Origin of the sequence: Actinoplanes sp. NPDC049265 (assembly GCF_043197135.1) — a bacterium.
In the GTDB taxonomy this organism is placed as follows: Bacteria; Actinomycetota; Actinomycetes; order Mycobacteriales; family Micromonosporaceae; genus Actinoplanes.
In genome coordinates this window covers 207,856-265,526 of record NZ_JBICSP010000009.1, presented here as the reverse complement: position 1 = coordinate 265,526, position 57,671 = coordinate 207,856, and the positions used below count along the sequence as shown (strand labels likewise).

47 protein-coding genes and 1 pseudogene (2 of these 48 only partly in view) are annotated in these 57,671 nt (G+C 71.6%); 21 read left to right on the top strand and 27 right to left on the bottom strand.

Going from position 1 to position 57,671, the window contains the following annotated elements; translation table 11 throughout:
* The 4 genes in view from ACGFIO_RS22900 to ACGFIO_RS22885 are tightly spaced (each overlapping or abutting the next) and all read right to left on the bottom strand, a layout consistent with a single transcriptional unit that may run on beyond the window.
* Positions 1-1,561, bottom strand: partial view of an FtsK/SpoIIIE domain-containing protein gene (locus tag ACGFIO_RS22900; protein WP_392828371.1) — the 5' end (the start) only. It extends 1,640 nt beyond the left edge of the window; 1,561 of the gene's 3,201 nt are visible here — the first part of the coding sequence; it begins with the start codon at positions 1,559-1,561; the stop codon falls past the left edge of the window.
* On the bottom strand, positions 1,558-2,712 hold the full coding sequence (locus ACGFIO_RS22895; protein WP_392828369.1) for a VWA domain-containing protein: 1,155 nt from the start codon (positions 2,710-2,712) through the stop codon (positions 1,558-1,560). The genes ACGFIO_RS22900 and ACGFIO_RS22895 overlap by 4 nt, the downstream gene beginning before the upstream one ends.
* On the bottom strand, positions 2,709-3,647 hold the full coding sequence (locus tag ACGFIO_RS22890) for an AAA family ATPase (protein WP_392828368.1): 939 nt from the start codon (positions 3,645-3,647) through the stop codon (positions 2,709-2,711). Before ACGFIO_RS22890 ends, ACGFIO_RS22895 begins: the two co-directional genes overlap by 4 nt.
* Entirely contained in the window at positions 3,648-4,589 is a 942-nt protein-coding gene (locus tag ACGFIO_RS22885) for an effector-associated domain EAD1-containing protein (RefSeq protein WP_392828517.1), read from the bottom strand.
* A gap of 40 nt (positions 4,590-4,629) precedes the next feature.
* On the opposite strand from ACGFIO_RS22885, the gene ACGFIO_RS22880 reads away from it, so the two are divergent.
* A complete protein-coding gene (locus ACGFIO_RS22880) occupies positions 4,630-5,571 on the top strand; it encodes a trypsin-like peptidase domain-containing protein (RefSeq protein ID WP_392828366.1) in 942 nt (313 codons plus the stop codon).
* On the opposite strand, the gene ACGFIO_RS22875 is transcribed toward ACGFIO_RS22880, so the two are convergent.
* Positions 5,549-6,439: a hypothetical protein gene (locus ACGFIO_RS22875; protein ID WP_392828364.1), complete on the bottom strand. Its 891-nt coding sequence runs from the start codon at positions 6,437-6,439 to the stop codon at positions 5,549-5,551. The two genes, ACGFIO_RS22880 and ACGFIO_RS22875, sit on opposite strands and share 23 nt — an antisense overlap.
* 198 nt (positions 6,440-6,637) lie before the next feature.
* Here ACGFIO_RS22875 and ACGFIO_RS22870 point away from each other — a divergent pair, with 198 nt between their 5' ends.
* Positions 6,638-7,471: a helix-turn-helix domain-containing protein gene (locus tag ACGFIO_RS22870; protein WP_392828516.1), complete on the top strand. Its 834-nt coding sequence runs from the start codon at positions 6,638-6,640 to the stop codon at positions 7,469-7,471.
* Here the strand turns inward: ACGFIO_RS22870 and ACGFIO_RS22865 are convergent.
* Entirely contained in the window at positions 7,468-8,496 is a 1,029-nt protein-coding gene (locus ACGFIO_RS22865; protein ID WP_392828363.1) for a hypothetical protein, read from the bottom strand. The two genes, ACGFIO_RS22870 and ACGFIO_RS22865, sit on opposite strands and share 4 nt — an antisense overlap.
* Before the next feature lie 169 nt (positions 8,497-8,665).
* Between ACGFIO_RS22865 and ACGFIO_RS22860 the strand changes: the two genes are divergently transcribed.
* The 5 genes from ACGFIO_RS22860 (at position 8,666) to ACGFIO_RS22840 (ending at position 16,820) form a co-directional block, all read left to right on the top strand.
* Positions 8,666-9,943 carry an alpha-amylase family glycosyl hydrolase gene (locus ACGFIO_RS22860; protein WP_392828361.1) on the top strand — a complete coding sequence of 426 codons (1,278 nt, stop codon included), beginning with the start codon at positions 8,666-8,668 and terminating at the stop codon, positions 9,941-9,943.
* Between the two features lie 9 nt (positions 9,944-9,952).
* Complete coding sequence (locus tag ACGFIO_RS22855; protein ID WP_392828359.1) at positions 9,953-10,885, top strand: hypothetical protein; 933 nt, start codon at positions 9,953-9,955, stop codon at positions 10,883-10,885.
* Positions 10,885-12,561: a M16 family metallopeptidase gene (locus ACGFIO_RS22850; protein ID WP_392828357.1), complete on the top strand. Its 1,677-nt coding sequence runs from the start codon at positions 10,885-10,887 to the stop codon at positions 12,559-12,561. Before ACGFIO_RS22855 ends, ACGFIO_RS22850 begins: the two co-directional genes overlap by 1 nt.
* 67 nt (positions 12,562-12,628) lie before the next feature.
* Complete coding sequence (locus ACGFIO_RS22845) at positions 12,629-13,015, top strand: hypothetical protein (protein ID WP_392828355.1); 387 nt, start codon at positions 12,629-12,631, stop codon at positions 13,013-13,015.
* Positions 13,005-16,820 carry an NACHT domain-containing protein gene (locus tag ACGFIO_RS22840; RefSeq protein ID WP_392828353.1) on the top strand — a complete coding sequence of 1,272 codons (3,816 nt, stop codon included), beginning with the start codon at positions 13,005-13,007 and terminating at the stop codon, positions 16,818-16,820. Before ACGFIO_RS22845 ends, ACGFIO_RS22840 begins: the two co-directional genes overlap by 11 nt.
* Positions 16,821-16,929: 109 nt before the next feature.
* Here ACGFIO_RS22840 and ACGFIO_RS22835 read toward each other — a convergent pair whose 3' ends face one another.
* From ACGFIO_RS22835 to ACGFIO_RS22800, 8 genes are all read right to left on the bottom strand, one after another.
* Positions 16,930-17,397 (bottom strand): VOC family protein, encoded by a 468-nt coding sequence (locus ACGFIO_RS22835; protein WP_392828352.1) that lies wholly within the window; start codon positions 17,395-17,397, stop codon positions 16,930-16,932.
* A gap of 4 nt (positions 17,398-17,401) precedes the next feature.
* Complete coding sequence (locus ACGFIO_RS22830) at positions 17,402-17,842, bottom strand: helix-turn-helix transcriptional regulator (RefSeq protein ID WP_392828351.1); 441 nt, start codon at positions 17,840-17,842, stop codon at positions 17,402-17,404.
* A gap of 29 nt (positions 17,843-17,871) precedes the next feature.
* Entirely contained in the window at positions 17,872-19,530 is a 1,659-nt protein-coding gene (locus ACGFIO_RS22825; RefSeq protein WP_392828349.1) for a sulfatase, read from the bottom strand.
* A gap of 34 nt (positions 19,531-19,564) precedes the next feature.
* Positions 19,565-20,848 carry a threonine--tRNA ligase gene (thrS, locus tag ACGFIO_RS22820; protein WP_392828348.1) on the bottom strand — a complete coding sequence of 428 codons (1,284 nt, stop codon included), beginning with the start codon at positions 20,846-20,848 and terminating at the stop codon, positions 19,565-19,567.
* Between the two features lie 87 nt (positions 20,849-20,935).
* Positions 20,936-22,306, bottom strand: coding sequence for an ABC transporter substrate-binding protein (locus tag ACGFIO_RS22815; RefSeq protein WP_392828346.1), 1,371 nt, complete (start codon positions 22,304-22,306; stop codon positions 20,936-20,938).
* Positions 22,307-22,319: 13 nt separating this feature from the next.
* Positions 22,320-23,195: a carbohydrate ABC transporter permease gene (locus ACGFIO_RS22810; RefSeq protein ID WP_392828344.1), complete on the bottom strand. Its 876-nt coding sequence runs from the start codon at positions 23,193-23,195 to the stop codon at positions 22,320-22,322.
* 13 nt (positions 23,196-23,208) lie between these two features.
* Positions 23,209-24,132 (bottom strand): carbohydrate ABC transporter permease, encoded by a 924-nt coding sequence (locus ACGFIO_RS22805; RefSeq protein ID WP_392828342.1) that lies wholly within the window; start codon positions 24,130-24,132, stop codon positions 23,209-23,211.
* Between the two features lie 68 nt (positions 24,133-24,200).
* Complete coding sequence (locus tag ACGFIO_RS22800) at positions 24,201-26,390, bottom strand: alpha-galactosidase (RefSeq protein WP_392828341.1); 2,190 nt, start codon at positions 26,388-26,390, stop codon at positions 24,201-24,203.
* A 73-nt stretch (positions 26,391-26,463) separates the two neighbouring features.
* Between ACGFIO_RS22800 and ACGFIO_RS22795 the strand changes: the two genes are divergently transcribed.
* Positions 26,464-27,534 (top strand): LacI family DNA-binding transcriptional regulator, encoded by a 1,071-nt coding sequence (locus ACGFIO_RS22795; RefSeq protein WP_392828339.1) that lies wholly within the window; start codon positions 26,464-26,466, stop codon positions 27,532-27,534.
* A gap of 81 nt (positions 27,535-27,615) precedes the next feature.
* Here the strand turns inward: ACGFIO_RS22795 and ACGFIO_RS22790 are convergent, their stop codons facing one another.
* The 6 genes from ACGFIO_RS22790 to ACGFIO_RS22765 all read right to left on the bottom strand — a co-directional run bounded on the left by ACGFIO_RS22790 (position 27,616) and on the right by ACGFIO_RS22765 (position 35,526).
* On the bottom strand, positions 27,616-30,573 hold the full coding sequence (locus tag ACGFIO_RS22790; RefSeq protein WP_392828337.1) for an alpha-mannosidase: 2,958 nt from the start codon (positions 30,571-30,573) through the stop codon (positions 27,616-27,618).
* 13 nt (positions 30,574-30,586) lie between these two features.
* Positions 30,587-31,618, bottom strand: coding sequence for an ABC transporter ATP-binding protein (locus ACGFIO_RS22785; protein ID WP_392828335.1), 1,032 nt, complete (start codon positions 31,616-31,618; stop codon positions 30,587-30,589).
* The gene (locus tag ACGFIO_RS22780; RefSeq protein ID WP_392828333.1) at positions 31,615-32,400 is read right to left on the bottom strand and encodes an ABC transporter permease; all 786 of its coding nucleotides are present in this window, start codon (positions 32,398-32,400) and stop codon (positions 31,615-31,617) included. Before ACGFIO_RS22780 ends, ACGFIO_RS22785 begins: the two co-directional genes overlap by 4 nt.
* On the bottom strand, positions 32,388-33,239 hold the full coding sequence (locus tag ACGFIO_RS22775; protein ID WP_392828331.1) for an ABC transporter permease: 852 nt from the start codon (positions 33,237-33,239) through the stop codon (positions 32,388-32,390). Before ACGFIO_RS22775 ends, ACGFIO_RS22780 begins: the two co-directional genes overlap by 13 nt.
* A complete protein-coding gene (locus tag ACGFIO_RS22770) occupies positions 33,240-34,367 on the bottom strand; it encodes an ABC transporter substrate-binding protein (RefSeq protein ID WP_392828329.1) in 1,128 nt (375 codons plus the stop codon).
* 76 nt (positions 34,368-34,443) lie between these two features.
* The gene (locus ACGFIO_RS22765; RefSeq protein WP_392828327.1) at positions 34,444-35,526 is read right to left on the bottom strand and encodes an LCP family protein; all 1,083 of its coding nucleotides are present in this window, start codon (positions 35,524-35,526) and stop codon (positions 34,444-34,446) included.
* A 201-nt stretch (positions 35,527-35,727) separates the two neighbouring features.
* Between ACGFIO_RS22765 and ACGFIO_RS22760 the strand changes: the two genes are divergently transcribed.
* Entirely contained in the window at positions 35,728-36,717 is a 990-nt protein-coding gene (locus tag ACGFIO_RS22760; RefSeq protein ID WP_392828326.1) for a glycosyltransferase family 2 protein, read from the top strand.
* Positions 36,710-37,804, top strand: coding sequence for a glycosyltransferase (locus ACGFIO_RS22755; protein ID WP_392828324.1), 1,095 nt, complete (start codon positions 36,710-36,712; stop codon positions 37,802-37,804). Before ACGFIO_RS22760 ends, ACGFIO_RS22755 begins: the two co-directional genes overlap by 8 nt.
* Here the strand turns inward: ACGFIO_RS22755 and ACGFIO_RS22750 are convergent, their stop codons facing one another.
* Positions 37,805-38,386 carry a TetR family transcriptional regulator gene (locus ACGFIO_RS22750; RefSeq protein ID WP_392828322.1) on the bottom strand — a complete coding sequence of 194 codons (582 nt, stop codon included), beginning with the start codon at positions 38,384-38,386 and terminating at the stop codon, positions 37,805-37,807. It abuts the gene before it with no gap.
* A 92-nt stretch (positions 38,387-38,478) separates the two neighbouring features.
* Between ACGFIO_RS22750 and ACGFIO_RS22745 the strand changes: the two genes are divergently transcribed.
* Both ACGFIO_RS22745 and ACGFIO_RS22740 read left to right on the top strand, forming a co-directional pair.
* Positions 38,479-39,330, top strand: a complete 852-nt coding sequence (locus tag ACGFIO_RS22745) for an SDR family oxidoreductase (RefSeq protein ID WP_392828320.1) — start codon at positions 38,479-38,481, stop codon at positions 39,328-39,330.
* A gap of 12 nt (positions 39,331-39,342) precedes the next feature.
* On the top strand, positions 39,343-40,083 hold the full coding sequence (locus ACGFIO_RS22740; RefSeq protein ID WP_392828318.1) for an SDR family NAD(P)-dependent oxidoreductase: 741 nt from the start codon (positions 39,343-39,345) through the stop codon (positions 40,081-40,083).
* Between the two features lie 9 nt (positions 40,084-40,092).
* Here ACGFIO_RS22740 and ACGFIO_RS22735 read toward each other — a convergent pair whose 3' ends face one another.
* Entirely contained in the window at positions 40,093-41,553 is a 1,461-nt protein-coding gene (locus tag ACGFIO_RS22735; RefSeq protein WP_392828316.1) for an MFS transporter, read from the bottom strand.
* 97 nt (positions 41,554-41,650) lie between these two features.
* Between ACGFIO_RS22735 and ACGFIO_RS22730 the strand changes: the two genes are divergently transcribed.
* Entirely contained in the window at positions 41,651-42,268 is a 618-nt protein-coding gene (locus tag ACGFIO_RS22730; protein WP_392828314.1) for a TetR/AcrR family transcriptional regulator, read from the top strand.
* Here the strand turns inward: ACGFIO_RS22730 and ACGFIO_RS22725 are convergent.
* On the bottom strand, positions 42,244-42,828 hold the full coding sequence (locus tag ACGFIO_RS22725; protein WP_392828312.1) for a hypothetical protein: 585 nt from the start codon (positions 42,826-42,828) through the stop codon (positions 42,244-42,246). The two genes, ACGFIO_RS22730 and ACGFIO_RS22725, sit on opposite strands and share 25 nt — an antisense overlap.
* Positions 42,825-45,725, bottom strand: coding sequence for a tetratricopeptide repeat protein (locus ACGFIO_RS22720; protein ID WP_392828310.1), 2,901 nt, complete (start codon positions 45,723-45,725; stop codon positions 42,825-42,827). The genes ACGFIO_RS22725 and ACGFIO_RS22720 overlap by 4 nt, the downstream gene beginning before the upstream one ends.
* Before the next feature lie 76 nt (positions 45,726-45,801).
* On the opposite strand from ACGFIO_RS22720, the gene ACGFIO_RS22715 reads away from it, so the two are divergent.
* Positions 45,802-47,304, top strand: a complete 1,503-nt coding sequence (locus tag ACGFIO_RS22715) for a hypothetical protein (RefSeq protein WP_392828309.1) — start codon at positions 45,802-45,804, stop codon at positions 47,302-47,304.
* Between the two features lie 4 nt (positions 47,305-47,308).
* On the opposite strand, the gene ACGFIO_RS22710 is transcribed toward ACGFIO_RS22715, so the two are convergent.
* On the bottom strand, positions 47,309-48,835 hold the full coding sequence (locus ACGFIO_RS22710; protein ID WP_392828514.1) for a glycosyltransferase family 2 protein: 1,527 nt from the start codon (positions 48,833-48,835) through the stop codon (positions 47,309-47,311).
* 111 nt (positions 48,836-48,946) lie between these two features.
* Positions 48,947-50,068, bottom strand: a pseudogene (locus ACGFIO_RS22705) (glycosyltransferase); the annotation flags it as partial.
* Positions 50,069-50,202: 134 nt separating this feature from the next.
* Here ACGFIO_RS22705 and ACGFIO_RS22700 point away from each other — a divergent pair.
* The 6 genes from ACGFIO_RS22700 (at position 50,203) to ACGFIO_RS22675 (ending at position 57,118) form a co-directional block, all read left to right on the top strand.
* Entirely contained in the window at positions 50,203-51,120 is a 918-nt protein-coding gene (locus ACGFIO_RS22700) for a sulfite exporter TauE/SafE family protein (protein ID WP_392828307.1), read from the top strand.
* Between the two features lie 105 nt (positions 51,121-51,225).
* Complete coding sequence (locus ACGFIO_RS22695) at positions 51,226-52,122, top strand: siderophore-interacting protein (RefSeq protein ID WP_392828306.1); 897 nt, start codon at positions 51,226-51,228, stop codon at positions 52,120-52,122.
* Between the two features lie 19 nt (positions 52,123-52,141).
* Positions 52,142-53,311: an MFS transporter gene (locus tag ACGFIO_RS22690; RefSeq protein WP_392828305.1), complete on the top strand. Its 1,170-nt coding sequence runs from the start codon at positions 52,142-52,144 to the stop codon at positions 53,309-53,311.
* Positions 53,312-53,439: 128 nt separating this feature from the next.
* Entirely contained in the window at positions 53,440-55,098 is a 1,659-nt protein-coding gene (locus tag ACGFIO_RS22685; protein ID WP_392828303.1) for a sulfatase, read from the top strand.
* The gene (locus ACGFIO_RS22680) at positions 55,095-55,967 is read left to right on the top strand and encodes a 1-aminocyclopropane-1-carboxylate deaminase/D-cysteine desulfhydrase (protein ID WP_392828302.1); all 873 of its coding nucleotides are present in this window, start codon (positions 55,095-55,097) and stop codon (positions 55,965-55,967) included. Before ACGFIO_RS22685 ends, ACGFIO_RS22680 begins: the two co-directional genes overlap by 4 nt.
* Positions 55,968-56,023: 56 nt before the next feature.
* Entirely contained in the window at positions 56,024-57,118 is a 1,095-nt protein-coding gene (locus ACGFIO_RS22675) for an acyl-CoA dehydrogenase family protein (RefSeq protein ID WP_392828300.1), read from the top strand.
* A gap of 2 nt (positions 57,119-57,120) precedes the next feature.
* Here ACGFIO_RS22675 and ACGFIO_RS22670 read toward each other — a convergent pair whose 3' ends face one another.
* Positions 57,121-57,399 (bottom strand): ArsR/SmtB family transcription factor, encoded by a 279-nt coding sequence (locus ACGFIO_RS22670; RefSeq protein WP_392828299.1) that lies wholly within the window; start codon positions 57,397-57,399, stop codon positions 57,121-57,123.
* A 58-nt stretch (positions 57,400-57,457) separates the two neighbouring features.
* On the opposite strand from ACGFIO_RS22670, the gene ACGFIO_RS22665 reads away from it, so the two are divergent.
* Positions 57,458-57,671 carry the 5' end (the start) of an RNA polymerase sigma factor gene (locus ACGFIO_RS22665; RefSeq protein WP_392828297.1) on the top strand. The gene runs 707 nt beyond the window's last position, so only the first 214 of its 921 coding nucleotides appear in the window; it begins with the start codon at positions 57,458-57,460; its stop codon lies off the right edge, out of view.

Below are 57,671 nucleotides of genomic sequence, written 5' to 3'. Positions count from 1 at the left end.
CCGACACGTAGGCCACCCGGAAGGGAATCGGCCGTGTCCCGCCCGACCGGAAGAAGGCCTGCCCCGGCACCCTGGGCAGATGCGCCGCGCCCGCCGTTCCGAGAATGGCGATCGAGTCGGCCTCGCTCTCGGTCCGCAGGGCGATCCGGACGGTGGAATGGTCGCCCAGCCCCAGCAGCCGTCCGTCACCGGCGCGCTGGTTGGTCAGCACCAGATGCATCCCGGCGTACGCACCGGCCTCGGCGATCGCCAGCAGCACCTCGCGGGCGTGCGGGTCGGCGGCGATGATCTCGGTGAAGTCGTCGGCCACGACGATCAGCGACGGCAACGCGCTGCTGCCCCGGGCCGCCTGGAAGGACCGGTGCGTCGGATGGCCGGCGACCCGCAGCACCGCCAGCCGGCGGTCCAGCTCCCCGGCCAGCGGACTCAGCAGGTATCGCCCGCGCCGGGCCGGGTGCGCGTCCGCCAGCAGGTTCGTCATCATCGCGGCGGTGTGCGGCAGATCCTCGAACTCGGCGAAGGGGGCCGGGCCGAGGAGCGTCACGAACGCGAACTGGACCTCGTCCGGCCGGTGCGTGATGGCGAGCGCGAGCACCACCGTACGCAACAGTTCGCTCTTCCCGCTTCCGGTCGCGCCGATGATCAGGGCGTGTGGCCCGGCCCCGCCGTCGGAACGCGGTTTGAGGTCGAGCTCGAGCGCCCCGCCGTCGTCGGCCCGGCCGATCGGGACCCGCAGGTGGCGCCACGGGCGGGTGCGCGGGTCCCGCTGTCGCAGCCCCTCGACGTCGTCGCTGCCCAGTGGCGCCGGACTCAGCAACGGGACGAGCGGGATGTACCGGTCCTGGGCCGAGGTGGCCAGCGACGGCACCCGGGGCGGGGGGATCACGGCCGTGACGTGCTGGATCATGCGGCCGGCGGCGGCCGCCTCCGGGCCCGGCACCATGGCGATCGTCTGCAGGCGGCGCACCAGGGAGAGCACGTCGGCGCCGGGGAGCAGGGCCAGCTCGCCCAGCCGCCGCACGTCGGTGGTGCCCAGGGCGGCGCGGACGTCGGCGGCCAGGGTGGGTGGGCGGTGGTCCAGGAGCGTACGCATGGCCACGTACCACTCGCGGGCCAAAGGGCCGGCGGCGCTGGTGGCGGCGGCCCGGTCGAGCCACGTGGCCGCCCGGTCGGGGTGCACGATGCTCAAGGCGGTGAGGCGCTGGGCGTAGTCGAGTTCGCGTAACGGCCAGGGGTCGGCTCGGTTGGTGTACTGCTCCAGGAGGACCGCGACCTTGGTCAGACGCCCGGGACCGTAGGCCGCGACCAGGGCCGACAACAGGCGGTCGCGCAGGGCCGGTTCGACCTCGTAGAGGCCGTCGCCCAGCTCCTGGAACAGCGGGGAGGTCAGCAGCGCGGCCTCGGCGTCGTGGGGGAGGACCTCGGGCGGGTCCTGGAAGAAGTTGATCCGGAGCAGGTGCAGGAAACCGGGGTCGAGGGCCACCGGCACGGCGGCGTGGCAGGCCAGCTCGACCGCGCCGGGCGGCAACGACAGGCGGGCCTCGTGCAGGGCCGTGGTCATGCGGGGCGCTCCGTGGGACGCGGGCGGCCCCGCAGGACGTCCACCGCCCGATACATGCCCTCGGTGGTCAAGGGGAACATCGGCACGTGGCGCCGGATCTGGGCCGCCGTGGTGCCGGGCCAGCGCGACGGTGGGGCGGGATTGAGCCAGGCGACCGCGTGGCCGGCCCCGTGCAGGGCCTTGACCAGGGCGATCGAGGTCAAAAGGCGGCCGGTGTGGAAGGTGCCCCGGGCGGCGCCGGCGTCGCTGATGATGGCCGTCGCCGTGCCGGGGACGAGGGCCGATTCGAGGGGGGCCGGTTCGGTCAGGGCCGGGTCGGCGTAGAGCCGGCCGCCGGTCAGGGGGCGGATCTGGGCCAGCACCGGGTCGAGCTCGGGGGTGAACGGGTCCGGCAGTTCGGCCAGCAGGGAGTCGGGGGCGCGGCCGGGGAGGTTGCGGAAGTACGCCACCCGGATCGCGTCCAGCCGCCCGGCGTTGCGGATCTCGTCGAGCAGGTGGTCGATGAAGGCGTGGTAGGGGGTCATCGAGCCCTGCCGGTCCACCATCAACAGCAAGCGGGCGGTGTTGCGGCGGGGTGGGAGCAGCACGGGGCCGGTGGCGACGCCGGTGCGGGCGTAGCGGTCGACGGTGGCGTCGATGTCCAGTTCGGACGGTGGACCGGTGCGGACCGGGCGCCGTAACCGGCGCCAGGTCTGGGCGATCTCCCGGGCGGTCAAGGGGTGCTGGGCGTTCACCACCAGCGTCGGATCCCACTCGCCGGTGGGCGGCGGCGGCCCGGTCACGCCGGGGAACGGCCGCACGGCCGGGGCGGGGGACGGCGGGGGCTCGGCCGCCGGGGGAACGACGGGTTCCGTGGGGCCGGCGGGTTCCACGTCTGGCATCGGGGACGGGGCCGCGGGAGGCTCGGCGGGCGCGGAGGCGTACCAGAACGGGGTTTCCGAAGCCGCGAAGGCCGCGACGATCATCTCGCGCTCGGCCACCGACGAGGCCCAGAGCGCGACACACAGGTCGCGTAACTCGTCCGACGAGCCCAGCCCGAACCCGGCCGCGAGGGCCGACCGCAAGGTCGCGTAGTCGTCCACGCCGATCGGCAGACCGCGGCGGCGCAGGCGCACCACCAGGTCGTGGATGAAGGCGGGCGACGCGGTCACGACCGGCCGAGTCGATCCAGCGCGCGCTGCTGGTCGCCGCGTTGCTTGAGCAGCGCCTCGGGATAGGGCAGCGCCGCCACCTCGTCCGGTGGCGTGCCGACCGCCTGCAGGAAGCCGGCCCAGTCGAGCAGCTCGCTGAGGCCGGGCTTCTTGGCCAGGTCGAGCGCACGCAACCGGTCGATCATCTCGATCACCGCGGTCCGCAGCTCCGGCCGGTCCACCCCGTGCATGGTCAGGATGTCGTCCAGGTCGGCGTGCGCGGCCGGGAACTCGACGTAGTGGAAGATGCAGCGCCGCAGGAAGGCGCCGGGCAGCGCCTTCTCCTCGTTGTTGGTGACCACGATGATCGGCCGCAGGTCGGGACGGTCGGCGGGCACCGCGTGACCGGCGCCGGGCACCTCGTCGAAGGCGAACGCGAGAGCGTCCAGCTCGTGCAGCAGATCGTTGGGGAAGTCCAGGTCGGCCTTGTCGACCTCGTCGATCAGGAGCACCGAGCGCCGGCCGTGCTGCGCGCGGGCGATCACCCGGCCGAGCGGCCCCAGCCGGATGTAGTCGCGGGCGTCGCCGACCCGGCCCCGGAGCTGGACGTCGTGCAGACGGCGGACCGCGTCGTAGGTGTAGAGCAGGTCCCGGCCGCGGCTGGTCGACTTGATCGGCGCGATCTCCAAGGGCAGATTCAGCGCGTACGCGACGGCGTGCGCCAGCCGCGTCTTGCCGACGCCCGGGTCGCCTTGCAGCAGCAACGGCCGGCCCAGCCCGACGGCGAGGTTGACCGCCGCCTGCAGGCGCTCGCTCGCGCGGTAGGGCTCCCGGGCCACCGTATGGGCCGACGGCTGCGCGACGTCGCTCGCGGCGTCCTCGATCTCGCGGGCCGGCGGCTGCTCGGCGGACGCGTCGTACCAGGTCGACGTGTCGACACGGTGGCGGGTCGGCATCTAGGTCAACTCCTCCAGCCGGCGCCGGAACGCCGCTTGTCGGTGCCGGACGTCGCGAATGGACCGGTCCATCACCTCGAACATCCGCCGGGTGTCGATCGGTTCGCCGCCGCAGTCGAGAATGATCTGGGAGCTCCACGGCCCGGCCAGGCGTGGGTCCCAGCCCAGCCGGCCGACCATCTGCTCGGTCCAGTCGGCCACGTCGGACGGGTGGATGCTCGGCGCGGCCAGCGAGGTCACGCCGTCGGGGACGGCCGAGGCGCCGACGAAGATGGGTACCAGCAGGTGCCGCTGGACGCCGACCTGCTGCCGAACGCCCGTCCAGAACGCGGCCGTCACCGAGGCGGGCACCCCGGCGGCCAGGACGGGCAGGACGACGTTGACGGTGTCCAGGTCGGGCAGGTAGGACAGCACCTGTTTGACCCGTGCGTCGACCGAGCCGAGGTCGGGCCGCAGGGCCAGGAGCTCCTTGGGCTCGACCGCGCCGAGCAGGTGCGGGAGCCAGTCGCACAGCTTCTTGACCACGATCATCTCGGTGTCGGGCAGCCCGAGCGCGAGCAGGCCGCCGGTCGCGCCGCGGCGGGCCTCGCGGATCCGGTGGCGCACCTCGCGCAGGTCGAAGTACTTGCTGTCGAGCAGCCGCTGGTCGGGCGGCGGCAGGGGTTCCGGCGCCGAGCGGGACCGGCCGCCGGCCCAGACCCGCAGCGCCGGGTTGTCGCCGCGGTCATCGAGCACGGCGTCGATCAGCTGGTCGAGCCACGCCTCGGACTGGGCCGCCTGGAGCAGGCGCAACACCACGGTCCGCATGCCCGCCTCGCCGACGTAGTCGCCGAGCCGGCGGTCGAGGGAGAAGAAGAACAGCTGTTCGAGGTCGTCGCGCTCGGGGTAGGCGTCCAGCAGCGCCTCGGATAGGCCGCGCAACTGTTCGCCGGTGAGCGTGATGGTTCCGTCCCTCCACTCTGGTGCTGACTATAGTGGCCGGGTGCTCGACGGGCGTACGGCGAAACGGCTGAGTGAGGCCCTGATCGAGGCGTTCTCGCCGCAGCGGCTGGACGAGATGCTCTATTACCGGCTGTCCCGCGACCGGGCCCGGATCACCATGGCCGGCAACTACGAGTCCATCGTGTACGACCTGATCCGCGCCGCCGCCAGCGAGGGCTGGATCGATCACCTGGTGGTGGCCGCCCGGCAGTCCCGTCCGGGGCATCCCGGCCTGCGCGCGGTGGCGGCGGGGCTCGAGCTGGCCGCGGCCGAACCGGACGGTCTGGAGAGCATCCTCAGCGACCGGATGCCCGACCTGCACCCGGCCCGCTGGCGGACCCGGCTGGGTGAACTGGAGGGTCAGGTCGGCCGGCTGGAACGCGGCGACCGTCCGCTCGGCACCGGCTTCCTGATCGCCCCCGACCGCTGCCTGACCTGCTATCACGTGATCCGGCAGGGTGATCTGGAGGAGGTCCGGCTGCGGCTCGACTACCGGGCCGACGCGACCGGGCTGACGATCTTCCAGGGGACAACGGTGGGGGTGGCGGGGGTCGCCGCCGCCGATCCCGATCGGGACCTCGCGGTGCTGGCGCTGGCGACCGCGGCCGGCGAGGAGTCGCTCGGCGGCGTGGGGGAGCCGTCGGCCGCCATGCGCGGCTGGGTCGAGGTGAAACCGGCTCGGGTCGCCGCGGGCGATCAGCTGGTCGTGCTGCAGCACCTGCTCGGCGGGCCCGTCCAGATGCGCTTCGGGCAGGTCGCGGCGGTCGAGGAGGGGCTGATCAGGCACACCGCCGACACCGACGCGGGCTCGTCCGGGTCGCCGTGCTTCACGTTGGACTGGACGCTGGCCGGGATCCACCAGGGCGGCGAGCCGGTGCACGAGTCGTGGAAGCGGCCCACCTACAACCGGGCGATTCCGGTCAGCAGCGTTCCACCGGGCTGAGCCGCCGGACCTCGGCTCCGGGCAGGGTGGCGACCTCGCCGTCGTCGGCCCGGCGGACCCGCAGGGATCCGTCGGCGGTCGCCGCCAGCAGCGTCCCGCACACCGTCGCGTCGTCCCGCATGGTGGCCCGGACCAGTGGCGCCGGCGGCCGGGCGGCGGGCAGGAACCAGGTCAGGGTGGCCGCCACGACCAGCGCGCCCAGTGCCACCCCGGCCGCAGTGGCCGCGCCGCGCAGGCGCCGCGCGATGACCGAGGGTTGTTCGCGCCGGCGGGCGTGCCACTCCAGCAGGGCGGCGTCGTCGGGGGCGGAGGTTCGGCGCGGCCAGCCGTACGCCGCCCGGTAGGCCAGCACGATCGCCCGCCCGGCCGCGACCACCGCCACCGCGACCACGGCCGCCACCGCGAACCGGCCGCCCAGGGCCAGCTTGCGCATCGGTTCCGCGGCCAGCCCGACCCCGCCGACGGTGAGGACGCCGAGTAGCGCGGTGACCCCGGCGATCCACTTCTCCGCCGCGGCCCGCAGCCGGCCCTCCTGCTCGGTGCCGGCCACCCGCCAGGCCTCGGCCGCCTCGTCCAGCCGTGCGTCCGGCGACGGGGCCAGCCGCGCCCGGCCGCTCGCCTCGACCTCGGCCCGCGCGTTCCAGCGCCGCCCGCAGCCCGCTGTGCAGGCGATCGACACGGTCCGGCCGGCCGGAGCGGGTGCGCCGGCGTCCAGCGTCTCCAGGCCGTCCAGGGTCGCCGACACGGCCGCGGTGACGTCCCGCCCGCAGGCCGGGCACGGGCCGGTCAGCCGCAGGGTGCCGCCCACCCGCTGCCCTGACCAGCGCCGGAGCTGCTCGGCGGTGGGTTGGTACACCAAGTCCGACATCGTTGTCCCTCCGGCCGGTGCAATTTGCACGTTGGAGCGGTCTATGCTTGCGCCGATCTTTGAATCACCTGATCGAGGGAAGAGGCGTGACGGACGTAGTGCGAGGTGGATCCACGGTGGACAGGCACTCCACGGCGGATCCGAGCGTGCTCTGACGTGGCCGGCACACAGCAGAACGGCGGGCCCACCGTCCGGCGCATGCAGCTGGGCGCCCGTCTGCGCAGCCTACGGCAGGCCAAGGGCATCACCCGCGATCAGGCCGGGTGGGCCATCCGGGGTTCCGAGTCCAAGATCAGCCGGATGGAGCTGGGCCGGGTCGCGTTCAAGGAGCGCGATGTCACCGACCTGCTGCGGCTCTACGGCATCGAGGACGAGAGCGAGCACGCCCGGCTGCTGGCCCTGGCCCGCGAGGCGAACACCCCCGGCTGGTGGCACGCGTACGGCGACGTGCTCACCACCTGGTTCCAGAACTACCTCGACCTCGAGCAGGCGGCCGAGCTGATCCGCACGTACGAGATCCAGTTCGTGCCGGGACTGCTGCAGACCGACGCGTACGCCCGGGCCGTCATCATGCTCGGCCACGGCAGCAAGGCGCAGGCCGAGATCGCCCGGCGCGCCGAGTTCCGGATGGCCCGCAAACAGCTGCTGACTCGGCCCGACCCGCCGCGCGTGTGGGCGGTGCTGGACGAGGCGGTGCTGCGCCGCCCGATCGGCGGGGTGGCCGTGCTCCGCGAGCAGATCGAGTACCTGCTCGAGGTCAGCAAGCTCCGCAACGTACGCCTGCAGGTCATGCCCTTCCGCTCGGGGGGCCACGCGGCAGCCGGCGGTGCATTCTCCATCCTGCGTTTCGGCCACTCGGACGTGCCCGACGTGGTGTATATCGAGCACCTCACGAGTGGCCTCTACCTGGACAAACGCGAGGACGTGGACCAGTACGCCGAGGCCATGGGCCGGCTGTCGATCGAGGCGGAGCCTCCGCAGCGCACTCCGGAGATACTCCGCCAGATCCTCGACGGGTTGCGCGACGACTAGTCCTCGACGCGGGGGGCGACCTTGTCCAGGCGGGCCAGTTCCTTGGCCTCGGTGCGGTACGGGTTGTAGGAGTAGGTGCGGGACACCGCGACCGGGATCGTGAAGTACTCGGTGACCAGCTTGGCCGGGTCGGACGCGAGCTCGCCGCGGCCGGGCACGTCGTTGCCGTCGTCCCAGCCCCACGGCGCGTTGGCCGAGTTGGTGCCGCAGCCGTATGTGCCCTGGCCGCAGCCGCCGCTGGTGTCACCGGCGAAGGTGCCCAGCGACGCGAACAGGTTCGCGTTGTTGCGCTGCGCCCACAGCCCGCCGCCGGCGAAGATGTCGACCAGCTTGTACTGCACGTCCCGGTCGTCGCCGGTGGAGGGTGTCTCGGCCACGGTCGACGGGTAGTAGACGATGCCGTCGCCGTTGATGTTGTACTGCGGGTACGCCTTCAGCCCGTGCCCCTTGGCCTCCTGTGCGGTGACCGGGTGCTGGAACGAGTCGTGCGGCGACGACTGCAGCTGCAGGGTGCCGTCGACCGACTCGCGCCCGCTGGTCCAGGTGCTGCCCGAGGGCGTGTACGAGTAGAAGTCGCTGTGCGCCACCGTCACGGCCGAGCGCAGCACCCCGTAGTCGGTGCCGTCGCGCTCGATCGACAGCAGCAGTCCCTCGCCGTCGTTCTCGTGCTCGTTCTCGAAGAACGGGTGGTCCACCCAGTCCCGCGGGTGGAAGAAGAAGTAGGTGATGTACCAGTGGCTGCCGGTCTCGACGACCGAGTAGTAGGCGGTGGCGGCCAGTGAGCCGGAGCCGGCCCGGTCCCAGTTGTTGCGGCCGTTCAGGTCGCCGTCGAAGTCGTACGCGGCGATGTAGTCGGACTTGCCGCCCAGGGCGTGGTCCCCGGTGGCGTCCACGTCCTGGTAGTGGATCGGTGCCCAGCGCAACGCCAGCTGTTCCCGGCTGACCGCCGCGTGTGCCGGCGCGGCCAGCCCCACTCCGGCCAGCACCCCGGCGACGATCAGGGCGATCCTGCTGCGACCTCGCATCTGCAACCCCAAGGTTCCCGAAGAAATAGACGTAGGTGAATCTAAGCGCGTCGGGTGGCCGAAAAGCTACCGCCAAGTACACAGATCAAGTCGGTTAGGCCCGTTCCAAATTCACCACCAGAGGGAAGCGCCCCGGGACAGAATTTGAAACAGGCCTTACGCTCCGGCGGTGGACTGGCAGGAACATGCGATCTGGTGGCACGTTTATCCGCTCGGGTTCGTCGGGGACCACGGTGGGCTGGAGCGACTCGTCCCGTGGCTCGACCATGTGCTCGCCCTCGGCGCCAACGGCATCGCCCTCGGGCCGGTCTTCGCGTCCGAGACGCACGGCTACGACACCGTCGACCACCGGCGGATCGACCCGCGGCTGGGCGGCGACGCCGAGTTTGACGCGCTGGTGGCGGCGGCCCGCGAACGCGGCGTACACGTCCTGCTCGACGGGGTCTTCAACCACGTCGGCCGGGGGCACTGGGCGTTTCAGGACGTGCTGCGCAACGGGCCGTCGTCGGCCTACGCGGACTGGTTCCGGCTGCGCTGGACCGGCGGCGACGAGCCGGACTACGACGATTTCGAGGGGCACCACGACCTGGTCGCGCTCAACCACGACACCCCGGCCGTCGCCGACCACGTCGCCGAGGTGATGGAGCACTGGCTCGGGCGGGGCGTCACCGGGTTCCGGCTCGATGTGGCGTACGCGATCCCGCTCGCCTTCTGGGCCCGGGTGGCCGGCCGGGTCCGCGCCGCGCATCCCGGCGCGTACCTGATGGGCGAGGTCATCCACGGCGACTACACCGCGTTCGTGACCGAGGGCAAGCTCGACTCGGTGACCCAGTACGAGCTGTGGAAGGCCATCTGGTCGTCGCTCAACGACGGCAACTTCTACGAGCTGGCCCACGCGCTGGGCCGCCACGACGGTTTCGTCGAGCTCTTCGCACCCTGGACCTTCCTCGGCAACCACGACGTCACCCGGATCGCCAGCCGCCTGACCGACGAACGGCACCTCGCCCACGCCGTGACCGTCCTGGCCACCGTCGGCGGCACCCCGGCGGTGTACGCCGGCGACGAGCACGCCTTCCGCGGCGTCAAGTACGACCGGGCCGGCGGCGACGACGAGATCCGCCCGCCCTTCCCGGACTCGCCGGCCGACCTGTCACCGGTCGGCCTGCCCACCTTCCACCTGCACCAGGAACTGCTGTCGGTGCGCCGCCGCCACCCGTGGCTGCACCGCTCCCGCACGGTCGTGCACCACGTCGCCAACGAAGCCCTGGTCTACGAGCAGACCGACGGCGAGCACCGGCTGCTGGTGGCCCTCTCGACCGCGGACACCCCGTTGTCGGTTCCGGCCCCGGACGCCCGCGAGGTGCTGGCCGGCCGGGCCGACCTCGGCGAACCCGGCCACGCCGGGCTGGACGCGGCCGGCTGGGCGGTCCTCGCCGTCGATCTCTAGGATGCTCCGGTGCCCCACACGTTCCAGACCGACGTGGCCCAGCTGTTCCCTCAGTTCGCCACCTTCCGCGACGCGCTGCACCGGCTTGACTGGACGGCCTGCCGGGCCGTCCTCGACACGGCCACCGCGGAGGACCGGACCAGGCTGATCGGGCTCGGCGCCGAAGAGCGGATCGCCGAGGACTTCCTGCGCGGCCTGGTCCAGCGCGACCCGGCCGACGGCGCCGCGTTCGCCCTGCTCGGCCAGTTCCTGATCATCACCGGCTGGAACATCCGGACCGCCGCGCGGGCCCAGCACGTCCGCCCCGAGCAGTGGCGCGGCTTCTTCCAGTGGCTCCACCGGGCCGAACAGGTGCTGCTGGAGGGGGCCGCCCGGCATCCGGCCGACCCCGCCATCTGGACCTCCCGGTTGCTCAGCGCCCGTGGCATCTCGCTCGGCGTCGACGAGGAGACCCGCCGGTACGCCCGCCTGGCCGCGATCGACGAGCACCACCTGCCGGCCCAGGTCCAGCACCTGCAACAGCTGTTGCCGAAGTGGAGCGGCACCTTCGAGCAGGCCCACGCCTTCGCGAACGAGCGGATGCTGGCCGCGCTGCCCGGCGCGCCGCACGGGATGCTGGTGGCCGAGGCGCACCTCGAGCATCTGGGCGAGATCGGCGGCGCCGACCAGCGGACCTACCTGCAGCAGACCCTGCCCGACCTGCGCGCGGCGGCCGAGCGGTCGGTCCTCAACCACGCCTTTACGCCCGGCATCTACCCGGCCGACCAGGCTCTGGGCACGTTCGCCCTGGCCTTCCACCGGTACGGCGACCGGGAGTACGCGGCCCGGGTGTTCCGGCTGATGGGAGCGCGGGCGGCGATGGCGCCGTGGGACATGTATTCGACCATGCCGACGGGAGCGTTGCACGAGGCCCGCGCCTGGGCCATGCGGGGAGAGAACTGATGCGGCAGATCGAGATCGACGGCGTACCCGCGATGATCGGACCCACCACCGGGCCGATGCACGGCGGGCTGGTCTTCCGGGTCGGACAGGCCGACGAGACGCTGGCCCGGCGCGGGATCACGCATCTGGTCGAGCATCTGGCGCTGCACGGTTTCGGGGTGGCCGACCACCACTACAACGGCACCACGACGCCCGAGTTCACCTACTTTCATACGCAGGGTACGGCCGACGAGGTCGCCGCGTTCCTGACCGGGGTCTGCACGTCGTTGCGGGACCTGCCGATGCACCGGCTCGACGTCGAGAAGGAGCTGTTGCGTACGGAGCGCGGCAGCCGAGCCGGCGGACTGGCCGACTCGATGTCGCTGTGGCGGTACGGCGCCCGCGACTTCGGGCTCAGCGCCTACCCCGAGTGGGGCCTGCCGGCGATCGGCCCCGAGGAGCTGCGCGCCTGGGTGGCGGCCTACTTCACCCGCGGCAACGCCGCCCTGTGGATCGCCGCCGACGAGGTGCCGGCCGGCCTGCGACTGGACCTGCCCGACGGCCCGCGCCGCCCGGTCCCGCGCCCGTCGTCGGCGCTGCCCCGCACCCCGGCGTATTTCCGCGGCTCGGCCGGCACCGTCGTCTGGGACGCGGTGGTGCCCCGGGCCGCGGCGTCCGGGGTGTTCACCGGCGTGCTGGAACGGTCGCTGATGCGGTCGCTGCGCCAGGAGCAGGGCCTGTCCTACTCGGTCAACACCGACTACGACCCGCGTACGGACGGCACCGCGCTGATCACCGCCGCCGCCGACGCCCTGCCCGAGAAGCGCGGCGCCGTGCTCGGCGGTTTCCTCGACGGCCTGGCCGCCCTGCGCTTCGGCCGGGTCGACGAGAAGGAGGTGGCGACGGTCATCGGCCACCGCTGCGACGAACTCACCCAGGCCGAGGAGCGCGGTGGCCGCCTGCCCGGCCAGGCGTTCAACCTGGCCTCCGGCCGCCCGGTCGAGCAGCTGCCACAGATCCTGGCCGACATCCGCGCCGTCACCCCCGCGGCCTTGACCGAGGTGGCCGCCCAGGCCTGGTCCACGGGCCTGCTGATGACCCCCGGCGGCCGCTCGGCCGAGTGGGCCGGCCTGGCTGCCGCCCCGACCGGCTCCCACGCCACCGTGCAGGGTCACATCCACCCGAGCCTGGAGAACAACACCGTCCGGCTGGTGGTCGGCGACGACGGCGTCAGCGTCGTCGAGGAGACCGACGTCGCCACCGTCCGCTACGCCGACGTGTCGGTGATGCTGGCCTGGCCGGATGGCGGCCGCTTGCTGGTCGGCGCGGACGGCATCACGGTACGGGTCGAGCCCACCCTGTACGCCGGCTCGGCGGCCGCCATCCCGCACCTGGATGCCCGGGTCCCGGCCCCGGCCCGCGTCAACCAGCCACCTCGCAGCCCCGAGAACATCCCGGTGCCGCAACGGTCCGCCGCCGCAGCCCCGGCTGGGTCGCACGGCGCCCGGATCGCCGCCGTGGTCGTCGGCGGCCTGGCCGCCCTCGGTCTGCTGCTGCTCGACCTGATCATGGTGGTGGCCGTGGTGACCCAGGACGAGAAGGTCGTCCTGGCCATCCTCCTGCTGATCACCCTCGGCGCCACCGCCGGTGCCGGCTTCCTCGTCCGGTGGGGGGTACAGGGTCTGCGCCGAGGTTAGGGCCGATCGTGAACCTTTGTCCCAACGTAGACTTCTAAAAGCCGCCCCCTTGGGTAACCATACGGTCATGACACGCCGTCGCTGGGTTGCCGTGGCCATCGTGTGTTTCCTGCTGGGCGCGGCATCGGCGCTGTGGTTCGTCTTCCTGGCCAAGCAGGGGCTCGGCCGCGCCGACCAGTGGTCGAGCATCGTCGGCGCCGCGGCGACGATCGTTTTCGGCGTCGCCGGTGTCTTCGCGAGCCGGCGTGACCCCCAGCGCGAGCCACGGAGATCGGCCGCCCAGCCGGTGCAGCGGCCGAGTTCCGAGCCGCCCGCCGGCGAGGCCGGTCCCTCCGGGGAGACGCCGGCGCGGCCGTCGCCGGCTCCACCGGCCGGCGGGTCCACGTTCAACATCTCGGCGAAGACCTCATACAGCGCGCATGAGATGACAGTGCACCAGCCGCGTGACGACTGACCCGGAGTCGACGGTGGAGAAGCGCCTGGATGTCGGTGGAGACGCCTACCTGGCGACCACCATGAACATCTACCAGGGCGGCGGCGCCTCGGGTTACCGGGTCGCCCGATGGGTGCCGGCCGAGGTTGATTCCGTCGAGGATCTGGCACCGAGTCAGTTGCTGGACGTTCGCAACGAGGTCGTGCCCTTCTACGGCCGGGACAAGCTCCGCGGTGACCTCCTGGCCTGGCGGGACGAGAGCCGGCCGCGTCAGATCAAGCTGATCCACGCGCCCGGTGGCCATGGGAAGACCCGGCTCGCCCGGCAGTTCGCCGGTGATTCGGTGGCCGACGGCTGGCATGTCGGCGAGGCTTACGCCGACAACAGCCGCCACCAGCCCCTGCTGAAGCTCGACGATCCACGTGACGCCCCGGGGCTGCTCGTGATCATCGACTACGCCGAACGGTGGCCGACGGATCAGCTCCTGGAGTGCTGCGGACGGATCACCCGCACCGGGTACGAGCGGGTCCGCGTACTCATGCTGGCCCGGCCCGGCAGCTGGTGGTCGAGCGTGCGCCACACGCTCGTCGACATCTACCGATTTCGGGACGGGCAGACCGGGCTCGAGGCCATCGCCACGGCTCCGGCCGAGCGCCGTGCTGTCTTCGACACGGCCCGGGACCGTTTCGCCAAGGCCATGGATGTGCCCGGCAGTGAGTCCATTCAGCCTCCCATGGATCTTTCCGATCCCAAGTTCGACTCCATCCTGGAGATCCACATGGCCGCCCTGGTGGCCATCGACGCGGCCGGGCAGGGGAAGACACCGCCGGGATCGGCCGACGAGCTCTCGGAATATCTGCTGCGCCGGGAGCAGCAGCACTGGTCGGACATGCACCGGACGCGCCGGATCGCCACGACCGGTCAGCTGATGCAGCGGGTGGTCTTCGTCGCCACACTCACCGGCGCCCTGCCCCGCGCTGACGGCCGCGCCGCCCTGAAAGCCACGAACCTGGCCGGCACCACCGACGGCGGCGACCTCATCCTCGATGACCACCGGTTGTGCTATCCGTCGCCGGGAGACGGCGTCGTGCTGATGCCCCTGTACCCCGACCGCCTCGCGGAAGACTTCATCGCCCTGCAACTGCCGGCCGTGGAGCCGGATGGGGGACTGCTCAACGGCGGGCCGGCCGTCGGAGGGAAGAAACAGGTCGACGAGGACTGGTCCCGGTCGGTGCCGCGACTGCTGCTCGAGGCGGAAATCTCGCGGGCCGAGTACCGCGGTCGTATCTATTCCGTACTGTCCGAGGCGGCTCAGCGTTTCACCCACCTGTTGCTCGAGGACATCATTCCCGCGCCGAGGGCGCCGCTCGGTCCTTCGCCGGCCGAAGGTGAGCCGGCCGGTGAGCGGAACGCCGACATCCTCACCTTCCGTGGGGCCCTCCTCCGGTTGGCGTCCCTGATCCCCGCGCGGCAGGGCGAGCTGAACGCGATGACCGCGGGTGCCGAGGACGGTCCGTGGCGGCAGCTGACCGCGGTGGCCGAAGCATCCCGGTGGTTCGTCGACGCGGCGGTGCGCATCGATCAGGTGACGGGGCCGCGTCGTCTCGAACTTCTCACCGCCCTGCACACGGTGACCATGGCCAAAGCCCTGGTCGGGACCATCCTCGAGATCCTGCCGCCGGAGCCGTCACAGCTGCCGGCCGCCGCGCCCGGGTCGGCGCTGTTGATCGATGTCAGGATCGGCGTCGCGACCGAGCCGTCATCCTTTCGCAAAGACGATTTCGGGCCGGCGATTCTCGCCGTCCTGGCCGAGACGGCGCGTTCGGTTCCCCTCTCCGACGTGCGGGTTCCTCGTCTGATCGACCGCGCGACGGTGCTGTTCGGTGCGGATGTCCAGCGGGTCATGCGGGTCCTGCCGGAAGCCCGGGCGTGGCTGATGCCGCCGGCGCCTCCAGCGAGCCCGGACCTTCCGCCGGGTTCCTCCCTCGCCGCGCAGCAGGACACACTCGAGGCGCTCTCGGCCATCCTCGGAACGATCTCGACGGCCGGAAAGGCGGAACTTCCGCGGCCGCTCGCACGTCTGGCCGAGGCCAATGCGGCCGAACTCGAAGCGCCGCTGGTGGTGACCTGGGGTGGCGCTGTCGCGCCGAGGCTCGAAGACGGCTACATCGATCCCGGCTATCGGCTGGCCACCCGCGAGCAGGAGCGCCGGATCTGGGACCCGGAGTGGTGGCGGAGCCAGCCCGTGCGCGCGGACATCAGTGCTCTGCTGGCCAACTATCTGCTGTCACCGACGGCGTTCAGCTCTCCGTTGCTGATAATCGGAGATCCGGGCGTGGGAAAATCCACCCTCCTCACCGTTCTGGCGGCCCGCCTTCCGCCCGACAACTACACGGCGGTCCGAGTGCCGCTGCGGGCGGTCGACCCCAATTCTCCGATCTACGCGCAGGTCGAACAGGCTCTGGAGTATTCCTTCGGGGAAAAGATCAGCTGGCCCGAGCTGGCCGTCTTCGGCGATACGACGCTGCGTGTGCTCCTGCTGGACGGGGTCGACGAACTCGTCCGCCAGGCCGCGAGTCGGGACTCCTATCTGAACGAGATCGCCGCGTTCCAGCGCCGCGAGGCCGCTCTGGGCCGCCCGGTGGCGGTGGTGGTGACGGGGCGCACGACGATCGCCGACCGGACGATGCTGCCGGCCGGGTCGATGACCCTGAAACTCGAGCCGTTCGATGACGCGAGGGTCGCGATGTGGCTGCAAGGGTGGAATCGCTCCAACGCGCGCGCGATCGCCACCGGCGAGCTCCGGCCGGCATCGGCCGAGGCCGTTCGACGCTACCGGGAGGCCGTACGCATACCGCTGCTCCTGGCGCTGGCCGCCAATCAACTGACGGCAGGACGTGACGAGCCGGCCCGCCCGGACGTCGTCGACGTCTACCGGAGCTCGATCTACGCACTGGTGGATGATCACCGGCGGGAGGCGTTCTCGGACGACGACGATCGATCGACGGAGAGCGTGTCGTGGTGGCTCGGGTTCATCTCGATCGCGGCGTTCAACCGGGGACGGCGACGGATCACCCGGCTCACGGTCGACGAGGATCTCGAAGCGATGCGCATGGAGGCCGGCGCTCTGGACCGGGACATCTCACGGGTGTCCCTGTTCCACGGGCCCGGCGGCGGCCGGTCATACGAGTTCTGGCACGCCGCCCTCGGCGATTTTCTCGTCGCGTCGCACCTGATCCGGATGCTGCGGGAGCACGCGGTACAACGTCGGCCCGGGTGGGCCGAGCCCTCGGACGATCTGATCTGCGCCCTCCTGTCGCATGAGCCGCTGGCCCTTCATCAGCAGGTTCTGACCTTCGCCGAAGGGCTGGTCGCGGAGCTCTCCGCGGCGACGCGGGCGGCGATGAAGAGACTGCTCGAAGCGCTCATCATCAGAGCGCCATGGACGGACAGCGCGCGGAGTTATCCCCGTTACCGGCCGACGGCGGCCAGCCCGGTGAGCAAGACCGCGACGTACACCGCGAATCTGGTGCTTCTGCGGATGTGTCTGGACGCCTCCGAGGGCATCCCGCTCCACCTCATCACTCCCGCCGACCTCAGCCCGTTGAAAGCGTGGAAGTCCATCGTGCAGATCTGGACGGCCGGCCTGACCTTCGACGCCTGGGCATCGATGATCAATCGGCTGGAGCTTGCCGGGGACCACTTGATGCGGCGGGCCGCGCCGATCCCGTACGGTCTGAACCTGAACGTCGCCGAGGCCGAGCTGCGCGGAGACAGCGAACTCGCCGCCCGGATGTCGAACCCGCCCCGCCGGCCTGTCACCTGACGGCCGACATTCCTCCTCGAAGCCGGGCTCAGCGATCGAGGGTGTAGACGCGCTCGATGTGGCCGGCCAGGTCGGACGGGTCCGGCCAGGGCCCCGGTTCACGGGGAGGTCACGGCGCGACCGCACCACCCCAGCGGGCGATGTCCTCCTCGGTGACCGCCGACGGCTTCTCGGCCGGCTGGGTGACCCGGATGTGGTTGCCGAACGGGTCGCGGAACGCGCAATCGATGCCGTACGGCTGCACCTCGACGCCCTGGGTGAACTCGACGCCCTGGGCCGTGAGCGTGTCGTAGACGTTCTGGCAGTCGTCGGTGGTGAGGATCGCCGCCGCGCCGAGGGCGCCCTTGGTCAGCAGGTCACGCACTTGCGCGCCGGTCTCCGCGCTCATCGCGGGCGGCCCGGGCACCTCCAGCAGCAACTGCCGGCCCGGGTCGGACGGCAGGGAGATGGTCAGCCAGCGCATGAAGCCCATGTCGACATCGTCGTCGATCCTGAAGCCGAGCTTGCCGACGTAGAAATCCAGAGCCTGGTCCTGGTCGAGCACCCGGACCGTGGTGATCGTGATCGCCTTGAACATGATCTCACCGTACGGGTGCACGCGGGGCCGGCGCTTCGCCGAAACTGACCGGTCGCAGCCAGGTTTTCACGAAACACACCGGTGCGGCGGCGACCAGGCCTCGATCGCGGTACTGCGACGGCGCCACCCCGACCACGGCCCGGAACACACGGCTGAACGCCCCGAGGCTGTCGAATCCCACTCGTAGCCCGACCTCGGTGACCGAGCTGGCCGGATCGCGCAACAGCGACATGGCCCGCTCGATGCGCCGGCGCTGCAGATAGTGGTGTGGGGTCTCACCGAACGCCGTGCGGAAGGCGCGGCTGAAATAGCCCTCGGACATGTGCGCCAGCTTCGCGAGCGAGGGCAGGTCGAGCCGCTCGGCGAAGTCACGGTCCATCGCGTCGCGCGCCCGGAGCAGCCGCCGGTTGCGATCATCGGTCGGCGACCAGCCCGCTCTCGGCACCCGGCGATCGTAGCTTCCGCGGGGTTGCGTCAGTGTGACTTGGAGCCGGCCGGGGCGGCGTACGCGGTCAGGAACTTGTCCCGGAAGGCGTCCATCTTGGTGACCGGCGCGTCCTCGTCGGGGCGCAGGCCGTCCTGCCAGCCCCAGGAGGCGATCCGGTCGAACACCGCGGGATCCTTCGAGATGATCGAGATCGGGACGTCGTGGCTGGCGTCGACCCCGCTGACCCGGGGCGCGGCCTGGTGGTCACCGAACATGATGATCACCAGGTCGTCGCTGCCGTACTTGGTGGCCCAGGAGGTCAGGGCGGTGACCGAGTAGCCGACCGAGGTGGCGTACGCGGTGCGCACCTTGCCGGTCGACGTCCAGGTCTCCGAGATCGGCCCGTTGGTGACCATCGGGCCGTAGACCGAGCCGTCGCCGACCTGGTCCCAGCCGATCATCTTGGGCAGCGGCGCCCACGGCGTGTGGCTGGAGGTCAGCGTGACCTCGGACAGCAGCGGGCCGCGGTCGGGGCGGGAGTAGACGTTGCGCTGGAACGAGGAGAGCGTGAACTGGTCCGGCATCGAGGACCAGCCGAACTGCGGGCCGTGGTAGCCGAGGTTGCGCGAGTCCCAGACCTCCTCGTACCCGTAGAAGTCCTTCTCGGGCCAGGTGTGCTTGTTGCCCGGCTCGATGCCGACGGTGTGCCAGCCGGCCTTCTGGAACGCCCGGGTCAGGGTCAGCCGGTTGCCCGCGCCGGCGGTCAGCTGCCGGTAGCGCTGCTGCTGATTGACCCACATGCCGGACTGGAAGGAGGCGTGGGCCAGCCAGCTGCCGCCGCCGTAGGTGGACGAGGTGAGGAAGCCGCTGCGGGCGTGGAAGCCGTCCGCCTCGAGGTTGGCGTTGGCTGCGTCCAGGGCGGGGTTGAGGATGGCGGCCATCTTGGGGTTCTCCAGCGCCGACCGGCCATAGCTCTCGACCACGCCGATCATCACGTCCTTGCCGCGCAGCGCCCGCAGCAGCTGACCGGCGGGCACCTGGGCGAACGGGTCGTTGGCGGCCTCGGCGGCGAACGCGCGCTGATCCTGGATCGATCGCGGGATGCTGGCCAGGGTGTTGCGGGCCATCATCGCGGTGGTGTCCGAGGCGACCGGTGCGTACGGGAACAGCGTCACCCCGACCAGCGCCAGCGCCACCCACGCGGCGATGCCGGCGGGCACGGCGCGCTGGGCCAGCCGCCGGTGCCGGGCGACGTACCCGGAGAGCCGCAGCATCGCCCAGGCGAGCGCCGCGATCAGGGCGAGCCCGCCGACGATCGCGCCGGCGACGGCCGCCACCGCCGCCGGCTTGCCCGAGGTCTCCTCGACGTAGTTGAAACCGTCGCCGAAGAGCGGCCAGTCCAGCACCAGGTCGAAGCGCCGGGCCAGCACGTTGAGGAACCCGATGTTGATGATCTTCAGGAGGGCGAGGACGCCGATTCCCGCTCCCATCGTGATCGCCGCCGGCCGGCGCAGCCGCTCGGGAACGATCAGCAGCACCGCCGCCGCCACGATGCCCTCGATCGGCAGCCGCAGGAACGCTCCCGGCACCCAGGTGCCGGGCCGCAGCCGGCCGATGCTGTCCGGCACGACCAGGGCGACGAACAGGAGCACAGCGGCCAGTACGGTGAGCGTCACCGGGAGCATGGAGCGTAGGCGGTTGGTCACGCCCCCTTGTTACGGACGAGTCGGCCGCTACGGTTCAGCCGAGCAGATCATGTGATCGCGAAGCAACCACCCGGGCTATCCGTTCCAGCGCCTCCGCAACGCTCTGAGCAGGGATTTCCCGTCCGTCGCGGAGGCGCAGGGCGATCTGGCCGGCGGCTGCCTCGCGCTCGCCCACGATCCCGATGTACGGGATCCGGCGGAGCGTCGCCTGCCGGACGCGGGCGCCGAGCGAGCCCTCGACCGAGAGCTCGGCCCGCAGGCCGGGGGCCGCCGCCAGCACCGATCGGGCGGCGTCGTCCTGGGCCGGCGCGACCGGCAGCACGGCCAGCTGGACCGGCGCGTACCAGGCCGGGAAGGCGCCCGCCTGCACCTCGATCAGGTGCGCGAAGAGCCGTTCCATGCTGCCGGCGAGGCTACGGTGGATCATCACCGGCACCTGGTGCGAGGCGTCGGCGTCCGCGTACGACAGCCCGAATCGCTGGGGTTTGTCGTAGTCGACCTGCACGGTGGACAGGGTCTGCTCGCGGCCTGCGTCGTCGCGTACCTGGATGTCGATCTTGGGGCCGTAGAAGGCCGCCTCGCCGGGCGCGTCCTCGTACTCGACACCGGCGTTCTGCAGCGAGAGACGCAGCACCTCCTCGGCCTTGGCCCACATCGCGTCGTCGTCGATGAACTTCGCGCTGTCGTCGCGTAGCGACAGCCGGAAACTCGACGCCCGCACCCCCAGGTCGGCGTGGGCCCGCCGGATCAGCCGCAGCTCGCGCCCGACCTCGTCGACGACCTGCGACGGCGCGCAGAAGGTGTGCCCGTCGTTGAGCGCGATCACCCGGACCCGGCTCAGCCCGCCGAGCACGCCGGAGCGCTCGGCCCGGAACATCTGGCCGATCTCGGCGATCCGCAGCGGCAGCTCGCGATGCGACCGGCCGCGGGCACGATAGATGAGCGCGTGGTGCGGGCACAGGCTCGGCCGCAGCATGAGCTCGTCGTCGACGGCGGAGAACATGTCCTCGGCGAAGTGTTCGAGGTGCCGGGACAACTCGAAGAGCGCGGGCCGGCCCAGCGGCGGCGACACGACGTGCTGGTAACCGTTGCGGCGTTCCAGCTCGCGCAGGTATTGCTCGACCGCGTGCCGGGCGGCGGCCCCGGCGGGCAGCCAGAACGGCAGGCCCGCGCCGGCGAGCGGGTCGGAGTCGAAGAGCTCCAGCTCACGGCCGAGCTTGCGGTGGTCGATCATGACGGTCTCCTTGCGAAAAGGGGGCCGCCCCGGAACAGCGACAGGCCCGGGGCGAGTGCCCCGGGCCTGGATGTGCGTGATCACGCTCCGCCGGGGTTATCCGGCGTCGTCGTCATCACGAAGCGCAACACGCGTCCACGATATGGCCGCCGGGTCAGGCCGGCCAACGATTTATCCCACCACCTTGAAGAGGTTGTTGAGCTGGTCGTTGACCTTGGTCAGCGAGCTCGGCGGGGCGCTGCCGAGGTAGACCGCGTCCATTCTCGGGTTGAGCAGCGCGACCACGTCGGCCGCGTTGCTGGTCACCGGGAACAGGAAGGTGGTCTGATCCTTGACCTGGTCGGTGAACGGTGTGACGTCCAACTTCCGCTCGGTCTGGTTGTACTTGATGGCCAGTTCGGTGGCCTCGGGCCGGGCCGGGAACACCACCCCCGACTCACCGATGATCTTCTGGCACTCGGCCCCGGAGAGGAACTTGACCCACTTGGCCGCGTTCTCCGGCTGCTTGGACAGCGTGGTGATCGAGTCGGCGAGGCCGTTGAACATCGACGCCCGCTTGCCGCTGGGCCCGATCGGGGTCGGCGCCAGGCCGATCTTCAGCGGTTTGCCGGCCGCGTCGGTGAGCTTGGTGAAGGTGGAGATCATCCACGAGCCGCTGATGCCCATGGCCGCGACGCCGGACTGGATCTGCTTGTCGGTGCCGATCGCGTTGGCTCCGCCGATCTCGGCGTACGTCGGCATGTAACCCTTTCGAGCCAGCCCGAAGTACCACGTCAGCGTCTCCTGGAAGGCCGGCTGGTCCAGGTTGAAGTGGGTGCCCCACGGGTTCTTGTCGGTGACCGTCCACCCGGCGCTGCCGGTGAACGCCGACCACTGCGTCTGCCCCCAGCCCTGCCCGCCCGAGCCCTCGGCCGACATGCCGTGCACCTTGACGTGGTTCTTGTCGAACCCGGGCTCGTCGCCCCGCTTGCCGTTGACGTCCACGGTCAGGTGGGCGACCAGCTTCTCGAAGGTGCCGCCGTCGCGCGGGTTCCAGCTCAGGTTCTCGAGCTCGGCCGGGTCGACGCCGGCCGCCTCCAGCGCCGGAACCGAGTAGAACAGGGCGACCGTGTCCCAGTCCTTGGGTGAGCCGTATCGGTGCCCGTCCTGGCCCTTCCACAGCTCGGCCAGGCCCGGCTGGTAGTCGGTGTCCTTGATGTCGCTGGTCGGGCCGAGCTCGTCCAGTGGCCGGAGCACCTTCAGGTCGGCGTACTGGGCGAACCGCTGGAGGTGGTCGGTGAAGACGTCCGGTGCGGCGTCGGCGATGAAGCCGGCGGTCAGCTTCTGCCAGTACGTGTCCCAGCCGTACTGCGAGATCCGTACGCTCAGCCCGGGGTTCTGCCGCGCGAACGCGTCCGCGCACTTCTGATATCCGGGCTGCTGGCCGGAGTCCCACAACCAGTACTCGATGACGCCGTTCGTCCCGCCCGCCGCGGTGCCGCCGCACGCGGTCAGCAGGCCCATGGTGAGCGCGGCCGCGCCCAGTCTCAGTCGTCGCAACATGGCCGGTGCCTCCTCACTTGATCCCGCTGAAGCCGATGGAGTTGACGATGCGCCGGGCGAAGAGCATGAACAGCAGCAGCATCGGTAGCGCGGCGACCAGGGTGGCCGCCATCAGCCCGGCCCAGTCCGGCCCGGTCTGCGGGGTCTGCGACTTGAACACGCCCAGCGCCACGGTCAGCACCCGTGACCGGTCGGTGTAGCTGACCATCAGCGCCCAGAAGTACTCGTTCCAGGCGGCGATGTAGGTCAGGATGGCCAGCGTCGCGATCGGGGCCGAGGACATCGGCAGGATCAGCCGGAAGAACACCCGGGTCTTCGAGGCGCCGTCGATCAGCGCCGCCTCCTCGACCTCGTGCGAGATGCCGAGGAAGAACTGGCGCAGGAAGAACACCGCGAACGGGGTCATCAGCATGCTCGGCAGCGCGATGCCGAGCAGCGTGTCGACCAGGCCGAGCTGCTTGATCAGGACGAAGTTGGGCAGCAGGGTGAAGATCGTCGGGATCATCAGGCCGGCCAGGAAGAAGCCGAACACCCGGTCGCGGTACTTCCAGCGCAGCCGGGCGAAGGCGTACGCGGCCATCGCCGAGAAGAACACCTGGCCGGCGGTGATCAGCGTGGCCACGGTGATCGAGTTGAGCAGGTAGCGCCAGAAGTAGATCTCCTGGCCGGCGCCGCCCTGGTCGATCGCGGCCTGGCCGGTCTGGGTGCCGAAGACCCGCTCGAAGCCGCCGAGGCCGGGCTGCACCGGCAGCAGGCTGTCACCGCCCGCGTAGAGCGCGTTGTTGCTGGACAGCGCGGTGCGCAGGATCCAGTAGAAGGGGAACAGGCTGGCCAGGACGACGAGAATCATGAAGACCCAGGCCGCGGTACGGCCGATGTTGACGCGCATCGCCGACCGCCTCTCAGTCCAGGTCCGATGTGGAGGCACGGGTCAGCCGGTACTGCAGGAACGTGATGATCATCAGCACGATCAGTAGGGCGACCGACATGGCCGAGGCGTACCCGAACTGGAACCGGCCGAAGGCCACGTCGTAGATGTAGTACTGCAGGACACGGGAGGAGTCGACCGGCCCGCCGCGGGTGGCGATGGCGACCGTGTCGAAGACCTGGAACGAGCCGACCACGGTGATGATCAGCACCAGCCCCAGGATCGGCCGCAGCAGCGGGACGGTGATGCTGCGGAACATCCGAGGCTCGCCGGCGCCGTCGATGCGCCCGGCCTCGTACACCGTCTCCGGAATGGTCTGCAGCCCCGCGAAGATCAGCAGCGCGGTGTAGCCGACGTGCCGCCACACGTTGGCGGCGGCGATCGTCGGGATGACCCAGTTCTCGGACGAGAAGAACGCGATCCGGTCCACGCCGATCAGTTCCAGCACCTTGGTGCCGATGCCGAGCTGGTAGTCCAGGACCCAGAGGAAGATCATCGCGGCGACCACATTGGACACCAGGTACGGCGTGAGCACGACCCCGCGCAGCCAGGTGCGCTGCGTCAGCCTCTGCATCATCACGGCGATGACCAGCGCGAAAACCGTCTGGAAGACGATGTTGAGGAACACGTACCAGACGGTGACCTTCAGCGAGTTCCAGAACACCGGGTCCTGGACCATCCGGACGTAGTTGTCCAGCCCGTTGAACTCGGGCGGGGTGAGCAGGTTGAACTTGGTGAAGCTGAGGTAGATACCGCGGAGCGTCGGCCACACCATGAAGACCAGGAAGCCGATCAGGGCGGGAAGGATGAACAGCAGGGCCAGCCGCGTGTCGTCGCGGCGGCGTGGGGTGGTCGTCGTTCCGGTGGCAGCCGGACTCCTCGTCGTCGTTGTGGCCATCTCACTCCTTAGGGCAATGCTCAAATTCAATTTCCGACTGCACGACTGGGACTGAATCTGAAAAAGCCCTAGGCAAGCTCTTCCTTCGCGTCCAGGCGGCACAGCACCGCCTGATCGGGTCGGATCCGTGGGAAGGCGAGTCCTGCGTGCTCGAGCGCGGCGCCACTGAGCGTCACGCCCTGCCCGTCGGCGCCCCACCAGGCCGGTGCGTTGCCGAAGCCGGCGCCGGAACCGTGCGACGGCGCCGACCGGGCCGCGCCGGCCAGCTGCGGGCGGATCCGGTAGCGGCGGGCCGGGTCGAGGCCGCGCAGCCGGAGCCGGGCCGGCGGGTCGGGCGCCACGCTGTCCAGCGCGACCAGGGCGAACAGGGCGTGCTCGCGGTCCCGCGACACCACGCCGTGCACGAGGATGTCCTCGTCGGCGGTGTCCATTCGCACCAGGTCGCCGTCGAGCAGGTTGCCGCGATGCTCCTTGAAGAACGCGATCCACTCGCTCAGCTCGTGCAGCTCGGCCTCGGTCGCCTGGGCCAGGTCCCACTCCACACCGAGGTGGCCGAAGACCGCGGTGGCGGCCCGGAAGCTGAGGTCGTGCCGGCGGCCGGTGGTGTGCGAGGCGCCCGCGGCGATGTGCGAACCCATGAACTCGGGCGGGATCAGCTGGGTGGTCCAGCGCAGCATCGACTGGCGGTCGTGCGGGTCGATGTTGTCCGAGACCCAGATCCGATCGGCACGCTCCAGCACGCCCAGGTCGACCCGGGCGCCGCCGGACGAGCAGGACTCGATCTCCAGCCCCGGGTGCGCGGCCCGGATCTCGTCCAGCAGGCGATAGAAGGCCAGGGTCTGCTCGTGCACGCCGGGGCGGCCGCCGTCGGTCCGCGTACCCGCCTCGATCAGGTCGCGGTTGTGGTCCCACTTGACATAGCCGATGTCGTATTCGTCGAGGATGGCCAGGATCTGAGCCTTGACGTGCTCGTACGCGCCCGGGATGCCGAGGTTGAGCACCTGCTGGTGGCGGCTTTCGACGGGCCACTCTTCTCTTGCCGCCATGATCCATTCAGGGTGGGCGCGGGCCAGGTCGGAGTCCGGGTTGACCATCTCGGGCTCGAACCACAACCCGAACCGCATGCCCAGCTCGCGGACCCGGTCGATCAGCGGGTGCAGGCCACGGGGCCAGACCTCGGGGGAGACCACCCAGTCGCCCAGCCCGGCATGATCGTCGCGCCGGGCCCCGAACCAGCCGTCGTCGAGCACGTAGCGCTCGATGCCCGCGGCGGCCGCCCGCTCGGCCAGGTCGAGCAACCGGTCCAGGTCGTGCTCGAAGTAGACGGCCTCCCAGACGTTCAGCGTCACCGGCCGGTCGGCCGTCACCCGGGGCTCGCGGGCGCGCAGGTGCCGGTGGAAGCGGCGGGCCACCTCGTCCAGCCCGGTCCCGAACGAGCCGTAGAGCCACGGGCTGTCGTAGCTGTCGCCGGTGGCCAGCCGCACCTCGCCCGGCAGCAGCAGCTCGCCGCCGCCCAGGTGCTGCTCGCCGGTGAAGACCCGCTCGGCGTAGTGCGTGTGGTTCCCGCTCCACGCGGTGTGCACGGCCCAGATCGACCCGCCGGCGAACCCGAACCTGGGTGTACCGGCGTGCAGCACGTACGCGCTGTCCGCGCCGGTCCGGCCCTTGCGGTTCTCGCGCAGGTGGGTGCCGGTGGTCAGGGCCGACCGCTGCGGGCGGCGCTCGAGGTTGTGCCGCCCGCCGAAGTCCAGCAGCTCGGCCGCCTCGGCCGCGATCGGCAGGGCGAGCACCAGGTCGTCGAGCTGGTAGATGTCAGCGGCGTGGTTGGTGAGCGTGGCCCGGGTCCGGAGCAGGCCGGTTGGCAGCAGCTCGATCAGCACTGTCACGCCGAGCCGGTCGCCGTCGGCGGCGGTCACCTCGAGCACGCCCGGCCCGCTGGCCGCGAAGCCGTCCACTGGTTCGCCGTTCAGCCGTACGCCGGTCGCGGTGAAAAACGGCGACCAACCGCTTCCCGCGTACGAGCCACGGATGCCGGGCCGGCCGGTCCAGCCCAGGTGGTGCTCGGGCAGCACCGACGGCCGGGGTACGGGCTCGAGGTTGTTGCTGCCCGGCACCGGCTCGGCCGCGCCGGCCAGCGTCTCGGCCTCGGTCGCGTCCAGTCCGGGCAGCTCGGGGCCCCAGTGGACGATCGCGGGCAGCCGCCCGTCGCGTACGTCGATCAGCACGGTGACACCGGCAGCGCACAACGCGACAAGCATCGGCAACTCCCTATGCGGCTAAATCTTTAGCAGAGTCTGGGCCTGATTTCCGGGATGTGTCAAGGTTGTGAACGTGGCTGGTGGGCGGCGGGGCCGCGTGACCCTGCGGGACGTGGCGGAACGCGCCGGCGTCTCGGTCACCACCGCGTCGTTCGTGCTCTCGGGCCGGCACGACATGCGGATCTCGGCCGCCACCGAGGAACGCGTGCTGCAGGCCGCGCGGATGCTCGACTACCGCAAGCGGCTGGTCCCCGGCACGGCCGTACCCACCGGTGCGCCCGCGATCGGGCTGATCTCCGACGTGGTGGCCACCGAAGCATTCGGCGGCGAGATGATCCGCGGCTGCATCTCGGCCGCCACCGAACGCGGCCACGTGGTCTTCCTGACCGACAGCGAGGGCGTCGACGAGCTGGAGGAGTCGGCCGTCCGGGCGCTGCTGGCCCGCGGCGTCGATCGGTTCGTGTACGCGACACTGGGCACGATCGAATACCGCGTGCCCGAGGCCCTGGCCGGGCAACGGCTGGTCCAGATGAACAACGTCGACCCCGGCGGCGGAGTGCCGGCGGTGCTGCCGGACGACCACCGGGCCGGGCGGGAGGCGGCCGAGGCACTGGTCGCGGCCGGGCACACCGACGGGATCTGGCTCGTCGGCGAGGTGTCGGCTCGGTCCTACGCGGCCGGGAAGCGGCTGGCTGGGATCCGCGCCGGCCTGCGGGCGCACGGGCTGCGGCTGGCCGGGCACGTCCGCTGCGGCTGGTGGCCGGGCGAATCCCGGGCCGCGCTCGCGTCCCTGCTGGCCGAGGGCTGGCGGGAACGGGAGCGGCCGACCGCGGTGATCGCCATGAACGACCGCGCGGCCATGGGCGTCTACCAGGCCGTCGCCGCGGCCGGTGTGCGCGTGCCCGACGACCTGTCGGTGATCTCGTTCGACAACTCCGACGTGGCCCGCTGGCTCGACCCCGGCCTTTCCAGCCTGGCCCTGCCATATTTCGACATCGGCCGCCGCGCGGTCGAACTGCTCCTCGACGACGCCGCCGAGCCGCGCGTGCACAAGCTCGCCATGAACCTCCGCTCCCGCGGCTCCGTCACGGCCCCGTCCCGCATCCCCAGCGCCGGCCCCGGCCGGTTCCCAGGCCGCCGATAGACGTTCCCGGCAAGGGGCTGGTGGTGGGCCCGGGCGGTATCCGCGGCGCGGACACCGCCCAGGGCTACCACTGAAAGGGGGTCAGGCTCGCTTGATGCGGAGGGTGACGATCTCGAAGGGGCGGAGCGACAACGACGGCTCGGTCGGCGAGAGTGGGCGCTCGTGCAGGTCGGTCCGCTCGATCGACGACGCCTCGAACGAGGTGTGCACGGTCGTGCGGGCCGGCGTACCCAGCGACTCGTAGAGCCGGACCACGACGTCGCCGGAGCGGTCGTCGGCCAGCTTGACCGCCTCGATCGCGACGCCGGGGTCGCCGTCCAGCCGGACCAGCGCCGGCACCCCGCGCCCGCCGGAGCGGGTGGCCGGCGGCAGGTTCAGCGCGTAGCCCGCGGCGATCGCGTCGGCGGGGGTGGCCGCCGGCACGATCCGGAAGCGGAACTCGTGCGCACCCTGGTCGGTGTCGGGGTCGGGGAAGCGCGGCCCCCGGACCAGCGTCGCCCGGATCTGCGTGGCCATGCCGCCGCCCTCACGGGCGACCCGGCGGACCTCGTGCCCGTACGTCGCGTTGTTGGCCAGGGCCACTCCGACCGGCTCACCGACGTGCACCCAGCGGTGCGCCGCCACTTCGAAGCGGGCCGCGTCCCAAGAGGTGTTGTCGTGGGTGGCCCGGGTGACGTGCCCGAACTGTGTCTCGAAGCGGGCCCGGTCGGCGTGCACGTCGGCGTCGAATCCGAGTTTGAGCAGCCGGTGCTGCTCGTGCCAGTCGACGTCGACCTGGATCTCCACGCCGGGCTGGCCGGGCCGGACGGTGAACGTCTGCCGGGCCGTGGACGCGCCGAACGCCCGCTCGACGACGGCCTGGGCCGCGCCGTCCTCGGTCACCGAGGTCGTGAACGACACGACGCCGGTCACGTCGGTGACCGTCTCGCGGTAGTGCCGGTCGATGTCCCAGGCGTCCCAGTGCGCCGGGTAGTCGGGGTGCAGTTGCAGCACGCCGCCGCGCCCGCCGGGGGCGATGGCCTCGGTGCCGGTGGCCAGGTCGACCAGCGACGCGATGGTTCCGTCGGGGCCGAACGTGACGGCCGTCCGGTCCGACCGCAGCTCACGTTCGGAGGCCGAGGCCCGGGCGTCGGCCGCGGGGGTCTGGATGACCCCGGTCCCGGCCACGGCGTCGAACACGACAGCGTTGTCACCGGGCCCGGCCAGCGCGTCCTGGGTCGACTTGATCAGCGTCCCCAGGGTGTCGGCCAGCGTCACGTAGGTCGCGCGGGCCTCCCGGTGCACCCAGGAGATCGACGAGCCGGGCAGGATGTCGTGGAACTGGTGCAGCAGGGTGGTCTGCCACAGGTCGCGGAGCTGGTCGTACGGGTATTCGGCCACGCCCGCCACGGCCGCGGTGGCCGCCCACAGCTCGGCCTGGCGCAGCAGGTGTTCGGTGTGGCGGTTGCCGCGTTTCATCTCCGCCTGCGAGGTCAGCGTGCCCCGGTGCAGTTCCAGGTAGAGCTCGCCAAACCACTGCGGTGGGTTGGGCAGTTCCTCGGCGGCCGCGTCGAAGAACGTTTCCGGTGCTTCCACCCGTACCTTGGGAACGCCTTCCACGTCCGCGACCCGGCGGGCCCGCGCGAGCATCTCGCGGGTCGGACCACCACCGCCGTCGCCGAACCCGAAGGGGAGCAGCGACCGGGACGCGGCGCCCTTCTCCTTGAAGTTCTTCGCGCTGTAGTTGAGCTCCTTGACCGAGATCTCGCCGTTGTACGTGTCGGCCGGCGGGAAGTGCGTGAAGACCGAGGTCCCGTCGATGCCGACCCATTCCAGGGTGTGGTGCGGGAAGCGGTTGACCCGGTTCCAGGAGATCTTCTGGGTCAGGAAGTAGTCGATGCCGGCCTGCCGGACGATCTGCGGCAGCGCGCCCGAGTAGCCGAACGAGTCGGGCAGCCAGGCCACCCGGGTCTCGTGGTTGAGCTCCTCGCGGAAGAACCGGGCACCCTCGGTGAACTGCCGGACCATGGCCTCGCCGCCGGGCAGCACCGTGTCGGACTCGACCCACTGACCGCCGACCGGCACGAACCGGCCCTCGGCGACCCGCTGCTTGGCCCGCTCGAACAGCGCCGGGTGGTCGTCGCGCAGCCACGCCCAGTGCTGGGCGGCCGACATCACGTAGACCAGGTCCGGGTTCTCGTCCATCAGCTGCAGCACGTTGGCCACGGTGCGGGCGACCTTGCGCCGCGTCTCGCGCAGCGGCCACAGCCAGGCCGAGTCGATGTGCGCGTGGCCGACCGCGCTGACCGTGTGCGCGCTGGCGTTGGCCGGCGCCTCGAGCACCTTCACCAGCGGCTCGCGGAGAAGATCGACATCATTTGTCCCGTACGCGTCGAGCAGGTCGAGCGTCCGGTCGAGGGCGCGGGTGGCCACCGCCCGCAGGGTGATGTCGATGCCCGGCTCATTGAGCAGCCCGGCCACGATCTCGATGTCGTGCACGAGGCCGGCTAGCGCCACGTCGCGGACCACGATGCCGGCCGCGTCGAAGGTGTACAGCGGGTCCTCGGGCGCGGTCGAGCGGTCGCCCAGTTGGGACGGCGCGAACTGCGAGATGCCGTTGCCGAAGAACTTCGGGTTGGCCGCCGCCTCCAGGTAGAGCTCGACCGGGCCGGTCGCGGGGAGCGGGATCCAGGTGTTGCGCGGCTCGACCGCCTTGATCACGGTGCCGTCGGCCGCGTAGACCAGGCCCTCGGACTGGAAGCCGGGCATCTGCTCGCCGGCCCAGCCGAGGTCGACTTCGAGCTCGACGCGCTGGTCGCGGGCGCTGTCCGGAACGGTGCCGGTCAGCCGGAACCAGGTCGTGTCCCACGGGCGGCCCCACCGGCCACCGAGCGGGAAGGGGCGGTAGTCGGCTTCCTTGGCGACCTTGAACGGGACCGGCTCGCCGCGCACCTCGAACGCCTCCACCTCGACGTTCGCCACTTCAGTGGCGACAGCCGGGAGCAGGCGGTCACGGAGGGCGCGGTCGAGCCGATGCTGGGTGATGTCCTCGGAGTGCATTCCCTGATATTGGTCAGGAAGTGCCCTCCAGCGCTACCGCAACGGGCCGGATCTCGATCCGAACCGGGGTGCCGGGGGTCAGTTCGGCGATTTGTCCGGAGGCCACCTGAGCGGTCACCAGGTCGTCCCCGACCTGCACGACCACCCGGCTGAAGGGCCCCAGGAAGCTCGCCGTGAGCACCTTGCCGGCACCGTCGGGGTCGGCCACCACGTCGACCGATTCCGGCCGCACCAGGGCGGTGACGTTCTGTCCCGCGGTGGCCGGCGACACGAGCGGGAGGGCGGTTCCGAGCACCTCGACGCCCTGACTCGTGGTGACGCCGGGCAGCCGGTTGCTCAGCCCGACGAAGTCGGCGACGAACGCGGTGGCGGGGGAGAGGTAGACGTCGGCCGGCGCGCCCAGTTGCTCCAGCCGGCCGGCCCGCATCACCCCGACCCGGTCGGCGACGGCGAGCGCCTCCTCCTGGTCGTGGGTGACGAACAGCGTGGTCGTACCGACCTCGGTCTGGATCCGTTTGATCTCTTCGCGCAGCTGCACCCGCACCTTCGCGTCCAGCGCGGACAGCGGCTCGTCGAGCAGCAGCACCTTGGGCCGGATGGCCAGCGCCCGGGCCAGCGCGACCCGCTGCTGCTGGCCGCCGGAGAGCTGATGCGGGTACCGGCCGGTGTGCTGGCCGATGCCGACCAGCTCCAGCATCTCCCGCGCCCGTCCGGCGGTCTTCTCCCGGCCGCGCAGCTTGAGACCGAACTCCACGTTCTGCTCGGCCGTCAGGTGCGGGAACAGGCTGTAGGCCTGGAACACCATGCCCATGTCGCGGCGGTTGGCCGGTCGGCGGGTGATGTCCTGCCCGTCGACCACGACCGTGCCGCTGTCCGCGTCCTCGAGCCCGGCCAGCACCCGCAGCGCGGTTGTCTTGCCGCAGCCGGACGGCCCGAGCAGGGCGATCAGCTCACCCGGATGCAGTTCGAGATCGAGACCGTCCAGCGCGGGTACGCCGCCGAAGCTGCGCCGCAGGCCTTGCAGGTGTACTCCGACGCCGCTCATCTCGTCTTCTTCCGATCACCGATCAGGGACAGCAACAGCAGCAGAACGAAGGCGAGCAGCAGCGCGGCCAGCGACACGGCCACCGACATGGTGGCGCTGCTCTTGCCCAGGAAATTGATCGCCACCTGCAGGTTGGTGCGGTTGAGCAGGGAGGCGATGGTGAACTCGCCGAGCACCAGGGCGACGGTGAGGAACGCCGCCGACAGCACGGCCGAGCGGATGTTCGGCAGCACCACCCGGGTGATCACGGTGAACCAGCTCGAGCCCAGGCTGCGGGCGGCCTCGGACAGCGTGCGCACGTCGATCGCGGACAGGCCGGCGTCGATCGCGCGGTAGGCGTAGGGCAGGACCAGGATGGTGTACGCGAAGGTCAGCGTCAGCGACGAGCCGCCGATCAGGTAGTTGACCCAGGCGTAGACCGGCGCCAGCCCGACCACCAGCACGATCGCCGGGATCGTCAGCGGCAGCAGGCAGAGGAACTCGACCAGCCGGCGCAGGCCGGGCAGCCGCAGGCGTACCCAGATCGCGGTCGGCACCAGCAGCACCAGCATGAGCACCGCGGTCAGCGCCGCCTGGCCGAGCGACATCACGATGCCCTCGGCCAGGTCGGGGTAGGTCTCGCTGAGCCGCGGCCAATTGATCAGCGTGGACCAGGTCCGCTGATCGCCCCGGGTGGTGAACTCGACCATCGCGACCAGCGGGAGGACGAAGAAGACACCCAGGACCGTGATCGTCGTCCAGCGGAAGACGGCCTGTTTGCGCCGGAACCTCAGCCGAGCCATCGCGCCGTCCTTCGCTGCAGGAGCGCGTAGAGCGCCATGACGACCGCGACCACCACGATCATGCCGAGTGCCATGGCCTTGCCCAGGTTGGCCTGCCCGAGCACCACCTCGCTGGTCAGCGCGCCGCGGATCTGCAGCGGGATGATCGGGCTGCCCTGGCTGACCAGGGCGGCCGCGGTGGCGTAGGCGGAGAAGGCGTTGGCGAACAGCAACAGCGTGCTGCCCAGGAACGACGGCAGCAACAGCGGGCCGGCCACCCGCGTCCAGTAGACCCACGTCGTGCCGCCCAGGCTCTCGGCCGCTTCCCGCCACTGCGGCCGGATCCCGTCCAGGGCCGGCAGGAAGACGATCACCATCAGCGGGATCTGGAAGTACGTGTAGACCAGCACCAGCCCCGGCAGCTCGAACAGCCACACGCCGCCGGCGTAGATGTCCACCCCGGCCTGGTCGCGCAGGAACACCGTGACGAAGCCGGACAGCCCGATCGTGGCGACGAACGCGAACGCCAGCGTGACCCCGCCGAACTGGGCCAGCACGCCGCACGCGGCGGTCACCGCGCGCCGCAGTAGCCCGCCCGGCTTGGCGGTGACCAGCGCGTACGCCAGCAGGGCACCGAGCACCGCGCCGATCAGCGCGGTGCTCGCGGACAGCAGGATGCTGCGCCCGAAGGCGTCCAGCACGTAGTCCTGGGTCAGCGCCCGGACGTTGGCCGTGGTGACGCCGCCGGAGTCGCCGGCGAACGCCCCGATCACCACGACCAGCGTCGGGGTGATCAGGAAGATCGCGACGTAGGCGAAGAACGGAACCGTCCCCAGCGCCCTCTTGATGACTCCGGGCACTTAACCGACGGCCTTGGCCCAGTTGGCGGTCAGGTATTCCTTGGCCTTGGTGGTCTGTGCCTCGGTCTGGAACACCGGCGTGCCCTCGGTCTTGGGCAGCGTGCCGTACGCGGCCTTGTCGATCGTGCCGGCGGACTCCATCGCCTCGGCCCGCACCGGGCGGGCGCCGCCCTTGAGCCACAGGTTCTGACCCTCGTCGGAGAAGAGGAACTCCTGCCACAGCCGGGCGGCCGCCGGGTGCGGGGCGTTCTTGCTGATCGCCTGCACGTAGTACGAGCCGACCACGGCGCCGGCCGGCACCACGGTCTTCCACGACGCGGTCTTCTTGGCCTGGGCGACGTTCAGGTAGTCCCAGTCGATGACCACCGGGGTCTGGCCGGACTCGATGGTGGCCGGGGTCGGGTCGACCGGCAGGAAGTTGCCCGCCGCCTTCAGCTTCTTGAAGAACTCGACGCCGGGCGCGATGTCGTCGGCCGAGCCACCGTTGCCCAGCGAGGTCATCACTACGCCGGAGAACGCGGCGCCGGCCTGGGTCGGGTCGCCGTTCAGCGCCACCTTGCCCTTGTACTCGGGCTTGAGCAGGTCGGTCACGCTCGCCGGGGCGGGCACCTTGGCGCTGTCGTAGCCGATGGCCATGTAGCCGCCGTAGTCGTTGGTCCAGGCGCCGTTCGGGTCCTTCAGCGCGGCCGGCACCTCGGCCCAGGTCGCCACCTTGTACGGCGCGAACTTGGCGGTGTTGGCACTGGCCACGGCCCCGCCCAGGTCGAACACGTCGGGCGCCTTGTCCTGACCCTTGAGCTGGTCGGCGGCGTTGATCTCGTCCTGGCTGGACGCGTCCGGCTGGGCCGAGTTGACCTTGACGCCGTACTTGGTGCCGAAGGCCTTGATGATCTCGCCGTAGTTGGCCCAGTCCGGCGGAAGCGCGATGACGTTGAGCTGACCCTCCTTCTTGGCCTCGGCGACCAGGGCGTCCATGCCGCCCAGGTCGGCCGCCGACGTCGCGCCGGCGGCGGCGGTGCCGCCCGACCCGCCCCCGGAGTTTTTGTCCTCGGGTGGCGCGCAGGCCGCCGTGGCGGCGAAGGCCGTGGCCGTCACGACGGCGACGGCTGAACGTGCAAGGGTTCGCACTGAATCCTCCTCGGGTCAGGCGTTGATCTTGACCGAGGGTGGTTGGCGATCAGGCAAACTCCAGCTGACCAACAACTCAGGTTTGGGCCACGACCTCGGGGTGCGACTGGATGAAAGCCGCGAGATCATCGTTGCGTACCGCCTTGAGCATCTGAAGACTCAATTCGGTCAAGATCTCCACACTCCCGACGCCGGGAATCTGATCACTGTGGAACTTGCCGTCGTTCGTCTTGAGGGTCACCAGATCCTCGGGCTTGATGCCGCGCATCGCGAACACCCAGTCCTCCAGCGGGATGCCGCCGTCGTCCACGGTCATCGTCTGGCCGATCGCCTTGAGCAGACCGGGCAGCTTCTGCGGCGAGCTGAGCCCGTCGTCCACCGCCTGCTTCAGCACGGCCCGGAGGAACTGCTGCTGGTGTCGTTGCCGGCCGTAGTCGAAGTCGCGGTTCTGCAGCAGGTCCCGCTGCCGGACGAAGTCCAGCGCCTCGGCCGGGGTGAAGCAGTGATCGCCCTTCTTGTACGTGTTCGGCGTGGTACCGGCGATCTTGTGGCGGACCGTGCCGTCGCTGTTCAGCTTGTACGGCACGGCCGGCTCGCCGGTGGCGTTGTCCCGGCCCTTGTGCACCGACTTCGTGGTCTCGTCGACGTACATGCAGACGTGGCCGAGCACCCTGACCACGTTGTAGAAGCCCTGGAAGTCGACGATCGCGCCGGCGTCCGGGGTGATCCCGGTCAGCTTCTTCACCGTCAGCGCCAGCAGCTCGAAGCCGCCGGACAGGGCCTTGTCGCCGGTCAGGCCCTGGCTGCCGAACGCGAAGGCGGCGTTGATCTTCGCCTTGCCGCCCCGGTAGCGGACCTTGCCGTTGTCGTACGCCGGGATCGACACGTAGCTGTCCCGGGGCAGCGACACCATGTAGCCCTTGTCGTGCCCGGCCGGGATGTGCAGGATGATGATCGAGTCGGATCGGGTCAGCGCCGACGGATCCTGGTTCTTCCGGGTGTCCACCCCGACCAGCAGGATGTTCTTGGCGCCGGTGACCGACACGTGCTCCCGCTCTGGTGCCCGGCGCACCGCGCCCAGCAGGTTCTGCTGCTTCACCGACTTGGTCGCCGACGAGACCGTCGCCCGCATCGCCGCCACCGCGCCGCCGCTGCCCACCGCCAGTAAAGCTCCGACCCAGATCAGAATCAGTGCCCACCGGGGCGTCCTGCGGCGCTTTTTCAACACATGATCTAGACGCGCGAAGTCACCCGATCGGTTGTCTCGTTTTCCAGAAATTCACACTTCCGTAGTCAACATAGGCCATCAGTCCAGCTCGTCTTCACCACGGAGTTGCCATAGTTTCTTAGAGTGGCGCGGATGTCTGCCAATCCGGACGTAAGCGTTGTCATCCCCACGAGATTCCGCCCCGACCTGGTCGTGCGGGCGGTGCGCAGTGCGCTCGTACAAACGCATCGTGATCTTGAAGTGATCGTGGTGATCGACGGCCCGGACGACCCGACCGAGAAGGCCCTGGCCGCCCTCGGCGACGAGCGGCTCCGGGTGATCACGCTGCCCGGGAAAGGCGGCGCGCCCAACGCCCGCAACCAGGGCGCCCAGGCCGCCCGGGGCGCCTGGGTGGCCTACCTCGACGACGACGACGAGTGGCTCCCGGCCAAGCTCGAGGTCCAGCTGGCCGCCGCGGCCGCGTCCACCGCCGCGCTGCCGGTCGTGGCCAGCCGGCTGATCAACCGCACCCCGCGGGCCGACTCGATCATGCCGCGCCGGCTGCCGGAGGCCGGTGAGCCGATCAGCGAATACCTCACGAAGCGGCGCGGCCTGTTCTACGGCGACGGGTTCATTCAGACCTCGACCATCATGGCGCCGGCCGAGCTGTTCCGCCGGGTCCCGTTCACCGTCGGCCTGCGCCGCCAGCAGGAACTCGACTGGACGCTGCGGGCCCTGCAACAGGAGGGCGCCGAGCTCGTCTTCGCGTCCGAGCCGCTGGTCCTGTGGCACCAGGACGAGGACCGCGACCGGATCAGCCTGCACGCACCGTGGCGCGAGCAGCTCGACTGGCTGCGCCGGAACCAGACACTGTTCACGCCGCGGGCGTACGCCGCCTTCACCATGAGCGTGCTGTCCTCGATGGCCGCGACCACCCGCAGCCTGGCCGTCTGCCGCGAGATCCTGGCCGAGGCGCGTGGCTACGGGCGGCCTGGGATCATCGACTACGTGACGTTCCTGCAGATCTGGGCGCTGCCGCCCGGCATGCGCTCCCAGCTGCGCGACCGGGTGCTCGGCCGCACCGCCGCGCCCAAGAAGGTGCCGGCCCAGGCGAGCCGCTCCGAGCGGGTCGACGTTGGCTGATCCGCACGGCCGGCCGGTGGTGGTCTGGCGCAGTGCTCTGCTGCCCGGTTCCGAGACCTTCGTCCGCAACCACGGCGCCTACCTGACCCGGTGGGCGCCGGCCTACCTGGGCGCCACCCGGATCACGTCGGCGTTGTCGCTGCCGTCGGACGTGATCGCCTTCCCCGACGGCAAGGGCTTCCTGCGCCTGCGGCTGACCGGTTCGTCGCCGCGGCTGACCGCCGCGCTGCGTACCCTCAACCCGGCCGTGGTCCATGCCCACTTCGGCGGCGACGGCTGGCTGGTCGCCCGCGCCGCCGCCACGGTCGGCGCTCCTCTGGTGCTGACCGTGCACGGCCACGACGTCACCCGGCAGCCCGGCAGCCCGGGCCCGCTCGGCGTCCGCTACCGCCGCAACCTGCGCGACGTCTTCCGCCGCGCCCGCGTCGTCCTGGCCGTCTCGCAGCGAATCCGCGACCGCGCGCTGGAGCTGGGGGCCGACCCGGCCAAGGTCCGCGTCCACCACACCGGCATCCCACTGCCCCGGTTCGTGTCCGCCGACCCGCGCTGGGACGTCGCGTTCGTCGGCCGGCTGGTCGAGAAGAAGGGCGTCGCCGACCTGCTCTCCGCCCTGCGCCGGGTCCCGGCCCGCGCCGTCGTCATCGGTGACGGCCCGCTGCTCGACGACCTGCGCGCCCGGGCGTCCGGGCTGGACGTGACCTTCACCGGATCGCTTCCCCCCGACCAGATCGCCGCGCATCTGGCCGCCTCCCGCATGCTGGCCGCCCCCTCCCGCACCGCCGCCGACGGCGACGAGGAGGGCCTGCCCACGACGATCCTGGAGGGCGCCGCGTACGGGCTGCCGGTGGTCGCGACCCGGCACAGCGGCATCCCCGAGGCGGTCCTGGACGGCGAGACCGGCCTGCTCGGCGACGAGGGCGACGTGCCCGCGCTGGCCGCCAACATCGAGCGCCTGCTGGCTGACGACTCGCTGCGGGCCAAGCTCGGCGCAGCCGGCCAGGCCCACGTGATCGAGAACTTCGACCTGGTCAAGCAGTCCGCGAAACTCGAGGACCTCTACGACTCGCTGGTCCGCGTGCGCGTCTGATCAGGTGGTGTGGGCCGGCGGCTGGGCCAGCCCGGCCACGGCGGCCACGACTGCGGCCCGGCGACCGCCGCGCGACCGGCTGCCGAACTCCGACCGCAGCGCCTGCAGCGACCAGGCCGCGGTGTCCCAGCTGTTCACGATGGCGATGACCATGGCCATCAGGTCGGCCGCGGGGATGTCGTCGCGGATCCGGCCGGCCGTCTGGGCCGCCTGGATCGCGGTGACCCGCTGCCGGTACTGGGCGGTCTCGGCGTCGATCGGCCGTTCACGTTCCAGGTTGGCCCAGTAGTAGAGCCGGCGGATGTGCGGCCACCGCTCGAGCCGGTCGAACATGTCACCGGCGTAACCGGCCAGGTCGCCGCGGTCGAACGAGATCGAGTCGGCCAGCATCACCATGCTGTCGGCCACGACCTTGTCGAACAGCTCCTCCTTGGTGCCGAAGTGCATGTAGATCGACCGCTTGTTGGCCGCGGCGTTCTCGGCGATGCGGTCGATGCGGGCGCCGGCCAGGCCGTAGCGGGCGAACTCGTCGACCGCGGCCCGCATCAGGCGCTTCTTCGTCTCGGTGGCGTCGGGCGGCATGGGTCTCAGCGTACATAACTAACTGGTTATTGACGAACGGTTCTCGGGCGGCGTATGAATGTATCCAGTTAGTTATGTACGAGGGAGTGGTCATGCGTACGTGGTTCATCACTGGAACGTCCTCGGGCTTCGGCCGCGAACTCACCGAGCAGTTGCTGGGCCGGGGTGACCGGGTTGCCGCCACCGCGCGCCGCCCGGAGGCCCTCGACGACCTGGCCGGGCGGTTCGGCGACCGGCTCTGGCGGGCCCCGCTCGACGTCACCGGCACGGCCGCGCTGCGCGAGGTCGTCGACCGGGCGTTCGCCCAGCTGGGCCGCATCGACGTGATCGTCGCCAACGCCGGCTACGGCCTGTTCGGGGCGGCCGAGGAACTCACCGACGAGCAGATCGACCGGCAGATCGCGACCAACCTGACCGCGTCCGTCCAGCTCGCCCGGGCCGCCACCCCGCACCTGCGCCGGCAGGGCGGCGGGCGGTACATCCAGGTCGCCAGCATCGGCGGCCAGATCGCCTTCCCCGGCATGAGCCTCTACCACGCCACCAAGTGGGGGATCGAGGGCTTCTGGGAGTCGGCCGCGCCCGAACTGGCGCCGTTCGGCATCGGCGTGACGATCGTCGAGCCCGGCGTCTCGCGCACCAACTTCGGCGGCGGCAGCGCGGTGCTGGCCACGCCGATGCCCGAGTACGCCGACGGGCCGTCCGGCCAGCTGCGGCGCAGCCTCTCCGGCGAACTACCGCCACTGCCCGCACCCGGCGACCCGGCCAAGGTCGCCGCGGCCATCATCGCCTCGGCCGACCGGCCCGTCGCGCCGCTGCGCCTCACCCTCGGATCCGATGCGTACGAGCTGGCCACGGCCGCCGTGCGCGACCGCCTCGAGGCCCTGCGGGCCGGCCGCGAGCTCGCGTACTCCACCGACGCCGACGACGTCGTCCACACCGCCTAGAAGGAGCCCGTCATGTTCGACTTCACCGGTAAGACCGTCCTGATCACCGGCGCCACCGGCGCCCTCGGCGTCGCCCTGGCTACCAGGTTCGCCGCAGCCGGCGCGAACGTCGTGGTCACCGGCCGGTCCCACGTCGACGAGGTCGCCGCCCAGGCCGGCGGCACCAGCATCGGGGTCACCCTCGACGTCGCCGACGAGGCCGGGTGGGCCGGGGCCGTCGCCCGCACCGAGGAGACCTTCGGGCCGCTCGACATCCTGATCAACAACGCCGCCTACCTGAAGGTCGGCACCACCGAGAGCATCGCGGTCGACGAGTTCCGCAAGGTCATCGACACCAACCTCACCGGTGCCCTGCTCGGGATCCGCGCCGCCGCACCGTCCATGCGCAAGGCCGGTGGCGGCGTGATCGTCAACGTCAACTCGATCGCCGGGCTCACCGCCGCCCCCGGCCTGGTCGCCTACAGCAGCAGCAAGTGGGCGCTGCGGGGCCTGCTGCGGGCCTCGGCCAAGGAACTCGCCCGCGACCACATCCGGGTCAACGCCGTGCACCCCGGCATCATCGAGACGCCGCTGGCCTACGGTCCCGACGGCCGGCCCCTGGTCCCGGTCGGTGACCTGGCCATCCCGCGCAACGCCGACCCGGGCGAGATCGCCGACTTCATCCTGTTCACCGCGTCCGACCAGGCCCGCTTCGCCACCGGCTCGGAGATCCTGGCCGACGGCGGCTTCATGCTCGGCCCGATCGCCGCCTGACGCCGGTGGCTAGCGCGGGGCCGGCACGTCCAGCCCGGCCGCCCCGAGCACCTCGTCGGCCTCGACCTCCAGTGCCGTGAGCCTCCGCCGGCGGGCCGGCCGGGGCAGGGCCCAGCCGACCACCGCGGCGGCGACCGCGGCCAGTGCGGCACCGACCAGGAAGACGGTGACGAACTGCGTCTCGCGCGGCAGCGGCAGCGGGCCGGGGATCGCGTTACGGGTCATCATGGTCACCACGAAGGCGGTGCCCAGCGACATGCCGACCGAACGCGCGATCGAGTTCACGCTGTTGGCGATGCCGGTCTCGGCCGGCTCGACGTGGGCGATGAGCAGGGCCGGCAGCGCCGCGTAGCCGAACGTGACGGCCGAGTTGACCACCAGCGCGCCGACGATGATCTGCCAGGTCGCGGTGTGCAGCGTGGCCAGCATGGTGAAGCCGAGTCCGGCCAGCACGGCCGCGATCACCAGCGTGTGCTTGGCGCCGAAACGGGCCACCAGGCGGCCGCCGAGCGGCGCGGTGATCACCCCACTGGCCGTGCCCGGCAGCAGGTAGACCAGGCTGGCGGCGAGCACCGACGCGCCGAAGCCGAACCCGGCCACCTCGGGCGGCGTCTGCACCAGGGCGGACACGGCCAGGAAGACGGCGAACATCGCGAAGCCGAGGAACAGCCCGGCCGCGTTGGCCACCACGATCGGCCGGTGACCGAGCATCCGGGGGCTGACCAGCGGGTGCGCGACCCGCCGTTCGAGCAGCACGAAGGCCACCAGGGCGACGACCGCGCCGGCCAGCGACCCGAGCACGCGGACCGAGCCCCAGCCCCAGCCGTTTCCCTCCTCCAGCGGCAGGAGCAGCAGGACCAGGCCGACCCCGAGCAGGGCGGCGCCGGCCAGGTCGAGGCGGCCGGTGGCGGCGCCCGCGCGCCGGGGGAGTAGCCACGCCCCGGCCAGGCCGACCGCGGTGAGCGCGGCGGCCAGCCAGAACAGCCGGTGGTAGTCGCCGCCGTCGCGCATCAGCAGCCCGGTGACGACCAGGCCGAAGCCGGCCCCGACCGAGAGCATGCCGCTGGTCAGCGCCATCGCGCCGGTCAGGCGGGCCGGGGGCAGCTCTTCCCGCAGCAGGCCGATGGCCAGCGGGAAGAGGCCGAAGCAGGTGGCCTGGGCGACCCGGCCGGCCAGGAGCAGCGGAAGGCTGGACGTGGTGGCGGCCAGGACCGAGCCCAGCAGCACGACGACCAGGACGCCGAGCATCACCCGGCGGCGGCCGTGCAGGTCGCCGAGGCGGCCGATCGTCGGGGTGAACACCGCGGCGGCGAGCAGGTTGGCGGTCACCACCCAGCTGGCCGCGCTGGTCGAGACGCCCAGGTCGGCCTGGATGTCGGCGACGACCGGCACGACCAGGGTCTGCAGCGCCGAGACGAGCAGTACCACGTAAGAGGCGACGGGCAGCGCGAGGCGCGTTCGCTGAAGCATGAGCCGACCGTAGACGCGGAGACGATAGCTTTCAACACAGTGTCGAGAAAAAACGATGTGACGTCGATTTCCCCCGTCACGCTGTTAGAGTCGACGCGTGCCAGCCACCAAGAGCCGCCGTGCCCCCACGAAGGGCGATCAGCGGGAGCAAGCCCTGATCGACGCCGCCCGGGCGGTGTTCCGCGACAAGTCGATCAGCCAGGTCACCATCGACGAGCTGGCCGGGGCGGCCGGCATCGCCCGCTCCGGCTTCTACTTCTACTTCGAGTCCAAGCAGGCGTTGCTGGCCGCGCTGGTCGACCAGCGGCTGGCCGAGTCCGACCTGGAGATGGCCGAGTGGCTGGCCTCCGACGGGCTCGACCGGGGCGCGTTACGCCGCGGCCTGGCCGCCGGGCTGGCCCGATGGAAGACCGACGGGCGCTGGCTGCGCGAGGCGTTCATCACGCCCGACCCCGGGCCCGAGGTCAAACACGTACGCGACCGCCTGGTCGACGAGGGCTGCAGCATGTTCAGCAAGCGCATCGCCCGCGACGCGCAGGCCGGCCGCACGGTCGCCGGCCCACCCGAACTGATCGCCAAGATGGCCGTCCAGCTGCGCAGCATCACCTTCGCCGACGTGTACGCCAACCCCGGCGCCCACAACGACGACGAGCTCCTCGACACCCTGACCGACGCCATCCTGCGCCTGGTCTACGGCGTCACCCCCGGCGCCTGACCCCCCGGCCCGAAGACCAGAACCGGCACCTGAAGATTCGCCACCGCCCCGCGCAACTCGGGCAACCCGTCGAGCGTGCGGGCGACCAACACCAGCCGCGCCGGCCGATCCGGGTGATGCAGGACGCCGTCGCTGAGCAGCCGGCGGACGACCGCTCCGGGCCACCGGTGAATCCCGTCGACGACCACCAGCACGCCGGCGGCTTCGCCGAGATGGAGCGGGCCGACGTCGGGGTCCTCGGCCGGGTCATCGGATCGCACGGCGTCGAGGACCGTCCATCCGCCGGCGGCCGCGTCGGCCACCAGGGCCGTCACCTCCTGTCGGACCCGGGCCGGATCGTGGTCGTGCAACCACAAGGCGACCAGCCGTGACCCGTGTCGCAGACCTCGCCGCAGATCCGCCCGGGCAGCACCGTCCGCGTCGGTGACCGGGCGGGAAACGAGCGCGAACGGCGCCGGACGCCGGCCGTCGACATGGATGTCGCCGCCGACCGTCCCGTACGCCGCACCGCCCCGAGCCTGAACGCGCTGCTCGGTGTCGTGCTCGGGGACATCGCTCACGACGGTTCCGCGACGGCGTCCCGCAGGGCGGCGACAGTGCCGGCGGCCGCCTTCAGCAGCGGCGCGAAGACCTCCGGGCGCGCTTCGGCCAGTTCGAGGTAGATGTCGAACGCCTGCCGGGCGAAGTCGAGGGCCGCGGGCAGCTGAGCACCGCACTTCTCGGCCGCCCAGGCGTAGCGCCAGAGCGTGAGGGCCAGGTCCGGACGGGTCTCGGGGCGTTCGCGGGCCACCCGCCGGCGGATGCGCAGGGCCTCGGCGAGCGCGGGCAGACTCTCGTCGCAGCGGCCGGCCCCGGCCAGCATCACGCCGCCGTTCATCAGCGCGCCGGCCAGCAGCGCACGATATCGAACCGGGTCCTCGTCGCTCAGCTCCCGCCAGATGCGGATCGCCTCCTCGGCAGCGGCCAGCGCCTGCTCGGGCCGACCCGTTCCGGTCAGGCGGATGCTCAGGTTGTTCACGGCCTTGGCGAGGTCGGCCCGGCGGCCGGGATTGCCCGCCACCAGCTTCCGCTCGATCGCGACGGAACGCTCCGTCGTCGCCAGCGCGTCCTGCTTCCGCCCGGCCCGCCACTGGCCCACGCCCAGCAGGTTCAGCGCCTCGGCCAGGGCCGCGAGATGGGTGGAGTGTTCGTCGCGAGCCAGCTCCTCGTCGATGCCGACCGCCTCACCGGCCGCGACCAGAGCATCGTCGAAAGCGCCGAGGTCGTGCTGGACCGTGGCCAGGTTGACCAGCGCACCGGCGAGATCCGGCCGGTACACCACGGGATTGGCGGCGACCAGCCGGCGCCGGATCTCGACGGCTTCCGCGGTCGTGGCCAGGGCCGCCTCGGTCTGCCCGAGCGCCGACTGGCAGGCGCCGAGATTGTGCAGCGCCATCGCGAGGTCGGGCAGGTGCCCGCCGGGCCGGCCGCGCGCCAGGTCACGGTAGTCGGCGACGGCGGCGGTGGCGTGCGGCAGAGCCTCCTCGTCGCGACCGAGCTCGCTGAGCATGACGCCGACGGTGTTCCGGGACGCGGCGTGGGCGGCCCGCTCCTCCGGGCCCCGGCCCGCCAGCCGGCCAAGGATGGTCTCGGCCTCCGCCGCGGCCTCCAGTGCCGGCGCGTCCGCACCGCGCGTGATCAGGACGCCGGCGAGGTTCTCCAGAGCCGCGGCGAGCGCCTCCGGATCCGCCTCGGGCGACGGCCGGTCGGCGAGCCCTCGATGGATCTCGACCGACCGTTCGAGGGTGGAGCGCGCCTCCTCGTCGCGGCCCACGTCGGCGAGCAGCGTGGCGTGCAGGTTCAGGGCGGACGCGAAGGCGGCGTCCGCGCCGCCGGACTCCCGGCCGGAGACGGCGTACCCGGAGGCGGCCAGGGCCTCGTCGTAGCGTCCGGCGGACGCCAGCCGTCGGGCGTCGGCCTCGCTGATCGCCGCCCGCTCCGACGTGTCCGCCGCCACGGCGAGCCGCGGCCCCACGAGGGCGTGGCTGATCGCGGCGGCGCCCACGTCCAGGTCGACGTCCTCCCCGGCCGGAAGGAGCGCGTCGATGGCTTCCAGCACGTCGAGGTCGGGTTCCCGGATCCCGGCCAGCGCGCCGAGCGCGGTGCTGCCGGCGGTGATCGCCAGCTCCGGCTCGGCGCGCAGCAGGGGATGCAGATGGTCACGTCCGACATGCGGCCAGCGGTCCGCCGCCGCGGCCAGCATGGCGATGGCCCGATGCGGGGTGCGCGCCTCGGAGCGCAGAAGGGCCGGCACGGCGGCGGTGGCCCACTCCTTAGCGGGATATTCGGCCCGATGACCGGGCAGGGTGAGGGCGAGGAAGTCCTCGGCCAGCCGATCGGGATACATCGGAGCCAGCACCGAGCCGGTCGCGGTCCGCTCGGGCGGATACAGGACGGCGTGATCGGTCAGCACCGTCTCGGCGTCGCGTACGTTCAGCCGGCCGAGCACGCTCACCCCGGTCGTGCGGGGCAGCTCGCCGGTCAAGGCGGCGGTGAAGACGGCCCTCCGCATCACCGGCGGCGGGGTGCGTTCGACCGCCGGCCAGTGGGCCTGCTCCCGGTCGAGAAGGTAGATCGTCAGTCCCTCCACGGTGGGCGGAGGAGTCGCGCCCCGGGCATCCGCGTCGACGGCGACCAGAGCCGCCATGTGCAACGCCAGAACCAGGCCCAGGTCCTCGCCGGTCAGGTCGTCCTTGGGCGGGACCTCCGTCGGCTCCCGGCCGTAGTGGCGGGCGAAGCTGGTGACGGCGGCGTCGTACATCCGCTGCCGGGCATCACCGCCGCCGGCCGGGAGGGCCTCGAGCTCCTGCGCGGACACCCGGCCGTCACGGGCGACGGCCATCTCGCGGACCGCGGGCCACGGCATGGTCGCTCGCGCGATCAGCAGGACGCGGGTGGGTACGCCGGCCCGGTGCAACAGGCTGTTGTCGAACAGCCGGTCGAGGTGGGTCGCGGGCCACCGGTCGGCGTAGTCGACGATCAGCAGAAGTCCGGCATGCCCGTCGGGGGCGAGTATCTGACTGCCCGGCGGCGGGCGCAGACCGCCCGGGCCGTGCGTGGCGTCCACCACCTTCCAGCCGGCCGCGACCGACGCGGCGGCGAGCTCGGCGGCCAGTCTGCTCTTGCCGATGCCCCCGGGGCCGTGGAACCAGCGGACGGCGAGGCCGGCGCCCGCGTCCCGCCAGCGGATCAGCGCGTCCCGTTCGCGCGTACGCCCGGTGAACTCGACCACCGCGAACCGGGCGTTGAGCAGCCGGCTCGGCATCTCCCGGGTGAGGTCCGGGTCCGGGCGTCCGGCGGGCCGCCAGTTCTCCAGGACGTAGGCGGGCGTGCCGTCACCGAGCACATGGATATCCGCGCCGACCACGCCGTAGGCGTACCCGGACTCGACCGCGACCACCTGCGTTGCCCTGGACACGCGTCCATCGTGGCCGCACCGGGCGCTCCTGGCGAGTCCCGGTAACTCCTCCGGGCCGGCCGGTAGGCTCGCCAACGTGGACGTCGTCGTTCTGACCGCCCTCGACCTCGAGTACCGGGCGGTTCGTGACCATCTCACCGACGTGGAGACGCAGCACCACTCCGCCGGCACGATCTTCGAGGTCGGAACACCGCCGGGCGGCGACGGCCGGGTGGCGGTCGCGGTCGTGGGCGAGGGCAACAACAGCGCGGCGGTCCTGGCCGAACGCGCCATCGCCATGTTCCAGCCGGCCGCGGTGCTGTTCGTCGGCATCGCCGGTGCGCTGCGCGACGACCTCCGGATCGGTGACGTCGTCGTCGGCACGAAGGTCTATCCGTACCACGGCGGCAAGGAGGACGACCGCGGGTTCAACGCTCGCCCGCGCGCCTACGAAGCCCCGCACGAGCTCGAGCAGCTCGCCCGCCACTTGATCAACGCCCGTTCCTGGCGGGACCGTCCCGACGTGCCGGTCGTGCATCTGAAGCCGATCGCGGCCGGTGAGGTGGTCCTCGACTCGCGGACGGCGACGCTGGCGGCGCGGCTCCGAGAGCATTACAACGACGCGGTCGCCATCGAGATGGAGAGCGCCGGGATCGCCTCGGCCGGCCATCTCAACCAGTCGCTGCCGTGGCTGTCCGTCCGGGGGATCAGCGACGCCGCCGACGGACGCAAACAGACCACCGACGGCGCCGGTTCCCAGCCGCTCGCGGCCCGCAACGCCGCCCGCTTCGCGTTCGCCCTGATCGACGCGATGATCGCCCGCCGTTCCGGTCCGGCTCGGCCGGACCCCGGGCGACCGGGCTCGAGCATGACCATCGTCGCTGATCGGGGCGGCCAGGCGTTCGGCGCCCAGCACGGCGACGTCCATGTCCACCCGGCCGGCCCACCCGCGCCGCCCGGCTGGCAGCCGGCCGACCCGGCGCCCGCGGTCAGCTGGCGCACCGACCTGACCGGGCAGCCGCTCGTTGCGGGGTACGGTGCGCTCGAACTGCACCTCGTGCCCGTGAAATCGGCCGGCCGCGTCGAGGTCCGGCGGATGAGGACCCTGGCCGACGACCTGGCCGCGGCCGCCCGGACCTACGAGTTGTTCGAGCAGTCGCAGGCCGTCGATGTCTACTCCGACGACACGGTCGCGCGAGTGACAGTGGCCGAGGGGCCCGGCACCAGGGGATCGGCGATCACACGACTCGGACAGCGGTCGGCCTGGGCGCCGCTGCCCCGCGACCTTCTCGGCCTGGTCCTCGACGAGGAAGACATCGCCCGGCAGCTCGCCCGGCTGTGCACCGTCCTCGTCGGCCTGGGACTGCCGGCCGCCGATCGCTACGCCGTCGCCGTCGGCACCGACACCGCCGCCTCGACGTCGATCGGCCGGGTCGACGAGATGCCGCGCGGCCAGAGCACGCCGGCGGTCTGGACGCCGCAGCAGGTCCGCGTCCCGGCGGACGAATCGATGCCGCTCGCGGGGCTCGGTCAGGATGCGGCCGAGGAGCTCGCCGCCCGCCTTCTCGCGGCGTTCCGGCGCACCAACCGGATCGGCTGATCGACTAGCGCTTGGTCAGGCGGGCGGTGATCTGGCGGGCGTTGACCGGGATGACCGAGAGCATCAGACGGCCCGACGCGTCGGTGACCAGGGCGACCACCGACGCGCGGCGGCCGGTCAGGACGACCCGGGGGCGGGGGCGTTCCAGCTCGGGGGCGCGGACCGCGGCTCCGCCGGACGCGCCGGTGGCGTTGAATCGGCCCGGGGCCTTCATCGGGTCGTACGCGCCAACCTGGGCTGACAGGATGCGGCGCTGGCCGGTCGGGTCGCTGGCGGCGATCACCGCCGGCAGGTCGAAGGTGATCTCCACCCGCTGGCCGGCCCGGGTCACCCGGGCCTCGATGTCCTCGGCGCCGGCCGACAGGTCGGCCGCCCCGTTGCCGGTGGCGGTCAAAATCAGCTGGTCGCGGTGCCAGACGGCCGCGGTGACGTCGAGCTTCGCGTCCCAGTCGGGCGTACTCGTGACATCGAAGTCGGCGTCGGGGAGCCGGCCGAAACCGGGGTACGAGGCGTAGCGCCGGCCGCCGCGCTCGACCGTCTTCGGCAGGCCGTGCCGGGCGTCCTGCCCGATCACGGCGAGCAGGTCGTCGAGGTCGCCGTCGCGGGCCACGGCCAGGCGGATCCGGGTCTCGGGGGCCAGCCGCGCGGCGATCTCGTCGGTCAGGTGGTCGGCGGCGATCGAACCGATCGCGTCGTGCACCATCTGCTGGGTGGCCCGGTCCAGGCCGAGCACGTCGTCCTCGAGCAGCCGGGCCAGCTCGTGGTCGAAGCGCCGCACCATCAGGGCGTCGCGCTTCTTGCCCGCGGGGAGCAGCTCGGCCACGTACCCGACGATCTTCTCCGCGGTCTGCACCCGCAGCGCGTGCCGGCTCTGATAGGTGACGTTGCTGCCGCTGAACCGGCGCACCGCGTAGTAGAAGTCGTACCCGCTGAGCACCGACACCCGCCGCGCGTGGAAGCACGCGGCCAGCGTGAACGGGAAGTCCGAGCCGATCCGCATGTCCTCGCGGTAGCGGATGCCGTGCTCGTCGAGCAGCGACCGGCGGAACAGCTTGGTGTTGGCCAGCGAGCGCGGCAGCGGCGAGTCGAACAGGTCCAGGTCGGCCTGGTCACGGACGAAGATGTCCTGGAAGATGTGCCGGCTGTTGACCCCGACGACCTTGCCCAGCAGGACGTCGGAACTCCACTCGTCGGCCGCGGTGACCATCCGCTCGAGCGCCTCGGGGCCGAGCCGGTCGTCGGCGCCGGCGAAGAACACGTACCGGCCGGTGGACGCCTCCAGACCGCGGTTGAACGGCTGGGCCGGACCGCCCGAGTTGGGCTGGTGCACCACTGTCATCCGGCCGGCGAACCGCTGCGCGAAACGGTCCAGCTCGGCGCCGCTGCCGTCGGTGGAGCCGTCGTCGATCGCGACGATCTCCATCCGGGCCGGGCCGATGGTCTGCGCGGCCAGCGAGTCCAGGCACTCGGTGAGATAAGGCATCACATCGTGTACGGCCAGCACGACGCTGACGTCTGGCGGCCCGAGCAGCCGGTGGTAGAGCGCGTCCAGCTTCTCGGCCTGCGCCGCCCAGGTCCAGCCGGGCAGCGGGCTGTCCGGACCGTCGTACACGCCGCGGTATTTCGCCGGGTCGTCGAGCACCGCGCGGGCGGCCCGGGCCAGGTCGGCCGCGTCGCGGGCCCGGAACACCTCGCCCACGCCGGTCGCGCGCACGGTCGCCGCCATCGTCCGGACGTCGCTGACGATGATCGGGAGGCGGGCGTGCGCGTACTCGAAGAACTTGGTGATCAGCGCGATCTCGTGGTTGGGCCAGTGGTGGATCGGGATCAGCCCGGCGTCGGCCCCGGCCAGGAAGCGGGTGACCTGGTCGTACGGGACGTAGGGGACGGCGTGCACCCGCTCGTGCCGCGGCGCTCGGGCCGGATCTTCGACTACCAGGGCGAGGTGTACGCCGGGCAGTTGCTCGATCGCCTCGACGGCCGTGGCGATGCCGCGCTGCGGTGACGCCGAACCGCTGTAGACCAGCAGCGGCGTGTCCGGGCCGACGCCGCACAACGCGCGCAGGTCGGGCACGTCGTCGCTCGCGTCGCCGAACTCGGGCGCGTTCAGCAGCACCCCGGGCCGGGCGGGCAGGTGGTGCTCGTGCTGGAGCAGTTCGGCCAGGCCGTCGGAGACGGTGACCACGGCGTCGGCGGCCCGGGCGTACTCGTGCTCGTAGGCCAGGTGGGCGGGCAGCCACCGGGCGTTGTCGCGGCGCGGTTTGGCGCCGGCCAGGAACTCATGCGCGTCCCAGACCAGGCGCACGTCCCGGCCGGCGGCGCGGGCGCGCTGCTTGGCCCGGGCGCCGACGCCGAGCATGCGGGTGTCGTGCGCGTGGATCAGGTCGGGCTGAAGCTCGTCGATGACCGCGCCGTAGGCCCGCTCGTACGTCCACAGCCCCGGCTCCAACTTGCGCCACGACCGGTCGCCGAGCGTCGCGCCGTAGAACCGCACCTGGGCCAGCTCGACCGGGCGGCGGGCGAGCCGGGCCGCGCGTAGCGGCGCCCCGCCCCGGGCGAGCAGGCGCCCTTTGAGGCCGGCCGGCCCGGGTGAGGTGCCGCCGCCGAGGGGGAGGAGCCGCACCTGGGCGTCGCCCAGCTCCCAGCGCTCCTCGGTGGAGCCGGGAACGCAACCCAGAAGCGTGACGCCCCACCCGGCCGCGGCGGCCGACCGCGCTGCCTTCTGCACCCGGGAGTCGCCCCGCACACCGTTGTCGACCAGCATCACGACGCGACCGTTAGGCATGATGCGGCGATTGTACGGGTGCCGGCCGGCGTCCAGCAGACGGACACCCTATTGCTCAATGCCGATTGACAGGGTAGGAAATAGAAAACCTACCGGATCGATGGGACCGACTCATGCGGAAGCTGATCCTGCTGGCCCTGGTCGGCCTGGGCGCACAACTCGTCGACGGCAGCCTCGGCATGGCCTACGGCGTGACCTCGACCACGCTGCTGCTGGCCATCGGCACCAACCCGGCCGCCGCCTCGGCCACCGTCCACCTGGCCGAGATCGGCACCACCCTGGTGTCCGGCGTGTCGCACTGGCGGTTCGGCAACGTCGACTGGAAGGTCGTCCTCAAGATCGGCGTTCCGGGCGCGATCGGCGCCTTCGCCGGTGCCACGTTCCTGTCCGGCCTGTCGACCGAGACCGCCGCGCCGCTGATGTCGATCATCCTGCTGCTGCTCGGCCTCTACGTGTTCACCCGCTTCACGTTCCAGGGCCTGCCCAAGGGTCACCTGGGCAAGCCGTTGCGCAAGCGGTTCCTGGCGCCGCTGGGCGTGGTGGCCGGTTTCGTCGACGCCACCGGCGGTGGTGGCTGGGGCCCGGTCGGGACGCCCGCCATCCTGGCCAGCGGCCGGCTCGAGCCACGCAAGACGATCGGCTCGATCGACACCAGCGAGTTCCTGGTCGCGATCGCCGCCAGCATCGGCTTCATCCTCGGCATCGGCTCCGAGGGCGTGAACTTCGCCTGGGTGCTGGCACTGCTGCTGGGCGGCGTCGTAGCCGCCCCGATCGCTGCCTGGCTGGTCCGGCACATCCCGCCGCGGGTGCTCGGCTCGCTGGTCGGCGGCGTCATCATCCTGACCAACATCCGCACCCTGCTGCGCAGTGACTGGATCGACGCCCCCGACCCGGTCCGCTACACCGCCTACGGCGTGATCTACGTGGCCTGGGCGGCCGCGGTCGTCTACTCGTTCCTGCAGTACCGCAAGAACGCCGAGGAGGAGCGGTCGATCATCGCCGAGGCCGAGCGTACGAAGGCCCCGGCCTGACCGGCGTCGGACGCGTGAAGGAGACGCTGCGCAGGGTGCGGGTGGATTGTTTAGGGTTGCCTAACCTAGGCTGGCGGGAACGGTCGCCGGATGGGGGAGGTGCGGATGAGCGAGACCACGTTGCCGATGCGGGTGTGGACCGGGTCGGTGGTGCGGACCGAGGAACTCACCCCGGGCATGCGGCGGATCGTCTTCGGCGGTGAAGGGCTCAGGGGGTACGCCAGCACCGGTGTCGGGGACGAGTATCTGCGGCTGATCTTTCCGGAGCGGCGCAAGTCGGCGCCGCGGCTGCCGACCGTGACCAACGGGTGCCTGGACTACGACTCGATCGACCTGGCCACCATGCGGACCTACACCGTGCGGGGCTTCGAGCCGGCCACCGGCGAGGTGACCATCGACTTCGTGATCCACGACGGCGGGGTGGCGGCCGAGTGGGCCAAGGGCGCCGAGCCGGGTGACCTGGTCGGGCTCAACACGCCGAACGGCATGTACGACGCCCCGGGCGGGCTGGAGTGGCAGTTTCTGGTGGCCGACTGTGCCGCGATCCCGGCGGCGGCGCGGCTGATCGAGGGGGCGCCGGGCGGTTTGCGTACCCGGGCGATCCTCGAAGTGCCGGGCCCGGCCCACCACCTGGACCTGACCGCCGGGCCGGGGGCGGAGGTGACCTGGATCTACGGCGGCAACGGGCACGGGCCGTCGCGGCTGGAGCAGGTCGTGCGCTCGCTCAAGCGGCCGGTCGGCGGCGTCGGCTACATCTGGGTGGCCGGCGAGACCCGGGAACTGCGCGGCGTACGCAAGTATCTGCGGCGTGAGCTGGGGCTGCCGTCGACCGCCTACAAGACCGTGGGCTACTGGACCGACGGCGCCGAGAGGTGGCGCAACCGCTACGAGGCGTTGGACGACGCGACCAAGACCGAGCTGATGGCCATCTGGGAGAGCGACGCGGACCTCGGCGACATCGAGATCCGCTATGACGAACAACTCGCCCGGCTGGGCCTCTGAACCACATATAAAAGGAGCCGTGACCAAGGCTATCTGGCGGGCGGCGGCGCCGGCGGTGCTGATGGCGGCCTGGGGTGGCAACCACTTCTCGCCGCTGCTGCTGCTCTACCGGCGGGTCGACGGCTACAGCCAGGTCGAGGTCAACCTGTTCTTCGCCTTCTACATCCTCGGGCTGGTCCCGGCGTTCCTGGTCACCGGGCCGATCGCCGACCGCCGTGGCCGCCGTTCGGTGGTCGTCGGCGCGCTCGGGCTGGGTGTGGCCGGCAGCGTGATCCTGATGGCCGGGCACGCGAGCGTGTTCTGGATGTGCGCGGGACGGCTGGTGTGCGGGGTCAGCGTCGCGGCGGCGATGGTCGCGGGCACCAGCTGGATCAAGGAGCTGTCCGAGCACGACGCCGATCCGCCGGCCCGGGCCCGGCGCGCCTCGCTGACGCTCACCGCGGGGTTCGGGTTGGGCGCGGGCGTTGCCGGTGTGCTCGCGCAGTGGGTCCCGGCGCCGACGATTCTCCCGTACGCCGTCCACATCGCGCTGTCCGCGGTCGCCGCCGTCCCGCTGTTCCGGGCCCCGGAGACCGCCCCGCGCACCGCGTCCACCGGGCCCTGGATCGACCTGCGGCTGCCCCGGGGCGGCTGGCGTCGCTTCGCCGGCGTGGTCCTGCCGATGGCGCCGTGGGTGTTCGCGGCACCGGCGCTCGCCTTCGTGGTCGGCCCCTCGCTGGTCGCCGATCGCACCGGCGACCTCCGGATCGCCTTCGCCACCCTGCTGGCGGTACTCACCCTGGTCACCGGCGCGGGCATCCAGCCCTACGTGCCGCGGCTGGCCCGGGTGCTGCGCGGGCGGCAGGGCGTGGCCGGGCTGGTGGTGCTGGCGCTGGCCACCGTGCTGCTGGCGACCGACCCGGCCCCGCTCGGGGTGGGCGCCGCGGCACTGCTGTTCGGCGTCGCGTACGGCGTGACCATCGTCTCGGGGCTGGTCGAGGTGCAGGCCCTGGCCACGCCGTCCAGTCTGGCCGCGCTGACCGGCGTCTACTGGTCGATCACCTACGCCGGGTTCGCGCTGCCGGTGATCCTGGCCGGGATCCACGGGGCCGGTCCGGGCTATCCGCTGCTGCTCACGGTCCTGGCCGTGATCACGGCCGGCTGCGCGGCGGCGGTGGCCGTCGGTCTGCGCCGGGGGCGGTTTGTCTAGAGTCTCCGCATGTCCGTTGATCAGCCGGGCCGCCTGAACCGTTTCGGAGGTACCGACGTACTAGGTACGTGCCCGCGAGAGAAGCAGTGTCAGCGCCCGTCCGGCCCGCCGAACGGTCCGAGGCTCGGATGAGCCCGGACGCCGGAAAGAAACGGCCCGGGTGTCGGCGCGTCGTCGCCGGTGTGTTCACCGCCCTGGCCGGTGTGCTGGTCTTCCTCGCCCTGGCCACCCCCAACAACGTGAGCCGCCTGCCCGAGGGCTCGAACACCGCCGAGGCGTTCATCCGCATCCCGATCGAGGCGCTGATCGGCATCGCGGTGCTGCTCGTGCTGCCGGGCCGGGTCCGGAAGGTCGCGGCCGTCGCCGGCGGGGTGCTGCTCGGCCTGCTGACCATGGTCAAGGTCATCGACATGGGTTTCTACGCGGCGCTGGCCCGGCCGTTCAACCCGGTGCTCGACTGGGTGCTGGTCGACGACGGGCTCAGCTTCCTGGGCGACTCGATCGGTGACACGCTGGCCAAGGTCGCCGCGGTCGGCGCGGCGCTGGTGCTTTTGGGCGTACCCGTGCTGATGGCCTGGGCCGTGCTCAGAACGACCCGCTTCGCCGAGCGGCACCGGGCCGCCACCGAGCGTTCCGTGCTCGCGCTCAGCGCGGCCTGGATCGTCCTCGCCCTGCTCGGCAGCCACTACGTGTCGACCGTGTTCATCTCCTCCGACGCCGCTGTGACGCTGGCCCGCGACACCATCGAGAAGGTGCCCGACGGGATTCGCGACAAGCAGGCGTTCGCCGCCGAGGCCTCGGTCGACAGGTACCGTGACAGGCCGGCCGGCCAGCTGCTCAGCGGTCTGGCCGGCAAGGACGTGATCTTCACCTTCATCGAGAGCTACGGGCGAAGCGCGGTCGAGGACCCGGACTACGCGGCCGGCATGGACGCCACCCTCAAGGCAGGCACCGCGAAGCTGGCGGCGGCGGGCTACGGCGCCCGCAGTGGCTGGCTCACCTCACCGACGGCGGGCGGCGGCAGCTGGCTGGCCCACTCGACGTTCCAGTCCGGGTTGTGGATCAACAACGAGTCTCGTTACCGTACGCTCACAGCCAGCGACCGCATGACGTTGACCAGCGCATTCGGCCGTGGCGACTGGCGTACCGTCGGCGTCGAGCCCGGCCTGACCTACGCCTGGCCGGAAGGCCGGTTCTACGGGTACGACCAGATCTACGGCGAACAGGCCCTGAACTACCACGGCCCCAAGTTCGACTGGGCCACCATGCCCGACCAGTTCACCCTGCAGCGGTGGGAGCAGCTGGAGCACAGCAAAGCCGACCGGTCGCCGCTGATGGCCGAGATCACCTTCGTGTCCAGCCACACGCCGTGGGCCAAGGTGCCGGACATGGTCGGCTGGGACCAGCTGGGCGACGGCTCGGTCTTCGGGCCGATGACCGCGAACGCGCCGTCGGCGGCCGAGCTGTGGAAGGACGACAAGAAGGTACGGGCCGAGTACCTGCGCTCGGTGCGGTACTCGGTCGACAGCCTGGTGTCCTACGTGGAGAAGTACGGCGACGACGACCTGGTGCTGGTCTTCCTGGGCGACCACCAGCCGTCGCCGATCATCACCGGCCAGAACGCCAGCCGTGACGTCCCGATCAGCATCGTCGCCAAGGACAAGGAGGTGCTGGACAAGGTCGGCCCATGGCAGTGGGCGCCCGGACTCCAGCCGCTGCCGAGCACGCCCGCCACCCGGATGGACCAGTTCCGCGACATGTTCCTCGGCACCTTCAGCGGGCAGTGACCTCGTCCGGGCCGCGGCTCCTGGCGCTGCCGTCGCCGCTCGAGGAACTGGTCGACGACCGGCTGACCGCGGCCGGTCTGCGCGTGCTGCTCAAACGTGACGACCTGATCCATCCCGACCTGCCCGGCAACAAGTGGCGCAAACTCAAGCACAACCTGGCCGCCGCGGCGGCGGGCAACTTCCACACCCTGCTGACCTTCGGCGGCGCGTACTCGAAGCAGATCCTGGCCACTGCCGCGGCCGGGCACCACTTCGGCTTCAACACCGTCGGCGTGGTCCGCGGCGAGGAACACGTGCCGCTCAACCCGCTGCTGGCCCGGGCGGCCGAGCTGGGCATGACGCTGACGTACGTGGACCGCGACCGCTACCGCCGGCGGGCCGAGCCGTCCGTCCTGCGGCGGCTGCGGCGCGAGTTCGGCCCGCACTACGTGATTCCAGCCGGTGGGGCCAACGATCTGGGGGTACGCGGCTGCGCCGAACTGCCGGCCGAGGTCACCGAGCCGTACGACGTGATCTGCTGCTCGTCCGGCACCGGCTGCACACTGGCCGGGGTGGCGATCGGCCTGCCCGCCGGCCGCACCGCGCTGGGCTTCGCGTCCCTCAAAGGCGACTTCCTGGCCGGCGACGTGGCCGCCCTGCAGCGCGCGTACGGCCGGCCGACCTCGAACTGGTCGGTCGACACCGAGTTCCACTTCGGCGGTTTCGCCCGCCGCCCGCCCGAGCTGGTGGACTTCGTCGCCGCCTTCCGCGACCGCCACGGCATCGCCCTGGACCCCGTCTACGAGGCCAAGATGATGGCCGGCATCCTCGCCCTGGCCGCCCGCGGCCACTGGCCGCGGGGAACCACCCTGGTCGCCGTGCTCGGCTGATTCGCGAATATCCGAATAAATTGTTCTACGTCAATGAATGACCTAGCTTTTTGGTCGTGCTTGACGACCGACTTGAACACGCCATCGAGAAATATCGCGACGAGGCCGACCGGGCCGGCTGGCTGCCCCCGGAGCTGGTGTCCGAGCTGCGGTCGGCCGGCGCCTTCAGCTTCTACACGCCCCGCGAGTTCGGCGGGCGGGAAGCCTCGCTGGCCGGCTACCACGACATTCTGCGGCGGCTGGGCCGGGCCGGGGGATCGGTCGCCTGGACGGTGTGGAATCTGAACATGGGACTGGTGGCGGCCTTCCTGCCGCCGGCGGACGCGGCGACGCTGTTCGCCGCCGGCCGGCACCCCTTGATCGCGCACAACGGTGCGCCCGGCCGGGCCGAGCCGGTGCCCGGCGGCTACCGGATCAGCGGCACCTGGAAACTGGTCAGCGGCGCGCACACCGCCGACTGGTTCCTGCTCGGCGCGATTGTCGACGACGGCCCGCTGATCTTCGGCCTGGTGCCGCGGGACGACGTGACAGTCCAAGAGACGTGGGACGCGGTGGCCATGCGCGGGTCGGACAGCAACACCGTGGTCGTCACCGGCGCGGAGGTGCCGAGCGGCCGGACGTTCGACCTGTCCTCGCCCAGCCGGGTCGCAGGATCGCTCTACCGGCTGCCCATCGTCACGCTGTTCGCCGCCGGGCCGGCGGCCGTGCTCATCGGCATGGCCGAGTCGGCCGTCGACGAAGCCGCCCGGCTGGTCCGGGAGCGGATCGGGGCCGACGGCGCGCCGCTGGTCACCCAGCCGCGGGTGCAGGCGGCCGTCGGGCGGGCCGGCACCCAGGTCGACGCGGCCCGTTCGCTGCTGCTGACCACCGCGGCCGAACTCGACCGGACCGTGGCCGGCGGCGAGGCGGTCACCGACGCGCAGCGCGGCCGGTACCGGGGCGCGATCTGTCACATCGCCGAGATCGCCCGCGAGGTCCTGGTCAGCATGTACGACCTCGGCGGCTCGGCCCCGCTGCTGGCCGGCAACCGGCTCGGGCAGATCGTCCGGGACGGGCTGGCCGCCGCCCAGCACATGAACGTGGCGCCGTGGCAGTTCGAGGTGGCCGGGCGGACCCGGCTCGGCCTGCCCGCCGGGACGCCGCTGCTCTGAGCTCAGCCCGGCCCGTCCAGTCCCGGCCCGTCGAGGCAGGCCAGCAGGACCCGGCCGGCCGGGGTCAGGCCGTAGACCACCCGGTGCCCGGCCCGGCGGCGGGTGGCCACGCCGCTCTCGACCAGGATGCTCAGCTGGGCCGAGACCGAGCTCGGGGCGTACCCGAGCACCGCGGCCAGGCCGGTCGTGGTCGCGGCCGGATGGGTCAGGCCGCGCAGGACCCGTGCCCGGGCCGGACCCAGCAGCCGGGCCAGCCGGTCGGTGTCACGTCGGTTGGTCATGCCGGGATGAGGGCGGCCGGCACCGGAAAGTTCGATCCGGGCTTGCTACCGTGCGCGGGTGCCGGACGACGTCGATCTCTTCCGCCGGGCCCGGGCCGGTGACCCCGCAAGCCTGGGACTGCTGCTGAGACGGTACGAGCCGGCCATGCGGGCGCAGGCCTACCGGCTGGTCGGGTACGGGCCCGACGCGGACGACGCCGTGCAGGACGCCGCCCTGATCGCCGTCACCCGGATCGGCGACGTACGCGACCCGGACGCGGTCGGCGCCTGGC

Coding starts and splice junctions, on each gene's coding strand:
- ACGFIO_RS22890 (WP_392828368.1), bottom strand. CDS start 3,647: ATGCCGACCCGCCACCGTGTCGACACGTCGACCTGGTACGACGCGTCC.
- ACGFIO_RS22875 (WP_392828364.1), bottom strand. CDS start 6,439: ATGTCGGACTTGGTGTACCAACCCACCGCCGAGCAGCTCCGGCGCTGG.
- ACGFIO_RS22870 (WP_392828516.1), top strand. CDS start 6,638: ATGCAGCTGGGCGCCCGTCTGCGCAGCCTACGGCAGGCCAAGGGCATC.
- ACGFIO_RS22865 (WP_392828363.1), bottom strand. CDS start 8,496: ATGCGAGGTCGCAGCAGGATCGCCCTGATCGTCGCCGGGGTGCTGGCC.
- ACGFIO_RS22850 (WP_392828357.1), top strand. CDS start 10,885: ATGCGGCAGATCGAGATCGACGGCGTACCCGCGATGATCGGACCCACC.
- ACGFIO_RS22845 (WP_392828355.1), top strand. CDS start 12,629: ATGACACGCCGTCGCTGGGTTGCCGTGGCCATCGTGTGTTTCCTGCTG.
- ACGFIO_RS22835 (WP_392828352.1), bottom strand. CDS start 17,397: ATGTTCAAGGCGATCACGATCACCACGGTCCGGGTGCTCGACCAGGAC.
- ACGFIO_RS22815 (WP_392828346.1), bottom strand. CDS start 22,306: ATGTTGCGACGACTGAGACTGGGCGCGGCCGCGCTCACCATGGGCCTG.
- ACGFIO_RS22810 (WP_392828344.1), bottom strand. CDS start 23,195: ATGCGCGTCAACATCGGCCGTACCGCGGCCTGGGTCTTCATGATTCTC.
- ACGFIO_RS22805 (WP_392828342.1), bottom strand. CDS start 24,132: ATGGCCACAACGACGACGAGGAGTCCGGCTGCCACCGGAACGACGACC.
- ACGFIO_RS22800 (WP_392828341.1), bottom strand. CDS start 26,390: ATGCTTGTCGCGTTGTGCGCTGCCGGTGTCACCGTGCTGATCGACGTA.
- ACGFIO_RS22790 (WP_392828337.1), bottom strand. CDS start 30,573: ATGCACTCCGAGGACATCACCCAGCATCGGCTCGACCGCGCCCTCCGT.
- ACGFIO_RS22785 (WP_392828335.1), bottom strand. CDS start 31,618: ATGAGCGGCGTCGGAGTACACCTGCAAGGCCTGCGGCGCAGCTTCGGC.
- ACGFIO_RS22780 (WP_392828333.1), bottom strand. CDS start 32,400: ATGGCTCGGCTGAGGTTCCGGCGCAAACAGGCCGTCTTCCGCTGGACG.
- ACGFIO_RS22760 (WP_392828326.1), top strand. CDS start 35,728: ATGTCTGCCAATCCGGACGTAAGCGTTGTCATCCCCACGAGATTCCGC.
- ACGFIO_RS22750 (WP_392828322.1), bottom strand. CDS start 38,386: ATGCCGCCCGACGCCACCGAGACGAAGAAGCGCCTGATGCGGGCCGCG.
- ACGFIO_RS22745 (WP_392828320.1), top strand. CDS start 38,479: ATGCGTACGTGGTTCATCACTGGAACGTCCTCGGGCTTCGGCCGCGAA.
- ACGFIO_RS22740 (WP_392828318.1), top strand. CDS start 39,343: ATGTTCGACTTCACCGGTAAGACCGTCCTGATCACCGGCGCCACCGGC.
- ACGFIO_RS22735 (WP_392828316.1), bottom strand. CDS start 41,553: ATGCTTCAGCGAACGCGCCTCGCGCTGCCCGTCGCCTCTTACGTGGTA.
- ACGFIO_RS22700 (WP_392828307.1), top strand. CDS start 50,203: ATGCGGAAGCTGATCCTGCTGGCCCTGGTCGGCCTGGGCGCACAACTC.
- ACGFIO_RS22695 (WP_392828306.1), top strand. CDS start 51,226: ATGAGCGAGACCACGTTGCCGATGCGGGTGTGGACCGGGTCGGTGGTG.
- ACGFIO_RS22685 (WP_392828303.1), top strand. CDS start 53,440: ATGAGCCCGGACGCCGGAAAGAAACGGCCCGGGTGTCGGCGCGTCGTC.
- ACGFIO_RS22670 (WP_392828299.1), bottom strand. CDS start 57,399: ATGACCAACCGACGTGACACCGACCGGCTGGCCCGGCTGCTGGGTCCG.